At 60.3% G+C, this 45,643-nt stretch carries 46 protein-coding genes and 7 pseudogenes; 23 read left to right on the top strand and 30 right to left on the bottom strand.

All coding sequences use genetic code 11. The annotated features are described in order from the left end of the window. Window positions 1–39 precede the first annotated feature (39 nt). A pseudogene (locus J8G26_RS16655) lies at window positions 40–2,913 on the top strand (Tn3 family transposase); the annotation flags it as partial. Here the strand turns inward: J8G26_RS16655 and J8G26_RS16650 are convergent. From J8G26_RS16650 to J8G26_RS16640, 3 genes are read right to left on the bottom strand one after another with little or no spacing between them, the layout of a single operon-like run. Further along, window positions 2,910–3,122: a GDCCVxC domain-containing (seleno)protein gene (locus tag J8G26_RS16650; protein ID WP_084601576.1), complete on the bottom strand. Its 213-nt coding sequence runs from the start codon at window positions 3,120–3,122 to the stop codon at window positions 2,910–2,912. The pseudogene J8G26_RS16655 and the gene J8G26_RS16650 sit on opposite strands and share 4 nt — an antisense overlap. 7 nt (window positions 3,123–3,129) lie before the next feature. Further along, the gene (gene merP / locus J8G26_RS16645; RefSeq protein WP_044402350.1) at window positions 3,130–3,405 is read right to left on the bottom strand and encodes a mercury resistance system periplasmic binding protein MerP; all 276 of its coding nucleotides are present in this window, start codon (window positions 3,403–3,405) and stop codon (window positions 3,130–3,132) included. Window positions 3,406–3,417: 12 nt separating this feature from the next. Then, window positions 3,418–3,765: a mercuric transporter MerT family protein gene (locus tag J8G26_RS16640; protein WP_044402352.1), complete on the bottom strand. Its 348-nt coding sequence runs from the start codon at window positions 3,763–3,765 to the stop codon at window positions 3,418–3,420. 75 nt (window positions 3,766–3,840) lie between these two features. On the opposite strand from J8G26_RS16640, the gene merR reads away from it, so the two are divergent. Then, window positions 3,841–4,239, top strand: a complete 399-nt coding sequence (merR, locus tag J8G26_RS16635) for an Hg(II)-responsive transcriptional regulator (protein ID WP_044402355.1) — start codon at window positions 3,841–3,843, stop codon at window positions 4,237–4,239. Between the two features lie 87 nt (window positions 4,240–4,326). Continuing rightward, window positions 4,327–4,524, top strand: a complete 198-nt coding sequence (locus tag J8G26_RS16630) for a thioredoxin domain-containing protein (protein WP_276202432.1) — start codon at window positions 4,327–4,329, stop codon at window positions 4,522–4,524. 64 nt (window positions 4,525–4,588) lie between these two features. On the opposite strand, the gene J8G26_RS16625 is transcribed toward J8G26_RS16630, so the two are convergent. From J8G26_RS16625 to J8G26_RS16615, 3 genes are all read right to left on the bottom strand, one after another. Continuing rightward, a complete protein-coding gene (locus J8G26_RS16625) occupies window positions 4,589–7,114 on the bottom strand; it encodes a heavy metal translocating P-type ATPase (RefSeq protein WP_282598181.1) in 2,526 nt (841 codons plus the stop codon). A 141-nt stretch (window positions 7,115–7,255) separates the two neighbouring features. Further along, entirely contained in the window at window positions 7,256–8,593 is a 1,338-nt protein-coding gene (locus J8G26_RS16620) for a heavy metal sensor histidine kinase (protein WP_210570261.1), read from the bottom strand. Then, entirely contained in the window at window positions 8,590–9,276 is a 687-nt protein-coding gene (locus J8G26_RS16615; RefSeq protein ID WP_210570259.1) for a heavy metal response regulator transcription factor, read from the bottom strand. The genes J8G26_RS16620 and J8G26_RS16615 overlap by 4 nt, the downstream gene beginning before the upstream one ends. Before the next feature lie 156 nt (window positions 9,277–9,432). On the opposite strand from J8G26_RS16615, the gene J8G26_RS16610 reads away from it, so the two are divergent. The 8 genes from J8G26_RS16610 to J8G26_RS16575 all read left to right on the top strand — a co-directional run bounded on the left by J8G26_RS16610 (window position 9,433) and on the right by J8G26_RS16575 (window position 18,018). Then, window positions 9,433–9,771: a DUF4148 domain-containing protein gene (locus J8G26_RS16610; protein WP_121420068.1), complete on the top strand. Its 339-nt coding sequence runs from the start codon at window positions 9,433–9,435 to the stop codon at window positions 9,769–9,771. 74 nt (window positions 9,772–9,845) lie between these two features. Further along, complete coding sequence (gene czcI, locus J8G26_RS16605; protein ID WP_210570257.1) at window positions 9,846–10,205, top strand: cation efflux protein, CzcI family; 360 nt, start codon at window positions 9,846–9,848, stop codon at window positions 10,203–10,205. 136 nt (window positions 10,206–10,341) lie between these two features. Next, window positions 10,342–11,718: a TolC family protein gene (locus J8G26_RS16600; RefSeq protein WP_246881441.1), complete on the top strand. Its 1,377-nt coding sequence runs from the start codon at window positions 10,342–10,344 to the stop codon at window positions 11,716–11,718. A 2-nt stretch (window positions 11,719–11,720) separates the two neighbouring features. Beyond that, window positions 11,721–13,337: an efflux RND transporter periplasmic adaptor subunit gene (locus J8G26_RS16595; protein WP_210570254.1), complete on the top strand. Its 1,617-nt coding sequence runs from the start codon at window positions 11,721–11,723 to the stop codon at window positions 13,335–13,337. A 15-nt stretch (window positions 13,338–13,352) separates the two neighbouring features. Beyond that, window positions 13,353–16,541 carry a CusA/CzcA family heavy metal efflux RND transporter gene (locus J8G26_RS16590; protein WP_207573946.1) on the top strand — a complete coding sequence of 1,063 codons (3,189 nt, stop codon included), beginning with the start codon at window positions 13,353–13,355 and terminating at the stop codon, window positions 16,539–16,541. Between the two features lie 63 nt (window positions 16,542–16,604). Next, on the top strand, window positions 16,605–16,985 hold the full coding sequence (locus J8G26_RS16585; protein WP_210570247.1) for a hypothetical protein: 381 nt from the start codon (window positions 16,605–16,607) through the stop codon (window positions 16,983–16,985). Window positions 16,986–17,132: 147 nt separating this feature from the next. After that, window positions 17,133–17,390: a hypothetical protein gene (locus J8G26_RS16580; protein WP_092699802.1), complete on the top strand. Its 258-nt coding sequence runs from the start codon at window positions 17,133–17,135 to the stop codon at window positions 17,388–17,390. Then, entirely contained in the window at window positions 17,383–18,018 is a 636-nt protein-coding gene (locus J8G26_RS16575) for a hypothetical protein (protein WP_349238331.1), read from the top strand. Before J8G26_RS16580 ends, J8G26_RS16575 begins: the two co-directional genes overlap by 8 nt. 33 nt (window positions 18,019–18,051) lie before the next feature. Here the strand turns inward: J8G26_RS16575 and J8G26_RS16570 are convergent, their stop codons facing one another. Further along, window positions 18,052–18,882 carry an EamA family transporter gene (locus J8G26_RS16570; protein WP_338820502.1) on the bottom strand — a complete coding sequence of 277 codons (831 nt, stop codon included), beginning with the start codon at window positions 18,880–18,882 and terminating at the stop codon, window positions 18,052–18,054. A gap of 39 nt (window positions 18,883–18,921) precedes the next feature. Between J8G26_RS16570 and J8G26_RS16565 the strand changes: the two genes are divergently transcribed. The 3 genes and pseudogenes from J8G26_RS16565 to J8G26_RS16555 all read left to right on the top strand — a co-directional run. Then, window positions 18,922–19,386 (top strand): hypothetical protein, encoded by a 465-nt coding sequence (locus tag J8G26_RS16565; protein ID WP_233099887.1) that lies wholly within the window; start codon window positions 18,922–18,924, stop codon window positions 19,384–19,386. A 280-nt stretch (window positions 19,387–19,666) separates the two neighbouring features. Further along, window positions 19,667–20,119: pseudogene (locus tag J8G26_RS16560) on the top strand (Tn3 family transposase); the annotation flags it as partial. A gap of 32 nt (window positions 20,120–20,151) precedes the next feature. Further along, window positions 20,152–20,364, top strand: a pseudogene (locus tag J8G26_RS16555) (IS30 family transposase); the annotation flags it as partial. Between the two features lie 40 nt (window positions 20,365–20,404). Here J8G26_RS16555 and J8G26_RS16550 read toward each other — a convergent pair. The 14 genes and pseudogenes from J8G26_RS16550 to J8G26_RS16485 form a co-directional block, all read right to left on the bottom strand. Beyond that, window positions 20,405–20,674: pseudogene (locus J8G26_RS16550) on the bottom strand (heavy metal-binding domain-containing protein); the annotation flags it as partial. A gap of 15 nt (window positions 20,675–20,689) precedes the next feature. Continuing rightward, complete coding sequence (locus tag J8G26_RS19440; RefSeq protein WP_246881446.1) at window positions 20,690–20,794, bottom strand: hypothetical protein; 105 nt, start codon at window positions 20,792–20,794, stop codon at window positions 20,690–20,692. 255 nt (window positions 20,795–21,049) lie between these two features. Continuing rightward, window positions 21,050–21,553 (bottom strand): cytochrome c, encoded by a 504-nt coding sequence (locus J8G26_RS16540; protein WP_066691679.1) that lies wholly within the window; start codon window positions 21,551–21,553, stop codon window positions 21,050–21,052. Next, window positions 21,550–21,846, bottom strand: a complete 297-nt coding sequence (locus J8G26_RS16535) for a hypothetical protein (protein ID WP_210570245.1) — start codon at window positions 21,844–21,846, stop codon at window positions 21,550–21,552. Before J8G26_RS16535 ends, J8G26_RS16540 begins: the two co-directional genes overlap by 4 nt. A 462-nt stretch (window positions 21,847–22,308) precedes the next feature. Further along, window positions 22,309–23,355, bottom strand: a complete 1,047-nt coding sequence (locus tag J8G26_RS16530; RefSeq protein ID WP_210570243.1) for a cytochrome D1 domain-containing protein — start codon at window positions 23,353–23,355, stop codon at window positions 22,309–22,311. A 38-nt stretch (window positions 23,356–23,393) separates the two neighbouring features. Beyond that, window positions 23,394–25,304, bottom strand: coding sequence for a DUF3141 domain-containing protein (locus J8G26_RS16525; RefSeq protein WP_210570242.1), 1,911 nt, complete (start codon window positions 25,302–25,304; stop codon window positions 23,394–23,396). A 20-nt stretch (window positions 25,305–25,324) separates the two neighbouring features. Then, the gene (locus tag J8G26_RS16520) at window positions 25,325–27,658 is read right to left on the bottom strand and encodes a heavy metal translocating P-type ATPase (protein ID WP_059401318.1); all 2,334 of its coding nucleotides are present in this window, start codon (window positions 27,656–27,658) and stop codon (window positions 25,325–25,327) included. Window positions 27,659–27,661: 3 nt separating this feature from the next. After that, window positions 27,662–27,913, bottom strand: a complete 252-nt coding sequence (locus tag J8G26_RS16515; RefSeq protein WP_210570241.1) for a DUF2933 domain-containing protein — start codon at window positions 27,911–27,913, stop codon at window positions 27,662–27,664. Window positions 27,914–27,997: 84 nt separating this feature from the next. Beyond that, on the bottom strand, window positions 27,998–28,291 hold the full coding sequence (locus tag J8G26_RS16510) for a heavy-metal-associated domain-containing protein (protein ID WP_011804760.1): 294 nt from the start codon (window positions 28,289–28,291) through the stop codon (window positions 27,998–28,000). 51 nt (window positions 28,292–28,342) lie between these two features. Then, window positions 28,343–29,011, bottom strand: coding sequence for an isoprenylcysteine carboxylmethyltransferase family protein (locus J8G26_RS16505; protein WP_119558837.1), 669 nt, complete (start codon window positions 29,009–29,011; stop codon window positions 28,343–28,345). Next, window positions 29,008–29,283 carry a DUF2933 domain-containing protein gene (locus tag J8G26_RS16500; RefSeq protein ID WP_210570240.1) on the bottom strand — a complete coding sequence of 92 codons (276 nt, stop codon included), beginning with the start codon at window positions 29,281–29,283 and terminating at the stop codon, window positions 29,008–29,010. The genes J8G26_RS16505 and J8G26_RS16500 overlap by 4 nt, the downstream gene beginning before the upstream one ends. 25 nt (window positions 29,284–29,308) lie before the next feature. After that, the gene (locus J8G26_RS16495; RefSeq protein WP_086911973.1) at window positions 29,309–29,782 is read right to left on the bottom strand and encodes a hypothetical protein; all 474 of its coding nucleotides are present in this window, start codon (window positions 29,780–29,782) and stop codon (window positions 29,309–29,311) included. A gap of 89 nt (window positions 29,783–29,871) precedes the next feature. Next, the gene (locus tag J8G26_RS16490) at window positions 29,872–30,216 is read right to left on the bottom strand and encodes a copper-binding protein (protein WP_210570239.1); all 345 of its coding nucleotides are present in this window, start codon (window positions 30,214–30,216) and stop codon (window positions 29,872–29,874) included. 32 nt (window positions 30,217–30,248) lie between these two features. Then, complete coding sequence (locus J8G26_RS16485) at window positions 30,249–30,419, bottom strand: hypothetical protein (RefSeq protein WP_207576215.1); 171 nt, start codon at window positions 30,417–30,419, stop codon at window positions 30,249–30,251. A 124-nt stretch (window positions 30,420–30,543) separates the two neighbouring features. On the opposite strand from J8G26_RS16485, the gene J8G26_RS16480 reads away from it, so the two are divergent. The 4 genes and pseudogenes from J8G26_RS16480 to J8G26_RS16465 all read left to right on the top strand — a co-directional run bounded on the left by J8G26_RS16480 (window position 30,544) and on the right by J8G26_RS16465 (window position 33,046). Continuing rightward, window positions 30,544–31,227 (top strand): heavy metal response regulator transcription factor, encoded by a 684-nt coding sequence (locus J8G26_RS16480; protein WP_207375457.1) that lies wholly within the window; start codon window positions 30,544–30,546, stop codon window positions 31,225–31,227. Next, window positions 31,228–31,551, top strand: a complete 324-nt coding sequence (locus tag J8G26_RS16475) for a hypothetical protein (RefSeq protein WP_246881440.1) — start codon at window positions 31,228–31,230, stop codon at window positions 31,549–31,551. Between the two features lie 40 nt (window positions 31,552–31,591). Further along, window positions 31,592–32,515, top strand: a pseudogene (locus tag J8G26_RS16470) (IS5 family transposase); the annotation flags it as partial. Window positions 32,516–32,668: 153 nt separating this feature from the next. Next, on the top strand, window positions 32,669–33,046 hold the full coding sequence (locus tag J8G26_RS16465; RefSeq protein WP_210570238.1) for a transposase: 378 nt from the start codon (window positions 32,669–32,671) through the stop codon (window positions 33,044–33,046). A gap of 194 nt (window positions 33,047–33,240) precedes the next feature. Here J8G26_RS16465 and istB read toward each other — a convergent pair whose 3' ends face one another. Both istB and istA read right to left on the bottom strand, forming a co-directional pair. Further along, on the bottom strand, window positions 33,241–33,978 hold the full coding sequence (gene istB / locus J8G26_RS16460; RefSeq protein WP_207375629.1) for an IS21-like element helper ATPase IstB: 738 nt from the start codon (window positions 33,976–33,978) through the stop codon (window positions 33,241–33,243). Window positions 33,979–34,012: 34 nt separating this feature from the next. Further along, window positions 34,013–35,440 carry an IS21 family transposase gene (istA, locus tag J8G26_RS16455; RefSeq protein ID WP_207375626.1) on the bottom strand — a complete coding sequence of 476 codons (1,428 nt, stop codon included), beginning with the start codon at window positions 35,438–35,440 and terminating at the stop codon, window positions 34,013–34,015. A gap of 111 nt (window positions 35,441–35,551) precedes the next feature. Here istA and J8G26_RS16450 point away from each other — a divergent pair, with 111 nt between their 5' ends. After that, window positions 35,552–36,121, top strand: coding sequence for a transposase (locus J8G26_RS16450; RefSeq protein ID WP_210570231.1), 570 nt, complete (start codon window positions 35,552–35,554; stop codon window positions 36,119–36,121). Between the two features lie 128 nt (window positions 36,122–36,249). Continuing rightward, window positions 36,250–36,495: pseudogene (locus J8G26_RS16445) on the top strand (DUF3363 domain-containing protein); the annotation flags it as partial. 67 nt (window positions 36,496–36,562) lie between these two features. Here the strand turns inward: J8G26_RS16445 and J8G26_RS16440 are convergent. Next, complete coding sequence (locus tag J8G26_RS16440) at window positions 36,563–36,913, bottom strand: DUF4148 domain-containing protein (RefSeq protein WP_207375624.1); 351 nt, start codon at window positions 36,911–36,913, stop codon at window positions 36,563–36,565. 305 nt (window positions 36,914–37,218) lie between these two features. Between J8G26_RS16440 and J8G26_RS16435 the strand changes: the two are divergent. Beyond that, window positions 37,219–38,486 (top strand): annotated as a pseudogene (locus tag J8G26_RS16435) (IS256 family transposase). A 230-nt stretch (window positions 38,487–38,716) separates the two neighbouring features. Here J8G26_RS16435 and J8G26_RS16430 read toward each other — a convergent pair. The 6 genes from J8G26_RS16430 to J8G26_RS16405 form a co-directional block, all read right to left on the bottom strand. Next, entirely contained in the window at window positions 38,717–38,896 is a 180-nt protein-coding gene (locus J8G26_RS16430) for a hypothetical protein (RefSeq protein ID WP_207375576.1), read from the bottom strand. Between the two features lie 210 nt (window positions 38,897–39,106). Further along, the gene (locus J8G26_RS16425) at window positions 39,107–39,448 is read right to left on the bottom strand and encodes a copper-binding protein (RefSeq protein WP_207375577.1); all 342 of its coding nucleotides are present in this window, start codon (window positions 39,446–39,448) and stop codon (window positions 39,107–39,109) included. A 79-nt stretch (window positions 39,449–39,527) separates the two neighbouring features. Next, the gene (locus tag J8G26_RS16420) at window positions 39,528–40,019 is read right to left on the bottom strand and encodes a cupredoxin family protein (RefSeq protein WP_207375578.1); all 492 of its coding nucleotides are present in this window, start codon (window positions 40,017–40,019) and stop codon (window positions 39,528–39,530) included. Window positions 40,020–40,052: 33 nt separating this feature from the next. After that, entirely contained in the window at window positions 40,053–41,465 is a 1,413-nt protein-coding gene (locus J8G26_RS16415; RefSeq protein WP_210570226.1) for a copper oxidase, read from the bottom strand. A gap of 16 nt (window positions 41,466–41,481) precedes the next feature. Then, a complete protein-coding gene (locus J8G26_RS16410) occupies window positions 41,482–42,912 on the bottom strand; it encodes a TolC family protein (protein WP_210570223.1) in 1,431 nt (476 codons plus the stop codon). Further along, window positions 42,909–43,274, bottom strand: a complete 366-nt coding sequence (locus J8G26_RS16405) for a hypothetical protein (RefSeq protein ID WP_246881439.1) — start codon at window positions 43,272–43,274, stop codon at window positions 42,909–42,911. The genes J8G26_RS16410 and J8G26_RS16405 overlap by 4 nt, the downstream gene beginning before the upstream one ends. A gap of 127 nt (window positions 43,275–43,401) precedes the next feature. Here J8G26_RS16405 and J8G26_RS16400 point away from each other — a divergent pair, with 127 nt between their 5' ends. Together J8G26_RS16400 and J8G26_RS16395 are read left to right on the top strand one after the other, a co-directional pair. Beyond that, window positions 43,402–44,085 carry a heavy metal response regulator transcription factor gene (locus J8G26_RS16400; protein WP_111868794.1) on the top strand — a complete coding sequence of 228 codons (684 nt, stop codon included), beginning with the start codon at window positions 43,402–43,404 and terminating at the stop codon, window positions 44,083–44,085. Then, window positions 44,086–45,495, top strand: a complete 1,410-nt coding sequence (locus tag J8G26_RS16395) for a heavy metal sensor histidine kinase (RefSeq protein WP_210570221.1) — start codon at window positions 44,086–44,088, stop codon at window positions 45,493–45,495. The last annotated feature ends 148 nt before the right edge of the window (window positions 45,496–45,643 follow it).

The raw sequence follows: 45,643 nt of genomic DNA, 5'->3' as shown, positions 1-45,643 counted from the left end.
ATCAGTCTACCTGTCAATATTATTTACGGATAAATCCTAAGCGATACCGACCTCTCGATTATCCGACAGCGGCGCGGGCCAGCCAATCGGCTGGGCTTCGCGGTGCAGCTTTGCTACCTACGCTTTCCGGGCGTCATACTGGGCGTTGATGAACCGCCGTTCCCGCCCTTGCTGAAACTGGTCGCCGACCAGCTCAAGGTCAGCATCGAAAGCTGGGGCAAGTACGGACAGCGGGAGCAGACCCGGCGTGAGCACCTGATCGAGCTGCAAACCGTCTTCGGTTTCCGGCCCTTCACCATGAGCCACTACCGGCAGGCCGTCCACACGCTGACCGAGCTGGCCATGCAAACCGACAAGGGCATTGTGCTGGCAAGCGCCTTCATCGAGCACCTGCGGCGGCAGTCGGTCATTCTGCCTGCTCTCAACGCCGTCGAGCGGGCGAGCGCCGAGGCGATCACCCGCGCCAACCGGCGCATCTACGACGCCTTGGCCGAACCGCTATCGGACATGCATCGCCGTCGCCTCGACGATCTGCTCAAGCGCCGCGACAACGGCAAGACGACCTGGCTGGCCTGGCTGCGGCAATCCCCGGTCAAACCGAACTCGCGGCACATGCTGGAACACATCGAACGCCTCAAGGCGTGGCAGGCGCTCGACCTGCCCTCCGGCATCGAGCGGTCGGTGCACCAGAACCGGCTGCTCAAGATCGCCCGCGAGGGTGGCCAGATGACGCCAGCCGACCTGGCCAAGTTCGAGCCGCAGCGCCGCTACGCGACTCTGGTTGCGCTCACCATCGAAGGCATGGCGACCGTCACTGACGAAATCATCGACCTGCACGACCGCATTCTGGGCAAACTGTTCAACGCCGCCAAGAACAAACATCAGCAGCAGTTCCAGGCATCCGGCAAGGCGATCAATGCCAAGGTGCGGCTATTCGGACGCATCGGCCAGGCGCTGATCGAGGCCAAGCAAGCCGGCCGCGATCCGTTCGCCGCCATCGAAGCCGTCATGTCCTGGGATGCCTTCGCCGAGAGCGTCACCGAGGCGCAGAAACTCGCGCAGCCCGAGGACTTCGATTTCCTGCACCGCATCGGCGAGAGCTATGCCACGCTGCGCCGCTACGCGCCGGAATTCCTCGCCGTGCTCAAGCTGCGGGCCGCGCCCGCCGCCAAGGACGTGCTCGACGCTATCGAAGTGCTGCGCAACATGAACAGCGACAACGCCCGCAAGGTGCCCGCCGATGCGCCAACCGATTTCATCAAGCCGCGCTGGCAAAAGCTGGTGATGACCGACGCCGGAATCGACCGGCGTTACTACGAACTGTGCGCGCTGTCGGAGATGAAGAACGCACTGCGCTCCGGCGACATCTGGGTGCAAGGCTCCCGCCAGTTCAAGGATTTCGAGGACTACCTGGTGCCGCCAGCGAAATTTGCCAGCCTCAAGCAGGCCAGCGAATTGCCGCTGGCCGTGGCCACCGATTGCGACCAGTACCTGCATGAACGGCTGACGTTGCTGGAAACGCAGCTCGCCACGGTCAACCGGATGGCGGCGGCCAACGACCTACCGGACGCCATCATCACAGAGTCGGGCCTGAAAATCACGCCGCTCGATGCGGCAATGCCGGACACTGCGCAGGCGTTGATCGACCAAACGGCCATGATCTTGCCGCACGTCAAGATTACCGAGCTTCTGATGGAGGTTGATGATTGGACGGGCTTCACTCGCCACTTCACACACCTGAAATCGGGCGATCTGGCCAAGGACAAGAACCTGTTGCTGACCACGATCCTGGCCGACGCGATCAACCTGGGGCTGACGAAAATGGCCGAGTCCTGCCCCGGAACGACCTACGCCAAGCTCGCCTGGCTGCAAGCCTGGCATACCCGAGACGAAACCTATTCCACAGCGCTGGCCGAGGTGGTCAACGCCCAATTCCGGCACCCCTTCGCCGGGCATTGGGGCGACGGCACCACGTCATCGTCGGACGGTCAGAACTTCCGCACCGCCAGCAAGGCCGAGAGCACCGGCCACATCAACCCGAAATACGGCAGCAGCCCAGGGCGGACTTTTTACACCCACATCTCCGACCAGTACGCGCCGTTCCACACCAAGGTGGTCAATGTCGGCGTGCGCGATTCGACCTACGTGCTTGACGGCCTGCTGTACCACGAATCCGACCTGCGCATCGAGGAGCACTACACCGACACGGCAGGGTTCACGGATCACGTCTTCGCGTTGATGCACCTCTTGGGCTTCCGCTTCGCGCCGCGCATCCGCGACCTGGGCGACACCAAGCTCTACATTCCAAAGGGCGATGCCGCCTACGAGACATTGAAACCGATGATCGGCGGCACGCTCAACATCAAACACGTCCGCGCCCACTGGGACGAAATCCTGCGGCTGGCCACCTCGATCAAGCAGGGCACGGTGACGGCCTCGCTGATGCTCAGGAAGCTTGGCAGCTACCCGCGCCAGAACGGCCTGGCCGTCGCCCTGCGCGAGCTGGGCCGCATCGAGCGCACGCTGTTCATCCTGGACTGGCTGCAAAGCGTGGAACTGCGCCGCCGCGTGCATGCCGGCCTGAACAAGGGCGAGGCGCGCAACGCGCTGGCCCGCGCCGTGTTCTTCAACCGCCTGGGGGAAATCCGCGACCGCAGCTTCGAGCAGCAGCGCTACCGAGCCAGCGGCCTCAACTTGGTCACGGCCGCCATCGTGCTGTGGAACACGGTCTATCTGGAGCGGGCCGCGAACGCCTTACGTGGCCACGCTCAAGCCGTCGATGACGGCCTGTTGCAGTACCTGTCGCCGCTCGGCTGGGAGCACATCAACCTGACCGGCGATTACCTCTGGCGCAGCAGTGCCAAGATCGGCGCGGGAAAATTCAGGCCATTGCGACCGCTGTCCCCGACTTAACCGCAGCACCCACGCTGCTGCTGGATCGGCGGGCATGGCACCGATCCGAACGAACAGAACACGCAGCAATCGCCCGGCTTTGGACGCAGCAGCGTATGGCAGGCCGGGCACTCGTAGTAGAACTGGCAAGCGTCCGTGGGCATGGTTTCCTTTTGTGCGTGGCCGCAGTGCGGACAGGTCAGCACGGATTCGAGGATGACAGTGCTCATCGTGGCGTCACTTCTGCACGGTGGACGGATAGCCTGCGTTCGTCGTGGCCTTGGTCAACGCCTCCGGCTGGGCCTTGTCGGCGTCATAGGTGACGATGGCCGTTTTCCTGTCGAAATCGACCTTGACGGCGCTCACTCCGGGCACTTTCTCCAGCGACTTCTTGACTGTGATCGGGCATAGCTCGCAGGTCATGTTCTGCACGGCCAGCGTGACGGTTTTCGGGGTAGCGGCCAGCACGGTGAGCGGTATGGCTGCCAGCAGAGCAATCAGCAGTTTGCGCATGGGAGTCTCCTTTCAGTAGAACAATGGGGCGAACCACGGCACGGCCAACAGGCCAAGCAGCAGCACGGTGACGATCCAGAACGTCAGGCGCTGCCGCTGGCGTGTGCGCGGATCAGCGCACGGCGTGCCGGGCGTGCAGACCTGCGGCACCAGATAGAGCTTGCGGAAGGCCAGTCCGAGAAACAGCAGCGTCATGCCGATGAAAAAGGGCCGGTACGGCTCCATCGCGGTCAGGCTGCCAACCCATGAGCCACCAATGCCAAGCGCCAGCAGGACAAGCGGCCCGACACAGCACACCGACGCGCCGATGGCGGCCAGTACGCTCGCGATCAACGAGCTTTTTTCAGTGAGTCGTGCCATGTCGTTTTCCTTGAACCTGTTTGCCCAACTGTTACTATAAATCCCGTACTTAAGTACGGAGTCAAGGGGAGTGTGATGGAAACAGTACTGACCATCGGCAAGCTGGCTGACGCTGCCGGTGTGAATATCGAGACGATTCGCTACTACCAGAGGCGCGGCCTGCTGGATGAGCCGCCCAAGCCACTCGGTGGGCATCGGCGCTATGCGCCTGAGCAGGCCAAGCGTGTGCGATTCATCAAGCGGGCACAGGCGCTCGGCTTCACGCTCGATGAGGTGGCCGCACTGCTGACCTTGGATGTGGCGCGCGCCTGCGGCGAGACTCAGGCGCTGGCCGGACGCAAGCTGGGTCTGATCGAGCAGAAGATTGCTGACCTCGCGGCCATGCAGCGGGTGCTGGGGGAACTGGTACAGCAGTGCGACGTGAGGGACGGCCATACGACTTGTCCGATCATCGACGTGCTGGCCAAGGATTGAGCGGGCAGTTGAGGACATGCACGGCCGCTGCAAACCGCTTACCGTGCTTTATTTTCCGAATTCTGAGACGACCCCGAACAGGCGGGGCTGGACATTCAACGGGCGCGGGCGGACATCGCAGCCCCTGCATTGGACGCCGTGGTGCTGCAGGACGTGCGAGACCTGACCGACCTCAAGGTCGAAAAGACCCCGACCTTCTTTGTCAACGGGCGCCCGCTATCCAGCTTTGGCCACAAACAGCTAGCCGACCTTGTGGAGCAAGAGGTCTCCAAAACCAAGAAATGAAAGCGGGACATTCAGTAAGCGCTCCGCAAGCCCACCGATGGACTTGGCGCGCGCTGACGAACGCTCAGTGGGAATGCGCATGCTCCTTGGTTTCTGAGCGGCTTGGCTTGGCGGCTGGCTCCACCCGTGTCCCGCGAAGCAGACGCAGTCCGTTGGCTACCACCAGCAAGCTCGCTCCCATGTCCGCGAAGACTGCCATCCACATGGTGGCCGTGCCAACGACCGCCATCACCAGGAAGACGCTCTTGATGCCCAGTGCCAGGGTGATGTTCTGCCAGAGAATGGCGTGGGTGCGCTTGGATAGACGCACTGTCTCGGCGATGCGCTGCAGGTCATCGTTCATGATGACCACATCGGCCGCTTCCATGGCCGTGTCGGTTCCCGCTGCACCCATGGCAAAACCGATGTCGGCCTGCGCCAGCGCCGGCGCATCGTTGATGCCGTCGCCGGTCATGCCGGTAGCGCCATAGCGCTTTTGCATTTCCTTGATGGCATCGAGCTTGGCTTCGGGCAGCAGATCGCCACGGGCGTCATCAATGCCGGCCTGGGCAGCGATGGCCTTTGCGGTGGCCGTGTTGTCGCCGGTCAGCATCACCGAGGTCACACCCAGTGCCTTGAGATCGACGATGGCCTGTTTCGATGTCTCACGGATGGTGTCCGCTACCGCGAACAGCGCCAGGACGCCCGAATCGTCAGCCAGGAGGGTTACCGTGCGGCCTTGCTTTTCGTGGATGACCAGCTCCGCCTCCAGCTCCGGACCACACAGTCCTTGCTCATGGATCAGACGGTGATTGCCCAGCATCAAGCGCACACCATTGACCATGCCTTCGACACCGCGCCCAGGCAAGGCCTTGAAGCTTTCCGCTTCTGGGCCCTTTACGTCCAAGCCCTGGACGATCGCCTTTGAAACCGGGTGATCGGAGCGAGCCGCCAGGCTGGCAGCCATTTGCTGGACTGCTGCCTCCTCACCGGCACCCCACACCTGCCACTTCACCAGCTTGGGTTTGCCTTCGGTGATGGTGCCGGTCTTGTCCAGCGCCACCGCCTTCAGAAGCCGGGCATCTTCCAAATAGGTTCCGCCCTTGATCAAGACCCCACGGCGCGCTCCCGCGGCCAATCCGCTGACCACGGTGACCGGCGTGGAAATGACCAGAGCGCATGGGCAGGCGATCACCAGAAGAACCAGGGCCTTGTAAAGCGCCTCCAGCCAGGTAAGTCCCATCAGGAAAGGAGTGAGGACCGCCACCGCCACGGCAATGGCGAAGACTGCGGGGGTGTAGATGGAGGCGAACCGATCCACAAAGCGCTGCGTCGGAGCGCGCGTGCCTTGCGCCTGCTCAACGGCTTGGATGATCCTGGCCAGGGTGGTGTTGCTAGACAGGGCTGTGACCTCGAACTCCAGCTCACCAGTCTCGTTGATCGTGCCAGCGAACACCTGGTCGCCTGGTGCCTTGTCCACGGGGATGCTCTCGCCAGTCACGGGGGCCTGGTTGATGGCGCCATTACCCTTGGTCACCTTACCGTCCAGCGGCACGCGTTCGCCCGGTTTGATGCGCACGGTCGCTCCAATGGCCACCGAAGCCACCGGTGTAGCGGTCCACGCTCCGTTGGTGCCCAGTACCAAAGCCTCTTCGGGCGCCAGTTCCAGCAAGCCCTTGATAGCGTTTCGGGCCCGGTCCACTGCCTTGGCTTCGATGAGCTCCGCAATCGCGTACAAAGCCATCACCATCGCGGCTTCTGGCCACTGACCAATGAGGAATGCGCCGGTGACGGCCACCGACATCAGCGCATTGATGTTCAGCTTGCCGCGCAGCAGCGCCGCAATGCCTTTTTTGTAGGTGTCGATGCCGGCCAGCCAGATAGCCAGAGCGGCAATCGCCATGCCGGCCACTTTCCAGGCCATCTGGTCGGGCGCGAAGAACGAAAGTACCTCAGCCCCTGTGGCGAACACCAGCGCGGCCACCAAACGGGAGATGCCGCCTGCAAAACCATGCCCATGGTCGTCGCCTTCGGCGGATCCAGCCGCGTGTCCGCCCTCAGTTTCGCCGGCGCCTGCAACTGGTTGCGGATCGAAGCCCGCATTGCGGATGGCGTCGAGTGCCAACGGGTAGGTGCCTTCCTCTGCGTCGATCTTCAGCGTCCGCGCGCCCAGCTGAAAACCCAGAGAGCGGATCCCATCCAGAGGCTCCAGCGCCTGACGAATCTCCGCCTCCTCGGCGCTACAGTCCATCGTCGCAATGCGAAACACCCGGCCTTGGCTACCCTGGGTGTTTGCCGCAGTGGCCACGGGCTGTGGATCGAAACCCGCCTTGCGGATGGCATCGAGCGCAAGGGGCAAGGCGCGATCCTCCGCATCGATCTTCAGCGTGCGCGCGCCGAGCTGGAAACCCAACGAGCGGATTCCCTCAAGCGGTTCCAGAGCCCGCCGGATCTCCGACTCTTCGGCACTGCAGTCCATGGTGGCGATTCGGAACAGCTTGCCCTGGCCCGGGCTGCTTGTGGCTGCAGGGACCACTGCTGCGGTACTGGAACAGCCCGAGGAGCAGCAGGGGTCAACAGTGGTGGGAGGAGTGCTGGTTTCTGATTTCATAGACCAATTGGAAACCTTGAAGTGGCTTTAAAGTCAAGCAGCAATAGAAATATCGCTGCTTCGTCCTACGTAAATCGGATTCTTGAACGGGCCGCGCTACGTGGCAGCGTCACAAGCGATCCCAGTCTGTCGAAATCGCCATCAATTCGGGCGAATTTCGATTCCCACATTCGTTACCCCATTTTCTGACGATGCGAATGGCCTGCCCTGATGCATGCGTGCAATACCGCCTACTATGGCCAAACCGAGGCCATGGTTGCTCTGCCCATGGCTGCGAGCAGGATCTGCGCGGAAAAATCGATCAAACAGCTGCGGAAGTATCTCGGGATCGATCGTGCTGCCGTAGTTGGTAACACTGATCAGCACACAACCCTCATCGGTGGTTCTGAGGTTGATCTGGACGACTGAGCCAGAGCTCGCGTATCGAGTTGCGTTGCCGAGCAAGTTCGACAGGGCTCGGCGCAGCAACGGCACGTCGAAGGCGCCATGCGCATCACCAACCACTTTAGCTGTGAGACCTGCCTCGGACAGTGCGGCCTCGTGGTAGTCCAGTACGTCAGCAGCCATTGATGCAAGGCTCGCCACGGGGGCGCGGCGCGCTCCCACACCCCGATCCGCCTGGGACAGGAACAGCATGTCATTGACGATGCCGGTCAGGCGGTGCAACTCCTCCAAGTTGGACGCCAGCACCTCGCGAATATCCGCCTGCTCAGGGCGCAGCAAAGCCAGTTCATTGTTGGCAATGAGCGTGGCCAAAGGCGTGCACAACTCATGCGCCACGTCAGCATTGAAGCCCTCCATTTGTAAATACGCCTTCTCAATGCGCGCCAGAAGCGCGTTGAACTGATCGATCAGAGGCGCGAGCTCAAGGGGCTGCTCGCCGCTGTCGAGACGTTGCTGCAGATTGTCAGCCGACACTGCGCGCGTCTGACTGGCCAGTCTTCGGACGGGCGCCAGGCCCAAGTTGACCAGGGAGAATCCGCCTAGCGATACAACGACGGCCCCACCGATGGCTGCGACCAGCAAGGTAAGAGCAAGTCGGTGCAACAACTGGTTGTCGGTTTGGATATCCAGCGACAGCTGAACGCGCAAGTTCTTTGAGGGAGTCTGGTCCGTAGTCTGTGCTACTTCGAACTGCCGTTGGCGCCATACCGTCTTCGCATTCTGGTTGCGGGTGTGGGCGTAGAGAACAATCCCGTCCGCCCGCGCGACTTCGAGCGACAGATCTCCGTGCCCAACAAGGAAGTCATCGAGTTTGTGCGCAAGGTCTTCCGAATCCCCATGCTCCTTGCCATCCACTAGCAAGTGCCGAATGACGTTTTCCTTTTGCGCCAGCGTTTCCTCTTGCCGATCACGAAAATTGAACTCGGTCACCAGATACACCATCAGACAGATCACCCCGAGTCCGGCAAAGCTCTGCAGCGCCAGCCACCACGACAACCGCTGGCGCAATGAGCGATGTTGGGCCAACGCCTTCATCCGTGGCGGTCCTCCATGACATATCCCATGCCGCGAATGGTGTGGAGCAGCGTAGTATCAAACGGCACATCGATCTTGGTACGGAGGCGCCGGATCGCGACCTCCACCACGCTGGTATCGCTGTCGAAGTTCATGTCCCACACCTGCTCAGCGATCTCAGTGCGAGAAAGCACTTCCCCTTTTCTTCTTAGAAACAGCGTCAGGAGCAGAAATTCCTTGGCAGTCAACTCCAAGCGCTGACCACGCCGGGACGCTTTGCGCCGTACGAGGTCTAATTCCAGGTCCGCCAAACGCAGTTGCGTGGGCTCTGCGGCATCCCGCGCGCCATGGGTCCGCCGTAGCAGCACCTGGATGCGGGCGCTCAGTTCGGAAAACGCAAAGGGCTTGACCAGATAGTCGTCGGCACCCGTCTTGAGTCCCAATACCCGATCCTCGACGCGGACCCTTGCTGTCAACATCAAGACCGGAGTCTGCTTGGTCTTGCGAAAGGCCGTTAGAAGGCTGAAACCATCGATCCCCGGCAGCATTGCGTCCAGCACCAGCAGATCGTAAGAGCCTTCAAGGGCCATGTGCAGGCCATCCACCCCGTTGTACGCAATGTCCACCACGTAGCTGGCCTCTCCCAGGCCCTTGCGCAGGTACTCGGCCAGCTTGACTTCGTCTTCGATGAGCAAAATTTTCATGCTGCCATTCTCGAAGAATCCGGCCTGTTCGTAGTTTACGAATTTGTTATCTGGCTGTTGGCACCTTGTCGCACTCGGTTTTTTAAAGTATCCCCGTGTCGAAAGGCATAGTCCCGGCAGATCGCCGAGGGCTGATTTAAATCAAGGGACAACACCATGACCGTTCGCAAACCCCTCACGCTCACTTTGATTGCCTTCGCTATCGCGGCTCCAGGATTGGCATCTGCCTCGTCGCTGTACCATCCCGCCGACGGCGAAGTGGGCATGACCACCCATCCCGACCACATGCAGAGCACAATGTCCCGTGGCGATGTGCTTCAGGCTGTCGAAGTAGCGCGCCGGGATGGCACGCTGGCGACCCTTTCACGCGGGGGTGCGTTGCCCGTCAAAGCAACGGGCGCAACGAAGACCCGTGAGCAAGTTCAACAGGAATTTCTCAACATGTCGGCAGCTGAAAAGAAGGCTCTTCAGGACCTGAACGGCGGCGCTCGCTGATTTCTAAACTTAGCGCTCCTCAGCGGCCATCCACGCCCGAGCGCGCCCTTCATGACGCATGCTAGACTTCAAAAATGCGCCGCTTGATCGCCGTTCTTATGCTTGCATTGCTTCCGTTCCAGTTCAGCTGGTCTGCGGTGGCTGCTTATTGCATGCATGAGAGCTCAACCTCGCAGTCGCAGCATTTGGGGCATCACGAACACAAGCATGAAGCCAAAGGCGGGAATGGTCAGGCCGAAAAGTCCAGCCAGGGAGCCGATGCATTTGATGTTGACTGTTCAATTTGCCATGGCGCGGGTATCGGGGCCTTGAGCTGGTCAGATGCAAAGCCAGCCTTTTCCCATGACAGCCGTGTGGAGTGTTCCCCAGGCCAGCGCCTGCTGGCTGTAACGCCCACGCCCCCTGACCGCCCTCAGTGGTCCGTCCTCGCCTGATCGGCGGGGGCATCTCACTTTTCTTTTTCAGTCTTGTCCGCCATCGCGGCGGAAGCAGTTGCGTGTGTTGCAGCTGAAGTGACTGACGAGTTGCCAGGCAGCTGCACGGTTGCCAGCCCGCCGATTCCCTCGTGTTTTGAAATCACTGGAGAATCGGATGTTCAAGGGTACTTACCTTCAAGAGATGCCGCACGCATGGCGCGGCGGTAGAAAGATCAAGCTCGCGGCAGGCGCCGCAGCTATATGGCTGAGCGCCTCGGGCGGTGCCTTTTCCCAGGGCCTGCCACCAGGGCCAGCCGTTGGCGAACGAGCACCTCAGTCTGCTGCAGCGGCCGCAGCTGAGCCTTTGTCGCTGGCCAAGGCCATCGAACTGGCCCTGGAGGGAAATCCGGAGGTGGCTGCGGCAAAGCGCCAATGGGAGGCAACCGAAGGACAGGTTCTTCAAGGACGCTCGCGCCCCAATCCAGAGCTCGCGTACTCGCTGGAAGACACACGCTCCAAAACACGTACGCAAAGCTGGCAACTCAATCTTCCCGTAGAACTGGGTGGAAAGCGTGCGGCACGCACTAAGGCGGCCGAAAAAACGCGCGAGCAAGCACAAGCCCAACTCGCCGAGCTGCAAGCCACCGTGCGGGCCAATGTCGCTGCCGCTTACTTTGATGTTCTGACTGCGCAGGAACGATTGGTACTGGCCAGAGACAGCGCAGCGCTGGCCAAATCCTCAACGGATACCGTCTCAAAGCGTGTAGCCGCTGGCAAAGTATCCCCTGTGGAAGAGTCCAAGGCCCGGGTTGCAGAAGCCGGCGTTCGCGTCGAACTCGCCCAGGCCGCGAGCGAACAACGCAATGCTCTGTCCCGCCTGTTCGCGCTGTTGGGACGGATCGATGCGCCTTACACCGTGCTGGAGGGCAAGGCCGAGAACCTGCCCTCGGTCCCGAGCCTCGCCGATCTCCAGCCCTTGATTTCTTCTGCGCCAGGCGTGGTACTTGCGCGAATCGAGGTGGATCGGCGCGAGGCATTGACCGCCCTGGAGCTAAGCAAGCGCGTGCCCGATGTCACCGTCAGCGTCGGCATGCAGCGCAGCAACGAAACGCAGCGCAACGTCCTTCTTTTCGGGGTCTCTGTGCCTCTTCCCATCTTCGACCGCAACCAAGGCAACCTCCTGGAGGCGCTGAAACTTGAGGACAAGGCCCGCGATGAGCTGCAAGCAGCCTCCGTGCGCCTGCACAGCGAAGTGGCGCAGGGACAAGAGCGCCTTTCCACGATCACCGCAGAGGTTCAGTCACTGCAGCAGGACGTTCTGCCCGGTGCGAAGTCGGCCTATGACGCCGCCACCATTGGTTTCGAGAACGGTAAGTTCAATTTCCTGGAAGTGCTCGATGCCCAACGCACTTACTTCACAGCCAAATCCCAGTACCTTAAAGCCCTTGGCGAAGCACACCGTGCAGCGGCTGATATCGACCGCCTGCTCGGGGCCAGCATGGTTCCCGGCCTGATCGCAACGCAACACTGAGCATGACCATGAACACGAGCTCCAGCAAATCCACCATCAGTAAAAAACACCTGATCGCCATTGCAGTAGTCCTCGCAATAGGGGTCGGCGCGGGAACCTTCATCTTGCAAGGTGGCGGCAAGCCCAGAGCCGCAGCCACCGAGGACGATGGCCACGGGCACGGCGGCCATACCGAGGCCAAGGGACACGGCGACGGCGAGCACCATGGCAAGGGTAGCGAAAAGGGCCACGACGATGACAAGGGGCATGCCGATGGTGAACACCATGAAAAGAGCGAAGCCAACGGACCACATGGCGGTACCGTGTTCAAGGAAGGCGACTTCAGCTTGGAAGCATTGTTGTCTGAAGACGGTGGCGAGCCTCGACTGCGAATCTGGCTGTCCGACAAAGATAAACCGCTGCCCCTGAATGCTGCAACGGTCACGGCAACTGTGACCCGCCCGACAGATGAAAAGCAGAAACTGACGTTTGCCGCTGAAAAAGACAGTCTTGTCAGCCGAGAGATCGTTGCTGAACCCCATTCGTTCGACATCGAGATCATTGCGCAGACTGCCACAGAGCCTTTCATGTTCGTGATGAGCAAGGAAGAAGGAAAGATCGAACTGACCGATGCCCAGATTAAGGCTGCATCCATCAGCCTGGACAATGCGGTCAAAGCCAACATCAAGACGGCGTTGCTCCTTCCCGGGGAGATACGCTTGAACGAAGATCGCACGTCTCACGTTGTTCCCCGGCTTGCGGGAGTCGTGGAAAGCGTCAATGCCAGCTTGGGCCAAGTGGTCAAGAAAGGACAAGTTTTGGCGGTGATCGCGAGCCCGACTGCTTCCGAGCAACGCAGCGAGCTGCAGACGGCCCAAAAGCGCTTAACGCTGGCAAAGACCACCTACGAGCGAGAAAAAAAGCTGTGGGAGCAGAAGGTGTCTGCCGAGCAGGACTACCTGCAGGCCAAGCAGGCCTTGAGCGAAGCAGAGGTCGCAGTAGCCAACGCCAATCAGAAACTGAGCGCGATGGGCCTGTCCGCCTCGTCGGTAGCAGGACTGAACCGTATCGAGTTGCGAGCGCCCTTTGATGGCATTGTCATCGAGAAGCACCTCAGTCTCGGCGAAGCCGTGAAGGAAGATACTGCGGTTTTCACCATCTCGGACCTTTCTCAGGTTTGGGCTGAGATCAACGTTCCGGCGAAGGATCTGCCATCGGTGCGCGTGGGCGAAAAGGTCACGATCAAGGCCACAGCCTTTGACGCCTCGGCCACAGGCACTGTCGCTTTTGTAGGAGCGCTCATTGGCGAGCAAACCCGCACGGCAAAAGCCCGCGTGGTTCTTGACAACCCCAAGGGCGCTTGGCGCCCCGGCCTGTTCGTCAATGTTGAGGTGGTGTCCGAAGAAACGGCAGCGCCTGTAACCATCTCGGCCGACGCCGTCCAAAACGTCGGGGAAAAGCCGGTGGTCTTCCTCAAGGTTGATGGAGGCTTTATCGCTCAACCCGTGAAGCTGGGCCGAAGCGATGGCAAGCGGGTCGAAGTCCTCTCGGGTCTCAAAGCCGGTATGCCCTACGCCTCGACCGGCAGCTTCGTCGTGAAGTCTGAACTCGGCAAGGGATCTGCCGAACACACGCACTGATCGCGGAGCGCATACATGTTTGAAAAACTCATTCGATTCTCGATCGAACAGCGATGGTTGGTGCTTCTAGCGGCCCTGGGCATGGCGGCGCTTGGCGTCTTCAGCTACCAAAAGCTGCCTATCGATGCGGTCCCTGACATCACGAACGTCCAGGTTCAGATCAACACCCAGGCCGCAGGCTACTCGCCTTTGGAGACTGAGCAGCGGGTTACATACCCCATCGAGACGGTCATGGCTGGCCTGCCAAACCTGGAGCAGACCAGGTCGCTTTCGCGGTACGGTCTGTCGCAGGTGACCGTCATTTTTAAAGACGGAACCGACATCTATTTTGCTCGGCAGCTCGTCAACGAGCGTATCCAGGAGGCGCGCGACAAGCTGCCTGCCGGCATCACGCCAGCGCTGGGGCCCATCTCGACCGGGCTGGGCGAAATCTATCTCTGGACTGTCGAAACCAAGGACGGGGCGAAGAAGCCCGACGGCTCGCCCTATACCGCGACAGACCTGCGCGAGATTCAGGACTGGATCATCAAGCCACAGCTGCGAAATGTTCCTGGCGTGACCGAGATCAATTCCATTGGCGGCTTTGCCAAGGAATACCAGATCGCGCCCATCCCTGAACGCCTGGCTTCTCTGGGCGTGACACTGCAGGATGTGGTCACTGCGCTGGACCGCAACAACGGCAATGTGGGCGCGGGCTATATCGAAAAGCGTGGCGAGCAGTATCTGATTCGTGCACCTGGTCAGGTGAAGTCGCTGGAAGACATCGGTAACGTGATCCTCAGCAGCGCCAACGGTGTTCCTGTGCGCGTTCGCGACGTGGCAGAAGTTGGCATTGGCCGGGAACTGCGCACCGGTGCAGCAACCGATAACGGGCGCGAAGTGGTCCTCGGCACGGTGTTCATGCTGATCGGCGAGAACAGCCGGACTGTCTCGCAGGCGGTGGACAAGAAGATGTTGGAAGTCAACAAGAGCCTCCCAGAGGGGGTGCACGCGGTGACTGTCTACGACCGTACCGTGCTTGTTGACAAAGCCATCAGTACGGTGAAGAAGAACCTGCTGGAAGGCGCGGTTCTGGTGATCGTGATCCTGTTCCTCTTTCTGGGCAACATCCGTGCCGCCGTCATCACGGCAATGGTCATCCCCTTGTCGATGCTTTTTACCTTCACGGGTATGGTTCAGTACAAGGTGAGCGCCAACCTGATGAGCCTGGGAGCGTTGGACTTCGGCATCATCATCGACGGAGCGGTGGTGATCGTTGAGAACTGCGTACGGAGACTTGCCCATGCACAAGCGCACCACGGTCGGCCACTGACGCGGGCTGAGCGCTTCCATGAGGTGTTTTTGGCATCCCAGGAGTCAAGGCGTCCATTGCTGTTCGGACAGCTCATCATCATGGTGGTGTACCTGCCCATCTTCGCGCTGACAGGCGTTGAAGGGAAGATGTTCCACCCCATGGCATTCACGGTGGTCGCGGCACTGCTGGGCGCCATGGTTCTGTCGGTGACATTCATCCCCGCAGCGGTGGCCCTGTTCATCGGCAATCGGGTCAGCGAGAAGGAAAACTTCCTGCTGGGCCATGCCAAGCGCTTGTATGGTCCACTGCTCGACCGTGTCATGGCCGCCAAGGCGGTCGTACTGACCGCAGCTGCAGTTGCGGTGATCTTGTGCGGGTTGATCGCCACGCGTATGGGCAGCGAGTTTGTACCCAATCTCAATGAAGGCGACTTTGCGATCCAGGCGCTGCGCATCCCAGGCACCAGCCTTTCCCAGTCAGTCCAAATGCAGCAGCAGATTGAAAGGACCTTGAAAGAGAAATTCCCCGAGATCGAGCGCATCTTCGCCAGAACCGGTACTGCGGAGATTGCCTCGGACCCCATGCCGCCGAACATTTCGGACGGGTACATCATGCTCAAGCCAATGGCCGAATGGCCCGAACCTCGAAAAACCCGCGACGAATTACTCGCGGCGATTCAGGAAGTCATCGGGAAAATCCCGGGCAACAACTATGAGTTCTCCCAGCCCATTCAGCTGCGCTTTAACGAGCTGATCTCCGGGGTGCGCAGTGACGTAGCCGTGAAGATCTTCGGTGACGACATGGATGTCCTGAACAAGTCCGCAGAAGAAGTCTCCGCAATGCTGCAGAAGATTCAGGGCTCCTCTGAGGTGAAGGTTGAGCAGACGACGGGGCTTCCGATGCTCACCGTGAACATCGACCGCCAGAAGGCTGCTCGCTATGGTCTGAACGTTGCCGACATTCAAGACACCGTGGCCACCGCTATCGGTGGACGCGAGGCCGGCACTATGTTCGAGGGCGACCGCAGATTCGACATCCTGGTTCGTCTGCCTGAATCCCTGCGCAACGATCTCGAAGGGATGAAGCGCCTTCCTATCCCGCTGCCGCGTTCTGCCAATGGGACAGAGGCCAAAACGAACTTCATCCCGCTGGGCGAGGTAGCAACATTCGAGCTTGCTCCTGGCCCCAACCAGGTGAGCCGAGAAAACGGCAAGCGCCGCATCGTCGTGAGCACCAACGTGCGCGGGCGCGATGTGGGCTCTTTCGTCGCAGAGGCTGAGCAAGGCCTGGCCCAGATCAAGATTCCTACCGGCTATTGGACGAGCTGGGGCGGAACCTTCGAGAACTTGCAGTCGGCCACGCAGCGCCTGCAGATCGTCGTGCCGGTGTCCCTGCTGCTGGTTTTCGTGCTGCTGTTCGCTATGTTCGGCAACGTCAAGGATGGTCTGCTGGTCTTCACTGGCATCCCATTCGCTTTGACGGGGGGCATCCTGGCGCTTTGGCTTCGCGACATTCCGATGTCTATCTCTGCGGCTGTCGGCTTCATCGCGCTTTCTGGGGTGGCCGTGCTCAATGGTCTGGTGATGATTTCGTACATCCGCAGCTTGAGGGAAGGCGGCGTTGGTCTTGACGAAGCAATCCGTGACGGCGCGCTCACCCGGCTACGGCCGGTTCTGATGACTGCCCTGGTGGCCTCGCTGGGCTTCATTCCCATGGCCATTGCGACAGGCACTGGCGCTGAAGTCCAGCGTCCCCTGGCCACCGTGGTGATCGGCGGAATTCTCTCGTCCACGCTGCTCACGCTTCTCGTGCTGCCGATTCTTTACCGTCTGGCCCACCGGCCCGATGAGGAAGATGAGGACGTGTCCGCTGAGCCCTCGCATCCCCCAGACGTGTCCGCGTCCGCGTAGTTGAAACGGTCCCGCTCGCTGATCGTGGGACCGTCCCTTTTCTCCAACCCCAAAGGAACTGTCATGAAACTCTCCCAACTCATTCTCGCCCTGTCAGTGTCGATCTCGGGCGCAGCCTTCGCTGCGGACAATCACGGTCACGACCTAAAGCCGATGCACGGTGGTGCTGTTGCAGAAGCCAAGGAGGTCGAGTACGAATTCGTTGCTAGCGCCGACAAACTGCAGCTCTATATGCGCGACCACGGGAAGCCCGTTGCTGTGACGGGGATGACCGCCAAGGTCACTCTGTTGGCTGGCAGCGAGAAGCAGGAAGTTCAGCTCCAGGTCGGCGACAGCAAGCTGGAAGCGTCGGGCAGCTTCAAGGTTCCCGCAGGTACCAAAGCCGTCGTCGCCGTCTCGAAGGCCGGCAAGTCGGTTGCCTCCGTTCGCTTCACGCTGAAGTAGTACACGAAGGCCGGCTGGGGGGGATCGCCTTCGCAACGCCTCCAGAAGTGATCCCACTTTCCGCAGTCCGTTCACGTCAAAGCAGCTGACGAGGTCGGACCGCCCATCGGCAACATGCCTGTGCTGGAGGCCAAAAAGGAGCGATCCATGTCAATGCAGGCTGCACAGGTCGCGCTCTTTGCCAAGCTGTTCTGGATTTGGATCGGCTTGTTGATCTCCGTGTTTGTGTTTTGGAGGCTGCGGCGTATCTGGCTCAAACGCCACCCGCCAATGGCGGTGAGAGTCAAGTACAGCCGACGCTTGGCCAAGAGACTGAGGGATCGACAGGCAATGCGTTTGAAACACCGAAAAACACCGAAATCGCGACACCGCCATATGCAATCCAAGGCGGCAGACCGTGGGTGACGGTACCGGAGTCGCTGATGAAGCTTCAGGCAATACGCAACAACCTCCACAGCAAAAGAACAGATCCATGACAAAAATACCTGCATATTCAGGCACCCGCCACCTCTGCGTGATCCTGACCTCTGTGCTGGCAGCTAGCCTGCTGGCGGGTTGTGCTACCTCTACTGGGGCCGATACCTCCGCCGAAGCGCCATACTGCTACAAGACCAGTAAGGGCAGAGTAGTCGCGTGCACTCGGGTGCCCGCCCCCAGCCTGAATGCCGACGCTCAGGCGAAGCGCTTTACTCCCGATCCGAATGCGCTCACCGTCTACGTCGTACGGAGCAACTGGGGAGATGGCGGGCGCTTTGTGAAGATCAGCGCGGATAACGCAATGGCCGCCGAGACTCTCCCCAACACGATGGTGCGCTTCAAGTTGAAGCCAGGAACGCATACGTTCACCTTGGATTTCGAAGGAGAGCGTCAAGTCGCAACCGTGGATGGTAAAGCTGGTGACCTACGATTTCTTCGGATCGATGGAACGGTTTGGGCATGGAAGAGCACGTTTGTATGGGCGACTGACGGCGAGGATGCAATTCGGGAAAGGGCTTACAAGGCTCGCCTGGTCGCCGACCTGACGGTCAAGTGACCTCGGGGGAGCAGACAAAAAAATACCGGGGGTTCAGTGAACGTGTTGATGGTGCACGTCAGGAGCATGGGGATGGGCGTGGGTCATAGGTTCATGGGTGTGCTTGTGACTGTGGCTGCCCTTTGGCATCACATCGTGCAAATGTGAATGGTGCCCATCGTCGTGCCGGTGGGCATGCTCATGCTCAAGCACTTCGTGTGTGTGCTCGTGACCATGGCTTTCCGCCAAGTGCAGTACCACTCCTGCCAGCATCAATACCCCGCCCAGCAGCATCAACAATCCCGCAGGGCGGTCCCCGAAACCGAAGGCCACGGCAGCACCGATGAAGGGCGCGAAAGCAAACACCGAGCCTGTGCGCGCCGCGCCAAACGCCCGCTGGGCAAGAAGGTAAAAGCGCAGACTCAGGCCGTAGCCAGTGGCTCCCACGGCGAGAAGTCCTAGTGCTGCGGATAACGAAGGCCAAGGCTCCCCAGTCGAAACCGCCAATGCAGCCGTCACTACGGCTCCCAAGGTAGCCTTGGCCATCACCACCTGGCTGGGGTCGCGCTCTGCCAGTCCACGGGACAAAGTGTTGTCCACCCCCCAGGCGACCGTGGCCAGCAACACGGCAAGCAACCCCATCAGCTGAACTCCTCCCTGTAGGCCCTGGTCCAAAACAAGCGCCATTCCTCCTGCGAGCAGCAAGAGCATGGCGGCCCACACGCGGCGGTCCATGGTTTCGCTGTACAGCCAGGCCTGCAGGAGGCTCTGCAGCGAAGCGCCGTCCTGGAGACCCAGATACAGACCGCACAGACCAAAGTCACCGAACTGGAGACCCGAGCTCAGGCCCTTGCTGCAGAGCTTGAGCAAGAACGGCGTGCGCACGCTGCGAGCACAGCGAGAGGTGAGGCGCTGTCCAGGCAGGTGGATGAGCTAAAGCAGGAGCAATCGAAGAGCAGGCAGCATTTCAGCGCCGAGTTGGAAAAAGGACGTGCAGCTATTGATGAAGCCGCCCAGCGATCTACCGAAGCGGAGCACCGGGCGCTTCGGGAAATTGACCGAGAGCGAACCGCGCGTGCCCAGGCGGAAAAGCAATTGGAGCAATTGCGAGGCAAGCTGACAGAGACCGAACGCGACTGTCACGCCAAACTACTCGAAGCCAATGCTGCACAGAGCAGGTTGGCGGCAGAAGCAGCCGGTGCTCGCGCCTCCTTGGCCGAAATTACCAGGGCGCACCAGGCGCAATCGGTCGAGCTACAGCAAGCTCTTCAGGCAGTTGCACAGCACAAGGCCGAAGCTGGCACCTTGCGTGAACTGGTGGAGCAGTTCAGACCGACGCAGAAATCTTTTCGTAAAAAGCGTGGTGGTGAAGCACCAGAGGTCAAGTGAGCAGGCCTCTGGCGAGTCAAGGGTGACGCGTCGATACAAGAAGGAATAAATGATGATTCTTTAATAACCGAAAGGCTTATGAGTCAAAACTGGCCGTATCCTGGCTTGCCCTCATATAGAGGCGATGAACGAGACCCTCGCATTTGCTCACTACGCAAGACGAGCCAGAAATGTGCTTAGATTCCTCAGGAAAAGTGCGCCAATCGATATTTTCGAGAGCATTTCCACTGACGATCATCGGGCCCTGGCGCGAGTCAGCGATATCGTTGAGGGCAAGCTCTCCTATCCGCGTCAGAACGGACTGGCCGTTGCACTGCGCGAGCTGGGGCGCATTGAGCGCACGCTGTTCATACTGGATTGGCTGCAAAGCGTGGAGCTGCGCCGCCGCGTGCAGGCCGGACTCAACAAAGGCGAGGCGCGCAACGCGCTGGCCAGGGCGGTGTTCTTCAACCGACTGGGCGAAATCCGCGACCGCAGTTTTGAGCAACAACGCTACCGGGCCAGCGGCCTCAATCTGGTAACGGCGGCCATCGTGCTTTGGAACACGGCCTATCTGGAACGGGCAACCAATGCTTTGAACGGGCACGGCAAACCGGTAGACGAGACGCTGTTTCAATACCTGTCACCGCTGGGGTGGGAACACATCAATCTGACCGGCGATTACCTCTGGCGCAGCAGCACCAAGGTCGGCGCAGGCAAGTTCAGACCGTTGCGACCACTGCCACCGGCTTAACGTGCTTTATTTTCCGTTTTCTGAGACGACCCCAAAAAGGCAGTTGTGAGAACACGAATGGGCTGCTGCGCCAGTTCATGCCCAAGGGCACAGACCTGAGCATGCATGACCAGGATGCGCTGGACTCCATGGCCGATCTGATGAACAACCGTCCTCGTCAGACTCTCGGCTGGGATTCTCCCTACCAGGCTTTTCAGCGATTCATGGCGGCTATCGCCGAGAAAAGCTCCGCTACCATTCATTGAATATCAACCAGCGGTGTTGCACTTCAGATTTGAGACCGCCCTCCAATGACATGCCGCATTTAGGGCAATTGCCGGGATGATCCTGTTGCACCTCGGGATACATGGGGCAGGTATAGATTGTGCCAGCCGGCATTTCTGCGGCCTTGTCGGTGGTCGCCCCGGGCTGCGCATGGCCCTGCGCATGGTGGGCGTGATGATGAGCACCATCAGTTCCGTCCTTGGCCTGGTCTTCCAACACCAGGTTCATTTGGCACTTGGGGCAGCGCCCTGGGTGATCCTGGCGCACTTCAGGGAGCATGGGGCACACATAGAGCGCGCCGGCATTTTATGTACCGACCGGTGCCTCGCTCACCCTATAGCGCACAGGGTCTGCAATGAACTTGTCGCGGCAGTGCGTGCTGCAAAAGCGGTAGTGATGATCGTCATGCATGGCCTGATGAGGCGATTGGGAGGTCACGCTCATACCGCACACAGGATCCTTCAACTCGTCCGCCTTCGGTGAGATGTCGTCAAGGGCAGCCGACTGGCCCCCGAGGGCTGGTGATGTGGGTGATGGGTGATGGGTGATGGTTCATGTCAATGCCTTTCAAGACGCTTGTTCTATTTTTTGCCTTCCCATGATGTCAAGGTCAAGTCTTTCATCATGTTGAAGCGATTCAGTCTGCTTCTGCCGTCGTCCCGACAGCTAGCGAGGCAGGGACTTGCGGTATTGGGCGTTGATCTCGTCATGGCGCTGCTGTACCTCCAGCGGCCATTGCGCTTTGATCCAGGACAGCACGGCCACGATCTCGTCATCGCTCAACACGCCGTCGTAGACCGGCATGGCGGTGCGATAGTCAGGCTGGTCGATGAGCTTGGCAAGGCCATGCTTGGTGATGGCAAAAAGTTGCGCATCAGGATGGTGCCAGGTGTGGCCGCTGGGATCGTGCGGCGGCGCAGGAAGCAAGCCATCCGATCCGCGATCACGCCAGTTGGGCTGGCCTTCGCCCTTGGTGCCGTGGCAGGCGACACAGTTCTGAGCGTATATGCGAGCGCCTACTTGCAAGACCTGAGGATCATCAGGACGCAAGGTATGCGTCAACGCTGCCTCCCGCCTGCCACCGGCACTCAAGAAGAAATAGAGGATTCCAGCCACCACGAGCAAGACCAATCCCCCTCCCACGCCAAGGACAAGTGGTCTCAATTTCATTTCAAATTCTCCGACGCCACGCCTGCGGTCATCGACCGATAGAATGGCGCACGCGCTATCGTAAAAAAAGATTCGTCGCGCGCATTCGGGCTCCGCGCAGGCGAATCGCTGAGTGCCCGCAGATCCCCTATCTGCCCATTTTTTGCATCATGGTCAAACTCGGTCTTCTCTAGGGCGAACCCCACTTCGATGTGGGAAAGACGATCAAAAAGCGCCATGTTTTGGTGATTTTCCACACGTTCAAACAAGAGTACTTCGATCGGGCGCCACATCGCCACCCAGCCAGCCAACAATCAACAGCCCTTCCCTGATGGCCGTAAGCACCTGGCTGTTGCCAGGATTACCCAATAAGGCCCGTACAAGCAGCGTCGTACCCAGAACGGCGAGTCCCGTTAACAGGAAGTGCCCTGTCGCATCCTTCGTCGATACCGGCGCCTGCACTGCGCATATTGCGCTTGAAAGTGCGCATGGATCGCTCCTGCAATTTCCACCTCGTACTCTCTGATCGACGTCGGGACATGAACAATGAGACGAAGCGATTCATCTAAACCATACTCGCCCGCACAGTCAACGATATAGTTTTCCACAGCACGGCTCAGTGTTTTCTCATGGAGCGGCGAAGGGTCCAATGAATCGTAAAGCTGCGTGATTCGTTGAATGCGAATATCGATGACCGTCATTTCTGTAAACGCCCAGGTTGTCTTGTTTTACTTTTTTTGCACCTTGCCGGACAGCTGCAAGCGACGGACAAACCGTCAAGGCGTAATGCTGATGCCGTTGGGAGTCTTGCCTACCGGAACGGTCTTCACAACCTTGCGATCCTTCACATCAAGCACGGAAACCGAATTGGCGTACATGTTGGTAACGTAGGCGTACCGGCCTTCACGGTCGACAACCACGCCATGAGCACCGGCGCCGGCCACGACGGTCTTGGTAACCTTGAAACTCTCCAGCTCCATCAGGCTGACGGTTTTGCCAGGCTTCTTGGGCGTGCCCTGATTGGCCACCAGCAGCGTGCGCGAATCCGGCGTGACATACAGCTGGATGGGGACTGTTCCGACGGCAACCTTGCGAATCACCTTGCGCGTAGCCGGGTCGATCACGGCGACCGCGTTTTCCTCCGACAGCGACACCAAGACAAGACTCCCGTCCGGCGTGAAGCCCACTTGAGCCGGCCCCTTGCCTGCAGGAACTTGCGCGATCTCCTTCTGGCTGGCGGTATCAATGACCGACACCGTTCCGCCTTTGAGGTTGGCGACGTAGGCCTGCTTGCCGTCCGGACTGATGCGAAGACCGTGGGGAAACTTGCCGACCGGAATAGTCGCCACGAGGCTCCGCGCCGCTGTGTCGATCACACTGACCGTGTTGTCGCCGCCGTTGGTGATGTAGGCGAAGCGGCCGTCGGGCGACACCACCACATGGGCCGGGTGCATGCCAACCGGCACCTTGGCGACGACTGCGTTAGTCGCGGTATCGATGGCCCAAACCGCGCCGGGCTTTCCCATCGCATCGTGGCTGCCTTGGGCCATCTCCTTGTGCTCCGACGCGTCGGCCGTTTGAGCAGGCTCCCCGTTATTGGTCACCCATACGACCTTGCCGTCGGGCGATACCTGCACGTTGTGCGGTGCCTTGCCGACGCGCACGCTTGCCAGTGTCTTGAACGACGCAGCATCGAGCACGCTCACCGTGTCAGCCCCCTCGTTGGCCACATACACCTTGTCGGCGGCCAAGGTGGCGCCGGACCAGGCCAATAGGCCCATCTGCACCGCTGTCAAAAGCCAGTTGTTTTTTCTTGTCATCATGATCTCTCTTGGTTGGAAAATAAAACTTCTATCAGGGCTCAGTCGGCGTTGGGGCGCACTGAATTACCGTTGCCACCCTCTTTACCCACCATCCCCAGGACGCCTGCGAACAAGACAGGGTTTTGAAACATCAGGCGAAACGCCTGCTCGCTCGCAGCGTCTCGGCCTTCGCGCAGCCTTCCCAGCGCATGGGTCACTTCCCCTGCAGCTTCACGCTCACGCTCGATCAACGGGTGATGCGGCGCAAGCGGCTGGCGGTTCTTGCCAAGCGGCTCGGCCAGCAAGGCAACGCCGCGCATCCACGGACTGAACGTTTCCGAGAGCAAATACCGACTGGTGCGCATCGGATGGAGCCACTTGAGCATTTGGGCTGTCCAGGGTGTGGACAGCGCTTGCGCCCAAGGACTGACGAATGCCCGGTAAAGCGCCTCGTTGAATATCGAGACCTGTTTCACCCGCTCAAAAGCTTCCTGCGGGTAATCCGTTTTCAGGTCTTCAACCTGACGGGGTTCAAAGCGGATGCTGTAGGTGGGCTTATGGCAGTCCGGGTCACCCGACGGGTTGTCGATCTTCATTTCATAGAGGCCCGGGGCCAGCGCCTCAATCTCAGCCAGGCTCTCCAGGATCGCCCGGTGCTCCAGACGCGCCACCCCGGCGGAGACAAAAATGCCGAGATGGCCGACGTGCGGGTTCGTGAGGTAGACGATGCGCTGTCCGGCCTGCTTGAGATCCTCGGTGTCTTTGTAGACTGCCGGAATCCATCCGAGCGCCTGGTGTGGTGGCGTAATGTTGTCGCCGTAGGACGCAAAGATGACGATTGGATTCCTGATCCGCCTGAGGTCAGCAGTGCAACCCTGGCAAATCTGGAAAAGACCCTGTTCAAGCTGGTTGCCGATGAACAGGTTTTCAACAATCGCAAGGATCTCTTCCCGACTCAGGAAATAAAAACCGTTCCACCAACGCTCGAACTCCAGAAAACGCGCCTGCTCACTGTCGACGTTGGTGAAGAGTTGGGCGTACTTCTCCCAAACAGCCTTTTCGGGCTTGAGGTTCTCGAAATTCTGCGCCAGCCAGGCTCCATCGAAGCGGCCATTGCCCAGGTCGGCCGTCAGATGCGCCAACCAGCTGCCGCCAAGGAGCCCTCCGGAAAGACGCATCGGATTGACACCGGACTCGCCAGCCCAATATGACAAGGGTGAGCCATTGAGCACCACCGGTCCGACCAGACCGGCGCAGTCTGCGGACAGCAGCGTCAGCGCCCACCCGGCCTGGCAGTTGCCATAAAGCACAGGAGGATTGCCAGGATGGCGTTGCGCAACTTCTTCGGCGAAACGCCGCAGCACATGCAACACGTCTGCCAGGGTCTGCCCCAGAGTCGGCTCGGGAAAGAAGATCACGAAATAAACCGGATGGCCCTCGCGCGTCGCCATTCCGACTTCAGAGTCGCGCTTGAAGCCGCCGATCCCAGGGCCATGGCCGGCGCGTGGATCGACAACAATGACCGGAGGTTTGTCAGGATCGACGCAGTCGTCCCAGCAATGCCCGTCGATTTCCGTGATGCGCAGCAGTGCATAGTTGACGGACCGTTCGAAGCTGCGCGCGTCCAACAGCGTTTCATACTTGAAGTCCAGAAGCGGCGGCAATCCGGCTCGCTCGTGCTCCAGCATGTTGTTCGCGCGCTGGCGAAGCGTGTCCCAGAACAGAACGGTGCGTTCGAAGAAGTCGCGCTGGTAATCGAAATAGTCCTGCGCCGAAGGTGCTTCAGCTGCTCTTTTCATGCCACTAGACGCATCCTGTGGCGCAGGCTTCAACAACTCCTCGGAATGATCCAAGACGGTCGGTGGTAGATCCTTTGTCTGGCGGTGCGTCCATTGCACCGCTGCTTCCTTACCCACCGCCGTGGTGCGTTGAGAGGTCCGAGGCTTTTGTGGTGACGTGGGGATTTTCATCATTCCTCCGAACTACGGGGTCATTTTTTTCCGCGCCGTAAACGCAGAGCATTGAAAATCACCGAGGCCGAGCTCAGACTCATGGCCAGCGCCGCGATCAGCGGGGACAACAACCACCCAGTGAATGGGTACAGCACGCCTGCCGCAATCGGCACCCCAATGCCGTTGTAAACGAATGCGAACAGGAGGTTCTGGCGCATGTTTCGGACGGTGTCGATAGAGATGTCGCGTGCGGCGGTGATGCCGCGCAAATCGCCTTTGACCAGCGTGATCTGGCCGCTGTTCATGGCCACATCGGTCCCCGTGCCCATGGCCACGCCGACATCGGCCTTTGCCAACGCAGGCGCATCGTTGATGCCATCGCCGGCCATGGCGACAATGTGGCCCTCTTTCTGGAGCCGTTCCACGAGCGCCAGCTTGTCTGCGGGCTTGACTTCGCCATGCACCTCGTCGATGCCAAGTTTTGCACCCACTGCCTTGGCGGTGGTCAGACCATCGCCAGTTGCCATCACGATGCGCAAGCCGCTGGCGTGCAAAGTCCTAATGGCTTCCAGCGTGGTGGCCTTGATGGGATCGGTCACAGCCAGGATGCCAGCCAGTTGTCTGTCCACGGCCAGATGCATCACGCTGGCGCCTTCACTGCGCAGACGCTCGCCATCGATCTTGAGCGCATCAGTGGCCACGCCCTCCTGCTGCATCAATGCGGTGTTGCCCAGCACCAGATGCTTCCCATCGACCATGCCGCGCACGCCAATACCGCTGCCAGATTCGAAATCTAGCGGTTTGATCAGTTCCAGGCCCTTGGCGCGTGCTGCACTGACGATGGCCTCTGCCAAAGGATGCTCGCTGCCTTGGTCCAAACTGGCAGCAAGGCGCAGAACTTCGTCCGCTGTATAGCCAGGTGCGGCAACTGCGGTGTCGAAAGCGGGTTTACCTTCGGTCAGTGTTCCTGTCTTGTCCACAATCAGCGTGTCGACCTCGCGCATTTTTTCGATGGCGCCAGCATCACGGAACAGCACCCCCTGTGTCGCGGCACGCCCTGTGGCCACCATCACCGACATCGGCGTGGCCAGCCCCAGCGCACAGGGGCAAGCGATGATCAGGACGGCCACTGCGTTAATCAAGCCAAACACCCAGCTAGGTTCCGGACCGAACCAACCCCAGACAAAGAAGGTGGCAATGGCGATGAGCACCACCACGACCACGAATTGGCCTGCGACCACGTCCGCCATGCGCTGCATGGGCGCCTTCGAGCGCTGGGCATTGGCCACCATCTGAACAATCTGCGACAGCATGGTGGCCGCACCGACCTTCTCGGCGCGCATTACCAGGGCGCCACTGGTGTTCATCGTGGCGCCAATCACCTTGTCACCAAGGCGTTTGGTCACCGGCACAGGCTCACCGGTCAGCATGGATTCATCGACCGCACTGCTGCCTTCAGTCACAACGCCGTCGACCGGCACTTTCTCGCCGGGGCGGATGCGCAACAGGTCACCGACGTGAACATGGTTCAGCGGTACGTCTTCTTCGTTGCCATCCGCATTGATCCGACGTGCCGTCTTGGGTGCCAAACCGAGCAGCGCCTTGATGGCCGCAGAAGTTTGCGAACGGGCCTTCAACTCGATGATCTGGCCCAGCATGGTCAGCGAGATGATGACCACTGCCGCCTCGTAGTAGACCGCCACGCGCCCCATGGAAATGAATGAATCCGGGAACACGCCCGGCGCCACGGTAGCCACGAGGCTGTAGAGAAAGGCCGCGCCCGTACCCAAACCGATCAAGGTCCACATGTTGGGGCTGCGGAGGACGAGAGACTGCCAGCCGCGTACGAAGAAGGGCCACCCCGTCCACAACACGACGGGTAAGGAAAGCACCAGCTCAACCCAGGTTTGCACCTTCATGTCAAACCATCCAAGACGATGGCCGAACATTGCAAGAACGGTGACAATGACTGTGAATGGCAGCGTCCACCAGAAGCGATGCTGAAAATCCTTTAACTCATGGTTGTCTTCCTCGTCCAGTGGAATGATGGGCTCCAATGTCATGCCGCACTTGGGACAGACTCCAGGATGATCCTGCCGCACCTCGGGGTGCATAGGGCAGGTGTAGATGGTGCCGGCCGGCTCTGGCGCGGTGTCCTCGGGTGCAGTAGATACAAGGTATTGCAGTGGGTTCGCTGCGAACTTGCCTTGGCACTTGGCGCTACAGAAATAGTAGGGCCGCCCTTCGTGCGTCAATTTGTGTTCAGACTGCTCCGTAACGGTCATGCCGCACACCGGATCCTTTAGATCCTTTGGCGAGGCTGGCTCGGCAGGGGGGTGACTGCCGTGATGGTGGTGTGCATGCATGTCCATTGCTTATTCCTTGTCGTTGTTGGTGCGCCGGGGCGTCTGCGCATGGTTGCTGTGCCCACCATGGCCGCCGTGGCCGTGCATCAGGTGCATTAGCGGACAGGCGAGCAGCAGCAGGTAGGGCCAATAACCCAGAACATGGCCCCAGTGCTCTCGCAGCAGATAAAAACCAGCGATCACGGCAGCCGTTGCCAGCGCCATGCCGGCTGGGCGGCGCCAGAACGATGGCGCATGGGAGTCGTTGTCAGGCTGATCCATGGCGTTGCTCCTTCAAAGTTGCCAGCAAAAGGTGCGGGCGCGGACGCGCCCAGCCGGTCGACCCTGAATCAAATACCGTGGCCGTCATCGGCAACCACAGCCCCCCGCACCGCCGCTGTGGCAGCCCGAGGCTTTAGGCTGCGAGGTCGCAGCGGGAATGGGCGCGTCTGTGGCCAGCTTTGCGGGGTAACCCGCATCCGTCAATGCCATCAACAATGGGGCGCTGCCCTGCGCCAGTTCCCCGCTCACCCGGACATGCCCAGACTGGAGATCGACCTCCACCCCACTGACACCCGGCAGCGGTTGCAATGCGTGCGTGACGTGCTTGACGCATGAGCCGCAGCTCATGCCCTCGACTTGCAGATCAATCGTTTTCATATATCAAACTCCTAAAAATTGAAACGTATACCGCCGGGGAAATATTCCAGATCATCTTTTTGACACCGAGTCAGTCGTCGACTGGGCCTTGCCCATGCGAGGGATAAACCGGGGTGTGCGCTGGGCGTATGTGTCGTAAGTTGCACCGAACTGTTTGTGCATTTCGTTCTCTTCGGTGATTGCCAGACGTCCGTACATCAGGAGCAAGACAGGGAACATGGCCAAGGTCAGCAAGGTGGGCCACTGCAACAGGAAGCCCAGCAGAATCATCACAAAAGCCACGTACTGCGGATGGCGAATGCGCGCGTAGGGGCCTGTTGTTGCAAGCGATTGGCCACGCTGAGCGTGGTAGAGCACATTCCACGCTGTGGACAACAGGTAGAAACCAAAGCCCAGAAAAACGTAGCTGGCGATGTGCAGTACGCCGAAATGCGGGTCGCCCTTTTCGCCCAACAGGGTGGACCACAAGTGACCCGAGGTGTGGGAGAGCAGATCCAGATTAGGGAACTTGGTTTGAAGCCAGCCCGATATCAGATAAATCGTCAGCGGGAAGCCATACATCTCTACGAACAAGGCAACTATGAAGGCTGCGAATGCGCCAAACGTCCTCCAGTCACGGGCCGTTGCAGGCTTGAAAAAGCTGAACGCAAACATGATGAAGATCGCTGAATTGATGATGACCAACGACCACAGACCATAAGCAGATTCGGTGTGGTTCACTGGGGATCTCCTTCTTTGCGCGATTCGGCAGTCTTCGACACATCAGGCTTGCTCTGGCCATGGTGACCATGCCCACCGTGGCTGCCGTGCATGAAAACATGCATCAGCGGGCAGGCGAGGAGCAGGAGAAAAGGCAGCGCCCCGACGACATGCGCGAGGTGTTCGGTCAACAGGAAATACGCCGCTACACCACCAATCACCACAAGGCCGATGGCATAGCGAGAACTCCAGAAGCTGGGGGGCGACTCGTGCCCGTCGTGTTGATGGTTCATGGTGACTCCCAATTCGGTGGATGCGTTACTTGGTCGACGAGGCAGGCAGGCGGTCCAGCATCATCTGCATCATGGACTCCATCATTTGCATGCGCTTTTCCATCATCTGATGGCGCTCGGCCATGTTGGTGGGCGTGCCCTTACCACCTTGCATGCCACCCACGCCCTGCATGCCTGCGCCCATCTGCTGCATCATTCCCATACCGTCCTGCATCAGCTTCATGTGCTCGTCCATGAACGCCTGACGTTCTTCTGGCGTTTTGGCCGCCATCATCTTTTCGTGCATCGCTTGCATGGCCTTCATCTGCTCGTCCATCTTGGCCATTCCACCCATTTGCCCCGCACCCGTTGGCTTCGCGGCCGCCTTCATTTGCGAGGGCGCAGGCGATGGGCTTCCTGCAGGGTGATGGGCCTTGTGCTCATCGGCGGTTTGCGCCATCACGCTCAGCGAGGCCGAAGCGATACAAATACCAACCAGGGTATGGCGAATTTTTGACATAGTGTTCTCCTTCTTACGGTGAAAAACCGTCGCAGTCAGCAATCAATAAATCCATCCGCGACGACACAGCACGCTAAAGCAGCGTGTTCTCACTGAGCGGGCTGAATGTCTGTGACAACCATCTTCCCGCCCTCGTTGACGACCATGAACTTGACCTTGTCGCCAGGCTTCACGTTGGACAACAGGCTCTTGTCCTTCGCGGTGAATACCATGGTCATACCGGGCATGTCCATGTGCTTGATTTCACCGTGCTTGATGGTGACCTTGCCAGTGGACTGATCGACCTTCTTGATTTCGCCGTCGGTCATGGATGCCGATGCTTGGGACATATCCATCTTGCCGTGATCCATCATGGTCTGGGCGAAGCTGCCCATGGGCGTTAATGTGCCCATGGCAAGGGCGGAGATAGCAAGAATGTTTTTGATGGTGTTCATGATTTCCTCAGGAATGAGAGTAAAAAAGTGGATTACTTCTTGGCCATTTTGACGGCCCACTTCATGCCGGCCTCGTAATGACCAAGCATCAGGCACGCGAAGTTGACAGTGCCCGCCTTGGCGAATTGCCAGACGATCTCACCTTGCTTGCCAGGGACCAACGTGACCTTGCTGGGCACATCACGACGAATGACCGATCTCATGGAAGAGATTCTGAAGAGCGACCCTGTCAGAAAGCTGTGCGCCAGATTACATATTTGTTATCTGCATGTCGGGAACGCAGAAACTCGTCAATCTCACGTCTACGCCAGATAGCGGAGAGTGACCATGAAGATATTGATCGTCGAAGATGAGCCTAAAACCGGTGAATACCTTCGCCAGGGATTGAGCGAGGCCGGATTTGTGGCCGACCTGGCTCAAAACGGTAGCGATGGGCTGCACCTGGCACTCCAAGGTGAGTACGACCTCGTGATCCTGGATGTCATGCTGCCCGGACTGGATGGCTGGCAGGTGCTGCAGTCCCTGCGCAATCGCGGCTTGCAGATGCCCGTGCTGTTCCTGACGGCCCGGGATCAGGTGGAAGATCGGGTCAAAGGGTTGGAACTGGGCGCTGACGACTATCTGGTCAAGCCCTTTTCATTCGCCGAGTTGCTGGCCCGTGTACGCACAATTCTGCGCCGGGGCCGAGGAGGCACCGAAACCAACACACTGCGCGTGGCTGACCTGGAGCTTGATCTGCTGCGCCGACGGGTCTGGCGGGGTGGCCGCCGCATTGACCTGACAGCCAAGGAATTTGGTTTGCTAGAGTTGCTGATGCGCAGGCATGGAGAAGTGTTGCCTCGCTCGCTGATTGCCTCCCAGGTGTGGGACATGAACTTCGACAGCGACACCAACGTGATCGAAGTGGCGATGCGCAGCTTGCGTCTGAAGATCGACGAAGGCCAGGACGTCAAGTTGATCCAGACCGTGCGAGGCATGGGCTATGTGCTGGAAGCGCCGGAGAGCGTTTAAATGTTCCGGTTCTTTTCGCTTATCCATCGTTTGGCCATCTTTTTCACGATGGTGGCTGCAGCCATGGTGCTGGGGCTTGGAATGTTGTTCCTGGTTCCGACCGAACGCCACTTCCTGGAACTGGATCGAATCACGCTGCAAGACAAACAGCACCTGATCGAGAACATAGTAGTCAATACCAACTCCATCGATGACATCCCATCGCGCTTACGCGAGTCATTGAACAATCACCACGGCTTGTCTGTCATTGTCAAAAACGCTAAAGGGGATGTTCTTTTCAAGACTGAAGGGTTTCAACCTCCAGCCACTTTAGGGCAACGCTGATTAAGGTCCACCGTTGATGGGGGTCAAACGTTATCCGCAGATGAAGCAGCAGACCCTGGCAATGGCCGCAGATCAAGACAACGGATTCGAGCATTCGCGCAAACCCACCCGACGCGAAGATTTCTTGCGGACCATGCAGACAATAGTGCCATGGGCCGCTCTGTGTCAGGTGATAGAGCCGCACTACCCCAAGGCAGGCAATGGCCGCCCGCCCATTGGCCTGGAGCGGATGCTGCGCATCCATTTCCTGCAACACTGGTTCAACCTGGCCGATCTGGCGTGCGAGGAGGCCCTGTATGACAGCGCCAGTCTGCGCCGCTTTGTGGGCATTGACCTGGGTCGCGAACGCGTGCCCGATGCCACCACGCTGCTGAAGTTCCGCAAACTGCTCCATGAGCACAAACTGGGCGAAGCCTTGTTCGCCAAGGTAGGCCAGCAATTGCAGGAGCGGGGCTTCAAGGTCAACACCGGAACCATCGTGGATGCCACCATCATCGCAGCGCCCAGTTCTACCAAGAACGCAGACAAGGCGCGTGACCCCGACATGCATCAGACCCGCAAAGGCCAGCAGTGGTATTTCGGCATGAAGCTGCACATTGGCGTGGACAGTCAAAGCGGGCTGGCGCACAGCGCTGTGGTGACGGCGGCCAACGTGCACGACAAACACCCGCTGCCCGATCTGCTGCATGGCAACGAACAGCGCGTGTACGGCGACTCGGCCTACGCCAGCCAGAAGGCTCTGATCTGGGGCAAGGCGCCCCAAGCCAAAGACTTCACCACCCAGCGCACACGCAGGTGCGGGGTGGTCGATGAAACGCAGCGGTCCAAGAACCGCAACAAGTCCCGCATCCGCGCTCGCGTAGAGCATGTATTCGGGGTGGTCAAACGGCTGTGGGGCTTTGGCAAGGTGCGCTATCGCGGGCTGCAAAAGAACGCCACGCGTGCGTTCACGGCCTTGGCGCTTGCTGGGACAGGTGCGCCCGTAAGGGTTCGAAGGGGGCTCAAAGGCTCCCGAAACAGGCCCTGTGGGGCAAAGCACAGTATCTTTGCGGGCCATTTGACATTCAAATGGCTGTGCGATGGATATGACGTTACTTGTTCAGCATTGCCCTAATGCATGGATCGCCTGCTGGGCAACGCGGCATTGCAGCGCCAATGTGCAGACATCTACGCTGGCATGGCCAGGCAAATACTTGCGGACTGCAAGCAGCCAGTGATCTTGGTCGATTGGAGCGATCTCAAGGCCGATCGCAGTGTGCAGCTGATCCGCGCCAGCTTGGCCTTGCATGGGCGCAGCCTGAGCTTGCTCGAGCAGGTGTACGGCGCCAAGCAGGCGGCCACGCCCCGCACGCATACGCGCTTTCTGCGCCAGCTCAAGGCCATCGTTGGCGAGCGGGCGTGCCCTATCATCGTCACCGATGCAGGCTTTCGTGCGCCCTGGTTTGCCGCCGTGGAAAAACTCGGCTGGCATTGGCTGGGGTGCGCATTCCACTGATGGCGGACAGTGATTCCATTTCCATCGCGGACAGCGTTCCATGCGATGGCGGACACGTTGCGCGGGTGTCCTGAGTGACGCTCNGGACAGCGTTCCATGCGATGGCGGACACGTTGCGCGGGTGTCCTGAGTGACGCTCAAATCGTAGCCGAAGTGTCCGCCATCAGCGTGGAATGGCGGTCGGCGCGGCCGGCTCAGACGGCCTTGGTGAGCTTTCTCATCGACTCGCCCTTGAGGGCTATCTTGTGTGAGCCGTGCACGATGCGGTCCAGGATGGCGTCGGCCAGCGTGGGCTCGTCCAGCCAGGCGTGCCAGGCCGTCACCGGCAACTGGCTGGTGATGAGCGTCGAGCGAGTACCCACCCGGTCGTCCAGCAACTCCAGCAGGTCGTTTCGCTCGTACGCGGCAATCGGCGCGATGCCGAAGTCGTCCAGGATGAGCAGGTCCAGCCGCGCCAGTTGCGCCAGCCGTTTGCCCAGGCTGCCATCGCCGTGGGCCACATGCAGCTCCTGCAGCAGCCGTGGCGCGCGGGTGTAGAGCACCGAGAAGCCCAGGCGCGCAGCCTGCTGCCCCAGTGCGCAGGCAAGCCACGTCTTGCCGCACCCGGTGGCGCCGGTCAGCAGCACGTTGTGGCCATGGCGCAGCCAGTCGCCGCCGGCCAGGCTGCTGATGACCTCCCGGCCCAGGCCCCGGCTGGCGCGCCAGTCGATGTCCTCCAGGCAGGCACTGGAGACCTTCAGGCGGGCCGCCTTCAACAGGCGCTCCAGGCGCTTGCTGTCACGCCAGTCCACCTCGCGCTGCACCAGCAGCGCCAGGCGTTGTTCAAAGGGCAGTTCGCTGGCCGTGATGTGGGTGGCCGCGTCGCTGAGGGCGGCCACCATGCCGTCCAGGCGCAGGGCGCGCAGTTGGTTCAAGGTCTGTTCGTTGAGCATGGTCGTTGGTGCTTTGTTTGTCTGCATCGCGGTGTCAGTGGTAGTAGCCCGGCCCGCGCACGTTCTCGTGCAGCGGCAGACTCGCCTGTGCGGCCATCGGCGCATCCAGCGGCCGCTGGTCCAGGCCGCAGCCCAGGATGGAGGCGATGCTCTTGTAGGACGGTGAGCGAATCGACTGCGCCCGCGCACAGGCGGCCTCCAGCCGGTCAGCCCCGTACTCACGGCCCAGGCGCATGAGGCCCAGACAGGAGCGGTAACCCTGCTCGGGATGCTGGCGGTGCTCCATCTGCCAGCGCACCACGGAGGCGGTGGCCGCGCCCACGCGCTCGCCCCAGGCGATGAGCTTGGCCGGCGTCCACTGCAGGTGCGCCCAGTGCGAGGCCGGCATGTGCTCGGGCGTGGTGGTGTGTGAACCCCGGCGGGGATTGAGGGCGTGGGCGGCCACCCGTTTGCCGCCATGCAGGACTTCGACCGTGCCGGCCGTGATGCGCAACTCCACCGGCTCGCCCACCAGCGCGTGGGGCACCGAGTAGTAGTGGCCATCGAGCTCGACGTGGTAATCGATGTTGACGCGGGCGGGTTTGAAGCGCGCAATGGGCATGCGCACCGGCGGCAGGGGACGCAGGGCTGGCCGGTCGAGTTCGGCGAAGGCGCTGGTGCGGTTGCCCGGCAGCTTCTTGAACGCGCGCTGGTTCAAGTCCACCAGCAAGGCGGCAATCGCCCGGTTGAGCTCGGCCAGGCTGTAGTGGGCCGAGAGTTCTTCGAGCAGGCGGTGCGCGGTGGGCTCGTAGCGGTCGGGGCGGGCCATGAGGGCGCGCGGCTGGTCAGGCACCAGCAGGCGGGGCACGCCGCCGATGAACTCCAGCGTGGCGATGATGCTGGCCGCCCAGTCGGTGGCCTTCTGGCTGGCGGTGGCGCAGGCGTAGGTGTAGTTGGATGCGCCCAGCACGGCCACGAAGACCTGGGCCGGGCGTATCTCGCCAGTGTCGGCATCCACCACGGGAACGGTCTGGCCGGCGTAGTCCACAAAGAGCTTGTCACCGCCCGTGTGGGTCTGGCGCATGGAGCGCTGCAGGCGCCGGGCCCAAGCCTTGTACTTCTCGCAGAAGGCGCTGTACTTGTACGCCTGACCGCTGTGCTGTTGCTGGTATTCCTCCCACAGCAGTTGCAGCGTCACGCCAGGTCGGCACAGTTCGCGGTGGATGTGGGCGTGGTCGGGTTCGAGGTGCCGGGACTCGCGCGCCACCGCTGGCTTGTACAGCCGGGCCTGCAGTTCTTCGTCGTTCAGGCTCTGGGCCAGTGCCCAGTCCACGCCGGCCACGCGCGCGTAGCTGGCTATCTCGCTGACAGTGGATTTGGAGATGCCGAGGGCGGCACCGATTTGACGGGTGCTCAAGGCCCCGCCGTGCAGCAGTTGCAGTGTGTGTCGTAGTTTGCTCATGGTGACCCTGGGTGTGGGCATCGCTAGTTCCGGTCAAAAAACCGGGCAGCGTATGCCGCGTTCGGGTCACTCAGAACACCCTACAGGTGTCCGCCATCAGTTTGGAATGCTGTCCGCCTTCAGCGTGGAATCGTGTCCGCCATCGCATGGAATACGCAGCTGGGGCGTATCCGTGGGCGTGATCTGCTGCGTCCAGCGGACCACCCGCAGGCGCGCTGGGCCAGCTGCCGCAGCGTGTGGGCGCAAGCCACCACCAGGCCGAGCGACCTGGGCGCTTATGAATGCGTGCGCTCGCGCCCCCATGTGTGCCGGCTGGTACTGCTCAAGCACGAGCCCAAAGGCCGGCACAAGCACACGGTGCGCGGCACCCGCGCGCGCAGCAAACACTCACGCAAGAATGCCCGCTCGCAAACCGAGCCGTGGCTGCTGGCCGCCTCATGCTCGCTGCGCCAGCTCAGCGCTGCAGCGATTGCGGCGCGGTACGCGCAGCGCATGCAAATCGAGCCATCGTTTCGCGACACCAAGAATGCGCGTTGGGGTCTGGGCCTGGAGCGCAGCGGTACGCGCACGCCCGAGCGCCTGGCCGTGCTGGTGCTGATCGCCACGCTGGCGCAGTGGGTGCTGTATCTGGTCGGGCAATGGGCCTACGACGGTCAGCAACAACGCCATTGGCAACTGACCAACCGCCGCAGCCGCCCATAGCTGTCGGTGCATCAACTGGGCTGGTTAATCGTTACTGTCCTTGATCCGCCCACCGAGCCACTGTTGCAGATCATTAGCCGCTGGAGCAATCCCAATGCCGCGCTTGAAGTTTGAGGGGAAACCTCAGGATCGGATCCGAAACCGGCCAGAAACATCGACCCGTGGCCGACGCGCAGCGCGCTGCGGACATCTACCGGCGTTCCGTGATGCTGGCGAGTGCACGCTGCTAGATGCAGGATGACGGCATGGGATTCTCGCTCGTTCCGTGTAAGTCGGTGATCGAGCCGCGGCTGGGTCAGCGACTCGTCGGGACGGTTCGCGGCGGTGGGGTGTCATGGGAAATTGGACGGCGGCCTGGGCTGGCCCGAGGTTAGTCAGGCCGACGCCAACAATCCCACAGAATGGATTCCAAGGAATTTTCTGCAGCCCCACCGAGGACAATCAACCGGGGGAATAGAGACGCAGACGCGCGTCGCGTTCTTCAGGGGACTCGCTCCGCAATTCGTTGATTACTTGCTCACGCGTCTTGCCTGGACCTGCTGCATCAGGTGTGCGGATAGGGTAGTTGCTTTCGCCGTAAGAAAGGAGGCCTTGCCGCATGGCAGCCTCGGCTTCTGCTTTGACTTGGGCACGGGTTTTCTCGCTCTTGAAGTGTTCCGGGTGAACGATTACGCCCTTTTCATTGTTGGCAGGATGTTCGTATGCGGCCGAAGCCATCCCTGGAAGGCCCAGGGTAACCACTGCGGCCGCCGCGGCAATCATGGAAGAAAGGGAGAGGCGTTGTTGGATCATGGTTGAAGCTCCTAGCGATGGTGAATAAAACTTGCATCTCTCATGCCTTGCTTGGGCGTTGAGGAGATGTGTTCATCGTAGGGAGCGCACCCCAACAGAATCTAGACAGCCCGATGACATTTTTATCAGGGAGCGGCGCGAGCTGGAGCGCAAGTAGGTGGACCTGTGCGGGGGACAAACGCGGAGGACGGAGGATCTACCACACGGGTAGACAGAAGTCGCCAGTGGATCGGCGCGAGCGAGCCTGTCAGAAAGCCTGTCAGAAATTTTGTGTGTGAGGCATAGCATGTCAACAAGGAGCATGAATGCCACGCAAGACGAAGACGACTGCAGCAGCGGACAAGGCGGCGCAGCCGCAATTCTCAGCCGAGCTGCTGGAGCAACTCATTCCCGGGCCGGTAACGCCGGCCGAACTCGAAGGCATCTTCCAGCAGTTCAAGAAGTCGGTTCTTGAACGAGCGCTGGGCGCCGAGATGAGCCATCACCTGGGCTACGCGCCCGGCCAGGCCAAGCCAGAAGGGGCTGCCGTCAATCACCGCAACGGCAAGAGCGCCAAGACCGTGCTGACCAACGTCGGCGCCTTGCGCATCGACGTTCCCCGCGACCGCGAGGGCACATTCGAGCCCCAGCTCATTGGCAAGCATGAGCGCCGCTTCACCGGCTTTAACGACTTGGATCTCCGCCATGTACGCACGCGGCATGACGGTGCGCGAGATCCAGGGCTTCCTGGCCGAGATGTACTCGGTCGATGTCTCGCCCGATCTCATCAGCAGCGTCACCGACGCGGTGATGAGCGAGGTCTCGGCCTGGCAGACGCGCCAGCTCGAGCCCATGTACCCCGTCGTGTTCTTCGACGCGCTGCGGGTCAAGATACGTGAAGACGCTGTGGTGCGCTCCAAGGCCGTGTATCTGGCGCTGGCCGTGCTGCCCGACGGCAGCCGTGACATCCTGGGGATCTGGATCGAGAACACCGAGGGCGCCAAGTTCTGCGATGTTGCGTGTTCAACGATCTGAAGACGCGCGGAGTCCATGACATCCTGATCTCCGTGACCGATGGCCTCAAGGGCATGCCCGAGGCGCTGCAAGCGGTGTTCCCGGCCACGACGCTGCAGACCTGCATCGTGCATCTGATACGCACCAGCTTGGACTTCGCCAGCGGGAAGGATCGTAAGCTGCTGGCCGCAGCCATTAAGCCGATCTACACGGCCGTGAGCGCAGAGGCGGCCGAGGCCGAACTGGATGCGTTTGCCCAGGGGCCATGGGGCCAGAAATTCCCGACCGTCGTTGGCGCCTGGCGCAGGGCCCGGGACAAGGTCATCCCGTTCTTCGCCTTCCCGCCCGAGGTGCGCAGGGTGATTTACACACCAACGCGATTGAGAGCGTGAATGCGAGGCTGCGCTTTGATCTCAAGACGCGCAGACACTTCCCCAGCGACGACGCGGCCACCAAGCTGATCTGGCTGGCACTGCGCAACATCACCGAGGACTGGGGACGGGCGGCCAACAACTGGAAATCAGCGATGAACCAATTCGCGATCCTCTACGAAGACCGGTTCACGAAATCGAGCACGTAAGATATTCAACTAGCTTCACGATATCGGTGAAGGTTCAATGAGCCTCACACACAGAAATTCGGACACGCCCTGCACAACTGTACGCCAGTGGCTTTCTGCCGCAGGTCTGGATGCCCGACAAGCAGACCCTCGCGCTGCGCCGCCAGGTGGCACACCGTTCACAGATTGATCGTCACCGCACACGCTTGAACAACGAGATCCATGCAGTCCTTGCGGCGCCCTTGATCCCGTCATGTCCGGCAAGCGATCTGTTCGGGCGCAAAGGGCGCGTCTGGCTGAATCAACAGCCGCTTCCAATGGATGAGCGTCTTGCGGTGGAGCAGCGCCTGCGCGAAATCGATCGGCTCGGCGGCGAGGACCTTGCGGCGATCGATCGGCTGTTGTGCGAATCCGTGGTCCAGAACGAGCAACTCAGAAGGCTGTTGACCATCACCGGCGTGAATTGCATCGTTGGTGGTCCTTGTGCTCGTCGGAGCCTTGCGCCAGCACGCCCACGGAGGCGGCGGCGACACAGAGGCCGATCAGGGTATGGCGAATGTGAACCATGATGCATCCTCCTTGCGGTGCAGGGGTTGGCTAGGGCTGCCGCGTCCGACGAGATGGCGCGGTTGTGAATTTGCTCAGCGCACGGGCTGGATGTCCGTGATGATCATCTTCCCGCCTTCCTGGACGACCATGAATTGCACCTTGTCGCCGGGCTTGAGGTTGGTGAGTTGGCCCTTGTCGCGGACGGTAAAGACCATGGTCATTCCGGGCATGTCCAGGTTCTTGATGTCCCCGTGCTTGAGGGTGATCTTGCCGTTGTCCAGATCGACCTTCTTGACCTCGCCATCGGTCATGGATGCGGGTGCGGGAGCCGAAGTCTGGCCTGAATTGGGACTGACCTGTGCATGGCCCGCCAGCGGCAGGGCGGCGCCCATGGCGAGGGCGGAGATGGTGAGCAGACGTTGGATGGTGTTCATGGTGACCTCTGGGTAAATGGATGGATCTATGGGCTGGCCCTGCCATGGCTGGGCCGGCTGTGGTGGGCGCTTCAGGCCATCACTTGCGGCCCACCTTGATGGCGCCCTTCATGCCGGCCTCATAGTGGCCAGGCATCAGGCAGGCAAAGTTCACGGCTCCCGCCTTGGTGAACTGCCAGACGATTTCACCCTGCTTGCCCGGTGCGAGCGTGACCTTGCCGGGTTCGTCGTGCTCCATGTCCGGGAACTTCTTCATCTGCTCCAGGTGCTCCAGCAGTTCCTTCTCGGTGCCTAGGCTGAGTTCGTGCTTGACCTGGCCGACGTTCTTGACAACGAAGCGCACGGTTTCGCCCTGTTTGACCTGAATGTTCGACGGCGTGTAACGCATGTTGTCGCTCATTTCGATGGTGATGATGCGACCGGCCTTGGCGGCAACGCCGGGTTTGCCAATGGCTGTCTCACCCCCGTCACCGTGGCCACCTGCATGGGTGCCGCTGGCGAAGGCTACCCCCGATGTGGCCAGCGCAGCCATAGCGAAGAGTTGAGAAATAGTGGATCGCGTGAATTTCATGGATGGGCTCTCGTTGAAAATTGAAGGAAAAAATCAATGCGCGCCATGCGATGTAGGCTTGCGCACCTTGACTTCGGTCGGCGTTGCAGGCTTGCGAACGCGCGGCATGGACTGGCCGCCCTCTGCGCTGAATCGCGCGGGCTCCGCCATCGGACCGGTGTACTCATACGCCACCGTGCCCTCCGGGTTTTTGTACCAACCCGGGTTCTTATAGTCGCCTGGCTTCTGGTCGCGGCGCACCTTCAGGACACTGAACATGCCACCCATCTCCACCGAGCCGAAGGGGCCTTCCCCGGTCATCATGGGGACGGTGTTGTCCGGAATGGGCATCTCCATCTCGGTCATGTCCGCCATGCCCCGTTCGCCCATGACCATGTAGTCGGGAATCAGGTTGTTGATCTTCTTGGCCACGCCCCGGTGGTCTACGCCAATCATGGTGGGAATGTCGTGACCCATTGCGTTCATGGTGTGGTGGCTCTTGTGGCAGTGGAATGCCCAGTCACCTTCTTCGTCCGCGAGGAACTCGATCTGGCGCATCTGGCCCACGGCCACGTCGGTGGTCACTTCATAGAGACGGGTGCTCTTGGGTGTAGGACCACCATCCGTGCCGGTGACCAAAAACTCGTGACCGTGCAAGTGCATCGGGTGGTTGGTCATGGTGAGGTTGCCGATGCGAATACGCACCTTGTCGTTGAGCCGGACGTTCAAGGAGTCGATGCCAGGAAAGATGCGGCTGTTCCATGTCCACAGATTGAAGTTCGTCATCTCTGCAACCTTGGGCGTCGCGGCCCCTGGCTCAATGTCATAAGCACTGAGCAGGAAGCAGAAATCACGGTGCACTTCGTCGATCAGCGGATGCTTGGCCTTGGGGTGCGTGATCCAGAAGCCCATCATGCCCATGGCCATCTGGGTCATTTCATCGGCATGCGGGTGGTACATGAAGGTGCCCGGGCGGCGCGCCACGAACTCGTAGACGAAGGTCTTGCCCGACTGGATTGCGGGCTGGTTCAATCCCGCCACACCGTCCATGCCATTGGGCAAACGCTGTCCATGCCAGTGGATGCTGGTGTGCTCGGGCAGCTTGTTGGTCACAAAAATGCGAACGCGATCGCCTTCCACCACTTCGATGGTGGGCCCGGGACTCTGGCCGTTGTAGCCCCACAAATGGGCCTTGAAGCCAGGCGCCATCTCGCGCACCACAGGCTCGGCGACCAGGTGAAACTCCTTGACGCCCTGATTCATCCGCCACGGCAGTGTCCAGCCGTTAAGTGTGACCACCGGGTTGTAGGGCCGCCCCGAGTTGGGCACCAGCGGCGCCATGGTGTTCGGGCTGGTCTGGATCACCGGCTCGGGCAATGCCGCCATGGCCACGCGGCTCACCGAGCTGGCCGCGACCGCTCCGCCTGCGATGCCCGCATATTTGAAAAAATCTCTTCTGGATGTCATGACATGAATCTTTGCTTTAGTGGCCCGCATCGCCCGCACTGGGCGCGCTGGACGTGACTGACAACGTGGTGTTGGTGGGGCGCCCGATCACGGATGCCTGTATGGCGGCATCGGCCAGCCAGAACTGCTGTTGCGCATCAATGGCGGCCGTGACGGCGCTGATCTGCTCGCGCGCGTCGGCCAATAGCTCAAAGACGCTGATCAACATGCCGTTGTAGCGAAGCTGGTTTTCCTCCGAGATCACCTTGCGCAGCGGCACGACTTCATCGCGGTGGTGACGCGCCACGTCGTAGGCGGTTCGATAGGCCGAATAGCTCTCGCGCAGGTTGGAGCCGGCAGAGCGCACGGTGGCTTCGAGCTGGTTGGCCGCAGCCAGGCTGCGTGCATTCATCGCATCGCGCTGCATCCCACCCCAATCGAAGAGGGGTAGACGCACGTCGATTTCCCAGCCGCGCGCAGTAGAACGAGTGCCCTCAGCGTTGTCAAAGGTCGTGTTGCGACGCCCGGTGAGTTCGATATCGGTGAAGCTGGTCACCATGTTCAGACCCTGGGCCTTGACGGCCTCATTGAGCGCGGATTGGGCCAAGCGGATATCCAGACGCGCCTGGGTTGCTTGCAAGGCGACCGTCTGCGGCTCCATTGGCTGTTTAGGTAGCTCCGGCAATCGCTCCGGCAGCTTAAGCGTTTGTTCCTGCGCCTCATCTAGCCCCAGCAGTCGCACCAGTTCTTCGCGGCTGGCCGTTGCCTGGTGCTGCGCTGCGCTCAGCCGGGTGGCGGCATCGGCGTAGAAAGCTTGCTCCCGTGCACGGGTAATCCGGTTGAAGTTGCCCGCCGCCTGCATGCGCTTGGCCAGTTCCGCTCCTGCTTCCGCGCTGTCATAGACCTGCTTGGCATATTTGAGCGTTTGTTGCGCGGCCACGGCCCGCACCCAGGACTGGCGCACACGGGTGATCTGATCCACCACATCACTGGTCAGACGCAATTGCGCTTGCTCAATGCGCCGGGTAGCGCCGCCGTGCCGTGCGGGAAGCGTCAAAAGATCCAGCAAGCCGAAGGACAAAGCGCGCCCAAACTCCAGCTCATCGCCTGCGACCATGCGCTCAAAACTGAAAATGGGGTTGGCAATCCGCCCGGCCTGCGCGGCATCCGCCGACTCTGCCCAACCCTGCGCCAGAAGGGTCTGCAGGGATGGGCTGTTCACCAAGGCCAACTGGACAGCATCTTTCTGCTCCAAAGGCTGCGCCAGCAAGGCTTGAGCGGCCTGCGCACGCTGGTCGCGTTCATCCAGGGTACGAGCCAACGCGAGCTTGCCCCCGGTAAAACTGCCAGCTTCGTCGTTGACGCGATTGATGTTCTGATCCAGGCTGACGCTGGCACATCCCGTCAGCACTGCCAATCCGAGTGCGGACAGAGCCAATTTGGCATGAGTGGCACGCAAAGGCATCATGGTTTTCCTCCCCCGTGATGGCCCGTGTGGGGATCGCTAGCAGGAGCAGCATCCTTGGCGGACGCGGGCTCGCCCGACTTGATTTCCTTAGCATAGGCGCGCCAGCCGCCAATCTGGCCCACACGATCATTGGCTTCGCGCCAGGATTGCACCGGTTGATCCGCATAGCCCTGATAAGCCCCGATAGGGGACGCGTATTGCAACGTTGCCAGCGGTGCAGGCTTGGGAGCCTCGGTATCTGCTGGAGCTTGTGCGAAAGCTGCCCCCGCAAACAACACCAGTGTCGAAGGCAACAGAGCCCTGAAGGGCGGCAGGTAACTGGAAGTGAGCATGGTCTCCTCTAAAAGAATCTTTGATCTCATGATGTGGAGATTCTGGAGAGACCACCCTTTCATTCAGATGTTCTGAAAATTACATTGTTGTTATCTACCTGTCAGAACGCCTCAAACTTGGCAAACTCTCGCCAAAGCATTGAACGGAAGCGCACACGTGAAAATATTGATCGTCGAAGACGAGCCCAAAACGGGTGAGTACCTGCGTCAGGGTTTGACAGAAGCTGGATACATTTCCGACCTCGTGCCCAACGGCGCGGATGGCCTGCATATGGCCCTGCAGGGCGAATATGACCTGCTGATCCTGGATGTCATGCTGCCTGGCCTGAATGGCTGGCAAGTGCTGCAAGCCCTGCGTGACCGGGGGATCGGAATGCCCGTCCTGTTCCTGACTGCCCGCGATCAAGTGGAAGATCGTGTCAAAGGACTGGAACTCGGGGCCGACGACTACCTTGTCAAGCCGTTCTCGTTTGCCGAGTTACTGGCCCGGGTACGCATCATCCTGCGGCGCGGCCATGCAGGCAACGAGAGCACCACGCTGCGAGTGGCCGACCTGGAACTGGATTTGCTGCGCCGCAGGGTATCCCGCAACGGCAAGCGTATCGATCTGACGGCCAAGGAATTCGGCCTGCTGGAGCTACTGATGCGCCGACACGGTGAAGTGCTGCCACGGTCCCTGATCGCCTCGCAGGTGTGGGACATGAACTTTGACAGCGACACCAACGTCATCGAAGTGGCGATGCGCCGCCTGCGCATGAAGATCGATGAAGGCCAACCCCTCAAGCTCATCCAGACCGTGCGCGGCATGGGCTATGTGCTGGACGTGCCAGAGGAAGAATAGGTGGAGTCGAAACTGCGTTTGGGCAAGCTTTCGCTGACCCGTCGCCTCACCCTGTTCTTCACCGTGGTGGCAACTGCTGTGGTGCTTGGGTTGGGAGGTCTTTTTCTGGTGGAAATTGAGCAGCATTTCGTCGAACTGGACCGGATGGCTCTGCAGGAAAAGCGGCATTTGATCGAGGAAATTCTTGGCAATGCCAACTCAGTGGACGACGCAAGCTTGCGCTTGAGCGAAGCTTTGAACTATCACCATGATCTCTATGTCCTGGTGCAGAACCCCCAGGGAGAGCGCATTTTTCAATCGTCAACATCCAACCTCAATGTGCAAAGCGGCGATGCCCTGAGTACCGAGGAGACGAGTGTTTTCGGGGTTTTGCGTCACCACGATACCGAGTTCCACACATTGAGCTTTGGAACTGCCCCGGCTTACTCCGCATCAGCGTTGCAGGTGTTGATCGCAGCGGATACAAAACACCACACCCAATTCCTCACTGAGCTGCGCAGCAGTCTGGCGTTCTACGTGATCGCGGCCATCATCGTGTGTGGGCTACTGTCGTGGCTCGCGGCGCGTCAAGGACTGGCGCCTCTGCGTGAAATGAAGTCACGCGCAGCCGTGGTCACAGGTCAGAAATTGTCCGAGCGCATGCCAGTTGAGGCCGTGCCGGTGGAAATGGCCGATCTGGCGCAAGAGCTGAACCGCATGCTGGACCGCCTGCAGGAGGACTTCCAGCGCCTTACCGATTTCGCGTCGGACCTCGCGCACGAGCTGCGCACCCCCATCAGCAACCTGCTGACGCAGACGCAGGTGGCGCTGACGACCAAGCGCGATGCCGCGACGTACCGCGACATCCTGGCCTCCAATGCCGAGGAATTTCAGCGTTTGGCACGCATGGTGTCCGACATGCTGTTCCTAGCCAAGACCGAGCGCGGCGTGGATCTGCCGCACAAGGAGCGGTTTTCCGCCCGCCAGGACGCGCTGGCGCTGCTGGAGTTCTACGAGGCCGTGGCCGAGGAAAAACGCATCCGGCTCCAGTTGAAAGGAGACGGCGAGGTCGAAGGCGATCGCCTGATGTTCCGCCGTGCGGTGAGCAACCTGCTGTCCAATGCCCTGCGTTACACGCCCGAGGCCGGCGACATCACCATCCGTATCACCAGCACGGCACAAACCACGACAGTGGCCGTGGAGAACACTGGAACCGACATCGATGCCAAGATCCTGCCCCGGCTGTTCGACCGCTTCTACCGAGCCGATGCTTCCAGGGCCCATCCGGACTCCGATGGCTCCGGGCTGGGCCTGGCCATCACACGTGCCATCGCTGAGGCCCACGGCGGTAGCGTCACGGCGACGTCGGGCGACGGGCGAACCTGCTTCACCTTGATGTTTCCTCACCGTGGCTCACAGCCATCAAGCTGACAACAATCTCATCTGGCTGTCCGGATTCTGTTGGGGTGCGCTCCCTACGATGAACACATCTCCTCAACGCCGACCAAGGCATGAGAGATGCAAGTTTCGTCCACCTTCTTCCTTAGGAGCTTCAACCATGACCCAACAACGCCTCTCC

Origin of the sequence: Acidovorax sp. JG5, assembly GCF_017939685.1 — a bacterium.
Taxonomy (GTDB): Bacteria; Pseudomonadota; Gammaproteobacteria; order Burkholderiales; family Burkholderiaceae_C; genus Acidovorax.
Note: the sequence above shows the minus strand (reverse complement) of the source record. Positions and strands in the feature narration are given on the sequence as shown.

What these genes read in the sequence shown, in the direction of transcription:
- J8G26_RS16415 (WP_210570226.1), bottom strand. Translation starts at nt 41,465, where the DNA reads ATGACATCCAGAAGAGATTTTTTCAAATATGCGGGCATCGCAGGCGGA.
- J8G26_RS16615 (WP_210570259.1), bottom strand. Translation starts at nt 9,276, where the DNA reads ATGAAAATTTTGCTCATCGAAGACGAAGTCAAGCTGGCCGAGTACCTG.
- J8G26_RS16590 (WP_207573946.1), top strand. Translation starts at nt 13,353, where the DNA reads ATGTTTGAAAAACTCATTCGATTCTCGATCGAACAGCGATGGTTGGTG.
- J8G26_RS16410 (WP_210570223.1), bottom strand. Translation starts at nt 42,912, where the DNA reads ATGATGCCTTTGCGTGCCACTCATGCCAAATTGGCTCTGTCCGCACTC.
- merR (WP_044402355.1), top strand. Translation starts at nt 3,841, where the DNA reads ATGGAAACAGTACTGACCATCGGCAAGCTGGCTGACGCTGCCGGTGTG.
- czcI (WP_210570257.1), top strand. Translation starts at nt 9,846, where the DNA reads ATGCGCCGCTTGATCGCCGTTCTTATGCTTGCATTGCTTCCGTTCCAG.
- J8G26_RS16620 (WP_210570261.1), bottom strand. Translation starts at nt 8,593, where the DNA reads ATGAAGGCGTTGGCCCAACATCGCTCATTGCGCCAGCGGTTGTCGTGG.
- J8G26_RS16510 (WP_011804760.1), bottom strand. Translation starts at nt 28,291, where the DNA reads ATGAAAACGATTGATCTGCAAGTCGAGGGCATGAGCTGCGGCTCATGC.
- J8G26_RS16465 (WP_210570238.1), top strand. Translation starts at nt 32,669, where the DNA reads ATGGATCGCCTGCTGGGCAACGCGGCATTGCAGCGCCAATGTGCAGAC.
- J8G26_RS16515 (WP_210570241.1), bottom strand. Translation starts at nt 27,913, where the DNA reads ATGGATCAGCCTGACAACGACTCCCATGCGCCATCGTTCTGGCGCCGC.
- J8G26_RS16485 (WP_207576215.1), bottom strand. Translation starts at nt 30,419, where the DNA reads ATGAGATCGGTCATTCGTCGTGATGTGCCCAGCAAGGTCACGTTGGTC.
- J8G26_RS16480 (WP_207375457.1), top strand. Translation starts at nt 30,544, where the DNA reads ATGAAGATATTGATCGTCGAAGATGAGCCTAAAACCGGTGAATACCTT.
- J8G26_RS16440 (WP_207375624.1), bottom strand. Translation starts at nt 36,913, where the DNA reads ATGATCCAACAACGCCTCTCCCTTTCTTCCATGATTGCCGCGGCGGCC.
- J8G26_RS16420 (WP_207375578.1), bottom strand. Translation starts at nt 40,019, where the DNA reads ATGAAATTCACGCGATCCACTATTTCTCAACTCTTCGCTATGGCTGCG.
- J8G26_RS16495 (WP_086911973.1), bottom strand. Translation starts at nt 29,782, where the DNA reads ATGTCAAAAATTCGCCATACCCTGGTTGGTATTTGTATCGCTTCGGCC.
- J8G26_RS16650 (WP_084601576.1), bottom strand. Translation starts at nt 3,122, where the DNA reads ATGAGCACTGTCATCCTCGAATCCGTGCTGACCTGTCCGCACTGCGGC.
- J8G26_RS16490 (WP_210570239.1), bottom strand. Translation starts at nt 30,216, where the DNA reads ATGAACACCATCAAAAACATTCTTGCTATCTCCGCCCTTGCCATGGGC.
- J8G26_RS16500 (WP_210570240.1), bottom strand. Translation starts at nt 29,283, where the DNA reads ATGAACCATCAACACGACGGGCACGAGTCGCCCCCCAGCTTCTGGAGT.
- merP (WP_044402350.1), bottom strand. Translation starts at nt 3,405, where the DNA reads ATGCGCAAACTGCTGATTGCTCTGCTGGCAGCCATACCGCTCACCGTG.
- istA (WP_207375626.1), bottom strand. Translation starts at nt 35,440, where the DNA reads ATGCCCACACCCAGGGTCACCATGAGCAAACTACGACACACACTGCAA.
- J8G26_RS16520 (WP_059401318.1), bottom strand. Translation starts at nt 27,658, where the DNA reads ATGGACATGCATGCACACCACCATCACGGCAGTCACCCCCCTGCCGAG.
- J8G26_RS16585 (WP_210570247.1), top strand. Translation starts at nt 16,605, where the DNA reads ATGAAACTCTCCCAACTCATTCTCGCCCTGTCAGTGTCGATCTCGGGC.
- J8G26_RS19440 (WP_246881446.1), bottom strand. Translation starts at nt 20,794, where the DNA reads ATGCATGACGATCATCACTACCGCTTTTGCAGCACGCACTGCCGCGAC.
- J8G26_RS16640 (WP_044402352.1), bottom strand. Translation starts at nt 3,765, where the DNA reads ATGGCACGACTCACTGAAAAAAGCTCGTTGATCGCGAGCGTACTGGCC.
- J8G26_RS16580 (WP_092699802.1), top strand. Translation starts at nt 17,133, where the DNA reads ATGTCAATGCAGGCTGCACAGGTCGCGCTCTTTGCCAAGCTGTTCTGG.
- J8G26_RS16475 (WP_246881440.1), top strand. Translation starts at nt 31,228, where the DNA reads ATGTTCCGGTTCTTTTCGCTTATCCATCGTTTGGCCATCTTTTTCACG.
- J8G26_RS16625 (WP_282598181.1), bottom strand. Translation starts at nt 7,114, where the DNA reads ATGAAATCAGAAACCAGCACTCCTCCCACCACTGTTGACCCCTGCTGC.
- J8G26_RS16405 (WP_246881439.1), bottom strand. Translation starts at nt 43,274, where the DNA reads ATGAGATCAAAGATTCTTTTAGAGGAGACCATGCTCACTTCCAGTTAC.
- J8G26_RS16525 (WP_210570242.1), bottom strand. Translation starts at nt 25,304, where the DNA reads ATGAAAATCCCCACGTCACCACAAAAGCCTCGGACCTCTCAACGCACC.
- J8G26_RS16595 (WP_210570254.1), top strand. Translation starts at nt 11,721, where the DNA reads ATGACCATGAACACGAGCTCCAGCAAATCCACCATCAGTAAAAAACAC.
- J8G26_RS16530 (WP_210570243.1), bottom strand. Translation starts at nt 23,355, where the DNA reads ATGATGACAAGAAAAAACAACTGGCTTTTGACAGCGGTGCAGATGGGC.
- J8G26_RS16610 (WP_121420068.1), top strand. Translation starts at nt 9,433, where the DNA reads ATGACCGTTCGCAAACCCCTCACGCTCACTTTGATTGCCTTCGCTATC.
- istB (WP_207375629.1), bottom strand. Translation starts at nt 33,978, where the DNA reads ATGCTCAACGAACAGACCTTGAACCAACTGCGCGCCCTGCGCCTGGAC.
- J8G26_RS16540 (WP_066691679.1), bottom strand. Translation starts at nt 21,553, where the DNA reads ATGAAATTGAGACCACTTGTCCTTGGCGTGGGAGGGGGATTGGTCTTG.
- J8G26_RS16425 (WP_207375577.1), bottom strand. Translation starts at nt 39,448, where the DNA reads ATGAACACCATCCAACGTCTGCTCACCATCTCCGCCCTCGCCATGGGC.